The organism is Pseudomonas sp. LS44 (assembly GCF_024730785.1).
GTDB lineage: Bacteria > Pseudomonadota > Gammaproteobacteria > Pseudomonadales > Pseudomonadaceae > Aquipseudomonas.
This window is the reverse complement of record NZ_CP102830.1, coordinates 2,986,763-3,041,946: the sequence shown is the minus strand read 5'-3', so window position 1 is coordinate 3,041,946 and position 55,184 is coordinate 2,986,763. Positions and strand designations below refer to the sequence as shown.

The window sequence follows — 55,184 nt, the reverse complement described above, 5'->3', positions numbered from 1 at the left end:
GGCACACCGCAATAGCGGGTGGCGCCATGCAGGCGATGCACGCGTTCGATCAGCGCCAGGCGTTCGCCGGCCGCGCGGGCTTGTTTGATCGCCTGGCGATCGGCGGGCAGCCCGGCAAGCAGCATGCTCAGCATGTCCGCAGCCAGATCGGCCTTGCCGGCGGCCAGGCGCAACCCTTCTTCGCTATCCAGCACGCTCAGCGCGTTGCTTAGCGGCAGGTCATTGCGCTCGCTGTGCTGATTGCGCAACGCCAACCCCGTCCATTTGAGGACCACTTGCGCCAACTGCCGCTCGCTGATCGGCTTGGTCAGATAATCGTCCATGCCGGCTTGCAGCAGGGCGCGCTTCTCGTTGGCCAGGGCGTGGGCGGTGAGGGCGATGATTGGCAGCGCATTGCCATCCCGGCCCACTTCCCAGTGACGGATCGCTTCGGTGGTTTGGCGACCGTCCATGCCCGGCATCTGCACATCCATGAGCACCATGTCGAAACTGTGCTTCTGGACGATTTCCAGCGCCGCATAGCCGCTTTCCACGGCGACGACTTCGCCGCCCAGGCCCTCGAGCAGGGTCTGGACCAGCAGTAGATTGGCTGGATTGTCATCGACGCAGAGCAGGCGCGGTGCCCGACTGGCTTGCGGGGTAACCGTCTCGACCCGGGTCGGGCGCGGGCCGATCAATTCCAGCAAGGCTTGCTGCAACTTGCGGGTGCAGGCGGGTTTGGCTTGCAGCTGGCTGGCGGTATCGGGCAACAGTTCGTGATACAGCGCCTGTTCGGTGGTGGGGCAGAACACCAGGCTTTTGCAGTCGAGCCCTTCGAGATCCCAGAGCACCTGGTTGAGGCGCTCGGGCGGAAGATTCTGGGTATTGACGCCGAGCACCGCGAGACCAATTGGCAGGTCGCCGTGGCGCTGCGCGGTAACGGTTTCCAGCAATGTGTCGAGACTCGGCAGCTGCAGCACTTCCAGACCGCAATCTTCGAGTTGGTGGCACAGTGCCTGACGGGCTAATTCGTGGCGTTCCAGCAAGACCACCCGGCGACCCCGCAGCGGTGCGCGCGGCAGGTCTTCGGCATCTTCGCGACCTTTGGGCAGCGGCAGGCTGATCCAGAACTCCGAACCCTCGCCCGGGTTGCTGGTAACCCCGATTTCGCCGCCCATCTGTTCGATCAGCCGCTTGGAAATAACCAGGCCGAGGCCGGTACCGCCGGTCTGCCGCGACAGTGAGTTGTCCGCCTGGCTGAACGCCTGGAACAGCTTGCGCAACTCGTCGTCGGCCAGGCCGATGCCGGTGTCCTGCACACTGATGCGCAGCTGCGCCAGATCGGCGTTTTCGTCCTCGACCATGGTGCGTACGACGATGGAGCCGGCATGGGTGAACTTGATGGCGTTGCTGATCAGGTTGGTGAGGATTTGCTTGAGGCGCATCGGGTCGCCGATCAGCGCCAGCGGGGTGTCGCGGTAGACCAGGCTGACCAGTTCCAGCTGTTTGGCATGTGCGGCCGGGGCGAGCAGGGTGAGGGCTTCCTGCAGCAGGTCGCGCAGGTTGAATGGAATGTGCTCAAGAACCAGTTTTCCGGCTTCGATCTTGGAGAAATCGAGCACCTCGTTGATGATTCCAAGCAGGTTGTCGGCGGATTTTTCGATGGTGCCCAGGTAGTCCTGCTGGCGTGAACTCAGCTCGCTTTTTTGCAGCAAGCGGGTAAAGCCGAGAATGCCGTTTAGCGGGGTGCGGATCTCGTGGCTCATGTTGGCGAGGAATTCGGATTTGATCCGGCTGGCCTCCAGGGCCTCCTTGCGCGCGAAATCCAGTTCGATGTTCTGGATTTCGATGGTTTCGAGGTTTTGCCGCACGTCTTCGGTGGCTTGCTCGATGCTGTGTTGCAGTTCTTCCTGGGCGTTTTGCAGCGATTCGGCCATGCGATTGATGCCGGCGGCAAGGTCGTCCAGCTCATGGCTGCCGAGCGGCGGCAGGCGGGTTTCCAGGTGACCCTCCTTGAGCATGCCGACGCCGCGCTGGATCTGCAGCAAGGGTTCGTTGATGGTGCGGCTCAGGCGGACCGCCAGCAGCGCGGTGACGAACAAGCCGGCGACGATCAACAACAAACTGGCGAACAGGCTGCGATAGCCGCGCAGTAGCGTGCCGTGATGCGACAGCTCGAGTTCGACCCAGCCGAGCAGTCGCTCGTTGTCGTTAGATGGCTGACCGGTGGTCAGGCTGCGATGACGACCAAATACCGGCAGCAGAAAGCGGGTGGCGTCATTGCCGCTGCGCATCGCCAGTCTGTTGCCGTCGCCGCTGGGTAGCTGATTGAGCATGCTCGGCCCGGCGCTGGCCAGCAGCGCGTGTTCGGCGCTGAGAAAGGCGGTGGAGCGCATGTCTGGTTGTTCGAGGGTTTGCTTGGCGATGCGCTCCAGTTGCTCGCTATCACCTCGGGCCAGGGCGGGCGCGGCGAGTGGCGCGAGTTGTTCGGCGATCATTTGGCCGCGCTGCAGCAACTGGGTCTTCAGCTCCGCCAGTTGCACCCACGTGAAGTAGCCGCCGAGCACCAGCGCCATCAGGCTGACGGGCAGTAAGGTGAGCAGCAGTACGCGGCCCTTGAGGCCCAGATCCTTGAACACGCCGGCGCTTCCTTATGGTTTTTCGGCAGTGTAGCGATTCGTTGGATGGGAATCTTGCGCTGGTTTGGCCGAATACCCGATAAGGGGGGGCTCGGCGCAGATGGGCATCTGCCGCTTATATATGTCGGCATGGCATAAGTTGAAACGCTCTCGGCGATATGGCCAGCGGCGCTTTGTCGCTATCATAGGCAGCCCCGTCGCCTGTCTTGCGAACAAGATCATGACCCAGCAGTACCCCACTATCGCCGATTGCGTCGGCAACACTCCGCTGGTCCGCCTGCAGCGTCTGCCCGGCGCGACCAGCAATTCCTTGTTGGTGAAGCTCGAGGGCAACAACCCGGCCGGTTCGGTGAAGGATCGCCCGGCGCTGTCGATGATCACCCGCGCCGAGCTGAGCGGTGCGGTCAAGCCCGGCGACACGCTGATCGAAGCGACCTCGGGCAACACCGGTATCGCCCTGGCGATGGTGGCGGCGATCAAGGGTTACAAGATGATCCTGATCATGCCGGACAACATGACCGAAGAGCGCAAGGCGGCGATGACCGCCTATGGTGCCGAGCTGGTCCTGGTCAGCAAGGAAGAGGGCATGGAAGGTGCCCGCGACCTGGCGGAGAGCCTGCAGCGCGGCGGTCGCGGCATCGTCCTCGACCAGTTCGCCAACGGCGACAACCCGCTCGCGCATTACAACGGCACCGGCCCGGAAATCTGGCGCCAGACCGGCGGCAGCATCACCCATTTCATCAGCTCGATGGGCACCACTGGCACCATCATGGGCTGCTCGCAGTACTTAAAGGAGCAGAATCCGGCGATCGAGATCGTCGGCCTGCAGCCAATGGAAGGTTCGTCGATTCCCGGTATCCGCCGCTGGCCGGAGGAATACCTGCCGAAGATCTATCAAGCCGAGCGCGTCGACCGCATCGTCGACATGCAGCAGAGCGAGGCCGAGGACGTGATGCGTCGGTTGGCCCGCGAGGAGGGCATCTTCTGCGGTGTGTCCTCGGGCGGGGCGGTGGCGGCGGCGCTGCGCCTGTCGCGCGAAGTGGAGAATGCGGTGATCGTGGCGATCATTTGCGACCGGGGCGACCGCTACCTGTCGACCGGCATCTATGACACCCCCAACTGATCATGGCCAAGCGTAACGCAGGCCTGCGTTTCCAGCCGACTGGTGGTAGCCGCGCACCGGCGGTGCCGACGGGCAAGAAGCAGCGTTTGAGAATCGAACGCCTGGCCAACGATGGTCGCGGGGTCGGTTTCGTCGATGGCCGCAGCTGGTTCGTGTCTGGCGCCTTGCCCGGCGAGGAAGTTGAGGCGCGCGTGCTGGGCGCGCGCAGTCAGGTGGTGGAAGCTCGCGTTGAGCGCATTTTCACCGCCAGCGCAGAGCGCCGCAGCGAGCCGTGCGCCTATGCACGGCGCTGTGGCGGGTGCTCCGTGCAGCACATGGCCCACGCCGACCAACTCGCCCTCAAACAGCGCATGCTGGCCGAGCAATTGGAGCGCCTGGCTGGCGTGGTGCCGGACGAGTGGGCACCTCCGCTGGTCGGTCCGGAATTTGGCTATCGCCGGCGCGCGCGTATCGCCGTGCGCTGGGACGTGAAGAGTAAGCAGTTGGCGGTGGGCTTTCGCGCCGCGGCCAGTCAGGACATAGTCGCCATCGACGAGTGCCTGGTGCTGGTCGAGCCGTTGCAGCCGATTCTGCGTGGTCTGCCGGACGTCCTGCGACGCCTTGCGCGACCGCAGGCGCTGGGACATGTCGAACTGTTCAGCGGTACTGCCAACGTGGTGCTGGTGCGTCATATCGCGCCGCTGGGCGACGCCGATCTGGCGCTGTTGCAGACGTTCTGTAGCGCGCATGACGCACAGTTATGGTTGCACGGCACCGACGAGCCCCAGCCCTATCAAGCGCAGCAAACGCTCGGCTACCGTTTGGAGACATGGAACTTGCAGCTGAACTATCGCCCAGGCGATTTCGTCCAGGTTAATGCGTTGGTAAATGAGGCAATGATTGCCCAGGCACTAAACTGGTTGCAGCCGCAGGCCGACGAGCGAGTGCTCGATCTGTTCTGTGGGTTGGGCAATTTTGCTCTACCGCTGGCCCAACAGGTGAGTGAAGTAGTCGCGGTGGAAGGCGTGGCGGCCATGGTCGAACGTGCTGCTGGTAACGCGGCAGTCAATGGTTTGGTTAATGCGCACTTTTTCCAGAGCGATTTGTCGAATCCGCTTGCCGAAGCGAACTGGGCTCGGCAACCGTTCTCGGCAGTCTTGCTGGACCCGCCGCGCGATGGCGCCTGGCAAGTGGTTCAGCAAATCGGCGCCTTGGGCGCCAAGCGAGTGCTGTATGTGTCCTGCAATCCAGCCACTCTGGCGCGCGATGCCGCCGAACTGGTGAAGCAGGGTTACCGGCTAAAGCGTGCCGGAATTCTCGACATGTTTCCGCAAACGGCGCATGTCGAGGCAATGGCGTTATTCGAGGCGAGCTAGGCAGCTCGCGCAATCCGACTAGCCCATTTGAAGGCTGGCGATATTCGACGTGTGTGCCGCGCGTCGTGGGGAAGGTAGAAATGGTACAGGTTAGAGCGCACCAGCCGATCAACACCGACGGCAGCATCAACCTAGACGCATGGCTGGATCATGTCGTCAGTGTCGACCAGGCCTTGGATCGACAAGCCTTGCAGGAGGCCTGCGAGTTCGCCCGGGAGGCGGAACAGCAGGCCAACGCCGCAAAAAATCTGTGGGCAGAAGGCACGTCCAGTTTCCAGACCGGCCTGGAAATCGCCGAGATACTGGCCGATCTCAAGCTCGATCAGGAGTCCCTGGTGGCGGCGGTGATCTACCGGGGTGTGCGCGAAGGTAAGGTCACCCTCGAGGTCGTGCAGAAGCGCTTCGGCGCAGTGGTCGCCAAGCTGATCGAAGGCGTGCTGCGCATGGCCGCGATCAGTGCCAGCCTGAATCCACGCGAATCGCTGGTGCTCGGTTCCCAGGCGCAGGTGGAGAACCTACGGCGGATGTTGGTGGCGATGGTCGACGACGTGCGCGTCGCGCTGATCAAGCTAGCCGAGCGAACCTGCGCGATCCGCGCGATCAAGAATGCCGACGACGAAAAACGTCACCGCGTGGCCCGCGAGGTTTTCGACATTTACGCGCCTTTGGCGCACCGTCTCGGCATCGGGCATATCAAGTGGGAGCTGGAGGACCTGTCCTTCCGCTACCTGGAACCCGAACAGTACAAACAGATCGCCAAGCTCCTGCACGAACGGCGCCTGGATCGTGAGCGCTTCATCAGCGACGTGATGACGCAACTCAAAGGCGAACTCGGCGCCGCCGGTATCCAGGCCGACATCAGCGGCCGGGCCAAGCATATCTATTCGATCTGGCGAAAAATGCAGCGCAAAGGTCTGGATTTTAGTCAGATCTACGACGTGCGCGCGCTGCGCGTGCTGGTCCCGCAAGTGCGCGATTGCTACACCGCGCTGGGCATAGTGCACACCTTGTGGCGGCACATTCCCAAAGAGTTCGACGACTACATCGCCAACCCCAAGGAAAACGGCTACCGCTCGCTGCACACCGCGGTAATCGGTCCGGAAGGCAAGGTGTTGGAGGTGCAGATCCGCAGCCACGCCATGCACGAAGAGGCCGAGCTGGGGGTCTGCGCGCACTGGCTCTACAAGGGTACCGACGTCAAATCCGGCTCCAATCACTACGAAGAGAAGATTTCCTGGCTGCGGCAGGTCCTCGAGTGGCATGAGGAGCTTGGCGATATCGGCGGCTTGGCCGACCAGTTGCGCATCGACATCGAACACGATCGGGTCTACGTCTTCACCCCGGACGGGCATGCCATCGATCTGCCCAAAGGCGCCACGCCGCTGGATTTCGCCTATCGCGTGCACACTGAAATCGGTCACAACTGCCGCGGCGCCAAGATCAATGGGCGCATCGTGCCGCTCAACTACAGCCTGCAAACCGGCGAGCAGGTGGAAGTAATTACCAGCAAGCACGGTACGCCAAGCCGTGACTGGCTGAACGGCCACCTCGGCTACATCACCACCTCGCGGGCCCGGGCGAAGATCGTCCATTGGTTCAAGATGCAGGCGCGTGACCAGAACGTCGCCGCCGGCAAGACCATGCTCGAGCGCGAATTGTCTCGGCTGGCATTGCCACAGGTCGACTACGAACGACTGGCCGAGAAGGCCAATCTGAAGACTGCCGAGGATTTGTTTGCTTCACTGGGCGCCGGTGATTTGCGTCTGGCCCATTTGATCAACTACGCCCAGCAAATGGTCGAGCCCGAGCGCGGCAGCGAGCAGCTGGAGCTGATTCCGCGCCGGCACTTTGCGCACAAGCCGGGTAAGCGCGGGGACATCCAGATCCAGGGCGTCGGCAATCTGCTGACGCAGATGGCTGGCTGCTGCCAACCGCTACCGGGCGATGCGATCGTCGGCTATATCACTCAAGGGCGTGGCGTCAGTATTCACCGTCAGGACTGCGCTTCGGTGTTGCAGTTGAGCGGTCGCGAGCCGGAGCGGATCATCCAGGTCAGCTGGGGGCCGGTGCCGGTGCAGACCTATCCGGTCGACATCCTAATTCGTGCCTACGACCGCGCGGGGCTGCTGCGCGATGTGACCCAGGTGCTGCTCAACGAGAAAATCAACGTGCTGGCGGTCAATACCCGTTCGAACAAGGAAGACAACACAGCAGGGATGTCGTTGACCATCGAAATCCCGGGTCTGGATGCCCTTGGTCGCCTGCTCGGGCGGATTGGTCAATTGCCTAACGTGATCGAAGCGCGCCGCAACAGAAATGTTCCGTAGGATGGCTTGGGGGCAGCGACCATGGTCGTCTGCCCGAGCTGCACAGGATTTGCCATGTACCAACTCAATGACCTTCTGCACCTGATGGCCCGGCTGCGTGATCCGCAGCACGGCTGTCCGTGGGATCTGAAGCAGTCTTACGCGACCATCGTGCCGTACACCATCGAGGAGGCTTACGAGGTCGCCGATGCCATCGAGCGCAATGATTTTGAGCATCTGCCAGGCGAGCTCGGCGACCTGTTGTTCCAAGTGGTGTATTACAGCCAGTTGGCGGGTGAGGAAGGGCGGTTCGGCTTTGCCGAGGTGGTCGACGGGATCACCCGCAAGTTGATCCGTCGCCATCCGCATGTGTTCGTCGATGGCGACTTGTACGGCACCCCGGATGTCGCGCGGCTCAAAGAAGCGGCAGTCAAACAGCGCTGGGAAGAGCTCAAGGCCGAGGAGCGTGCCGCCAAGGCGCCAGTGCCAGAGCAGTTGTCGCTGCTCGACGACGTGCCGGCTGCGCTACCGGCGCTGTCGCGGGCGGTGAAGTTGCAAAAGCGCGCGGCGCAGGTGGGTTTCGACTGGCCCGAGGCGCTGCCGGTGCTCGACAAGCTCCACGAAGAGCTGGGCGAAGTGCTGGAGGCGATGAGCAGCAACGATCCGCAGGCGATTGCCGAAGAAGTCGGCGACTTGCTGTTTGCGGCCACCAACCTGGCGCGACATCTCAAGGTCGATCCGGAAACCGCGCTACGCGCGGCCAATAGTAAGTTCGAGCGACGTTTCCGCTTCATCGAACAAGTCCTGCGCGAGCGCGGTGTGCGTCCGGAAACCTGCAGTCTCGAAGAGCTGGATGGCTTGTGGAGCGACGCCAAGCGCGAAGAAAAGAAACTCCAGGGCTGCGGCTGAAGCGCTAGCGAATCGGGCAAGTCGCGAGGCATCGCTGGTCAATGAACGTCGTAGCTGCAAGGCTTTTGCGCTTGCACAACTGCAGTGCAAGCCGGAGGATTAGCCCCCCATGAAACTTCCCTTGAACCGTTTTGCCCGGGCAGTCCGGGCTGTTGGATGACGTCAAACGATGAGCATTTCATTGCGCGACCAGCTGCTGAAAGCCGGACTGGTCAACGAAAAGCAGGCCAAACAGGCCACCAAGCAAAAGCAGAAGCAGCAGCGCCTGGAGAAGAAGGGCCAAGTCGAAATCGACGACGCCCAGAGGCAAGCGGCATTGCAGGCGATGGCCGACAAGGCTGCCCGCGATCAGGAACTGAATCGCCAGCAGCAAGAAAAGGCGCAGAAGAAGGCCGAAGCCGCCCAGATCAAGCAATTGATCGAGCACAGCCGTTTGCCCAAGCTGACGACCGAGGACTACTACAACTTCGTCGACGACAAAAAGATCAAGCGCCTGTCGGTCAACAGCTTGATGCGCAACAAGTTGAGCAGCGGCTCACTAGCGGTGGTCCGTCATGGCGGTGGCTACGAAGTCATTCCTCGCGAAGCGGCGCTGAAGATCCAGGAGCGCGACCCTAATCGCATCGTTCTGCTTAACACCTCCACCGAGGTGGCGGACGCAGATGACCCGTATGCTGCTTATCAGGTACCTGACGATCTGATGTGGTGAACGATGCGCATAAAAAAGCCGGGCATTTGCCCGGCTTTTTTATGCGGCGTGAAACTTATTCGCTGCGGCCTTTAACCGGCTTACCGTCGACCGTGCCGTCTTGCAGCATGATCTGGTATTCCTTGCCGTCTTTCTCAACCTGTTGTAGGCGCACGAGCAGGTAGTCCCAGTCCTTGGCAAACCACAGCACCGTTTTGCGGGCGCTTTGGGTGGGGTCGCGCACGCGTTCGACCTTGATCGCGTCGACCAAGCCAGCCTTGGTTTCCACTACTTCTTCGCCCAGCACGCGGAAGTCATAGGTTTCGATTTCATCGCCATCGATCACCTGGTAGCTCATGCTTTTCTTGCCGGCGGCGACGTCGTGTTGCAGGGCGAGTTGGTAGGTCGATCGGTCCTGTATGCCGCGATTTAGTGGCATGCGGATCTGGTTGCCACGCTCGCTGCCAATGATCTGCTTTTCATTCCAGTCGAAATCCAACTCGATCTGTTTGCCTTTGCCCAGACCGCCTCGGCTGAAACGGTAGGTTTGTGGCAGGAAGGTTCCGTTATCGAAGCGAAAGATGCTCTTCTCGGACAAGCTGGCGACCAGCATGGACGCTTCGAAATTAAGCTGCCAGCGTCCATCCGCTTCTGCCTTCAGGCTGCGTACGGCGCTACCGCCGACCGGTACTTGTTTCCAGTCCGCGGTGTAGCTGGCAGAAAACGGCTTGAGCTCCAGGGCGGCATGGGCCGGCAGGGCGAGGGCGGCAAGAGCGAGCAACAGGGCGCGCAGCATAGAGTCTCCTAATTCCGTATCAGGTAGCCGGTGGCCGGCAGCGGTTGCCCATCCAGCATGGCGCCGTATTCGCCAAGGCGCAAACGGTCGTGAGCGAACCAGCCGACGGCCAGTGGGTAAATGTGATGTTCCTGCACATGTACGCGCTGGGCGAGGCTGCCGGGCGTGTCATCCGACTGTACCGGGATTACCGCCTGTACGACCAGAGGGCCGCCATCGAGTTCCTCGGTAACGAAGTGCACGCTGCAGCCATGTTCGGCATCGCCAGCCTCGAGCGCACGCTGGTGGGTGTGCAGGCCTTTGTATTTGGGCAGCAGCGAAGGATGGATATTCAGCAGCCGGCCTTGGTAGTGGCGGACGAACGCGGGGGTGAGGATGCGCATGAAACCAGCCAGCACCACCAATTGCGGATCATGCCGGTCGATCAGCTCGATTAGCGCCGCATCGAAGGCTTCGCGACCGTCGAAGGCTTTGTGATCCAGCACTTCGGTAGCGATGCCTGCGGTTGTCGCCCGGATCAGGCCATAAGCCTCGGCTCGGTTGGAAATCACCGCGCTGATTCGCGCGGGATTGTCATTGCCCTGCAGGTTGTCGATCAACGCCTGCAGGTTGCTACCGGAACCGGAAATCAGCACCACCACGTTGCACGGTGCCGACATCAGTGAGCCTTGAGGTTGTTGAGCACGACGCGTTCGGCACCCTCGGCGCCCTGGCTGATCTGGCCGATCACCCACGGTGCTTCGCCCGCTTCACGCAGCACATGCAAGGCGTTATCGACCTGTTCCGGGGCGATGCAGATGACCATGCCGACGCCACAGTTGAGCACGCGGTGCATTTCGGTTTCGTCGACGTTGCCTTGTTGCTGCAGCCAATCGAAGACCGCCGGGCGTTGCCAACTGGCGACGTCGATCAGCGCCTGAGCTCCTTCCGGCAGAACGCGCGGGATATTGTCCAGCAGACCGCCGCCGGTGATGTGGGCCATGGCCTTCACGGCGCCGGTATCCTTGATCAGCTTGAGCAGCGGCTTGACGTAAATCCGTGTCGGCGCCATGAGCAGATCGGTTAGCGGCTTGCCATCGAGCTGGATGCTCTCGATGTCGGCGCCAGTCACTTCGATGATCTTGCGGATCAGCGAGTAGCCATTGGAGTGCGGACCGGAGGAGGGCAGCGCGATCAGGGTGTCGCCAGCCTGCACTTTGGAGCCGTCGATAATTTCGGCTTTCTCCACCACGCCGACGCAAAAGCCGGCCAGGTCGTAATCTTCACCTTCATACATGCCAGGCATTTCGGCGGTCTCGCCACCGACCAGCGAGCAGCCGGCCAGTTCGCAACCCGCGCCAATGCCGGTGACCACAGTGGCAGCCACATCGACGTTGAGCTTGCCGGTGGCGTAGTAGTCGAGGAAGAACAGCGGCTCGGCACCGCATACGATCAGGTCGTTGACGCACATGGCGACCAGATCCTGGCCGATGCTGTCGTGTCGGTTGAGATTCAGCGCCAGGCGCAGCTTGGTACCGACGCCGTCGGTGCCGGAAACCAGCACTGGTTGTTTGTAGCCGGCCGGGATCTCGCAGAGCGCGCCGAAGCCGCCCAAACCGCCCATGACTTCCGGACGCGCAGTGCGCTTGGCCACGCCCTTGATGCGTTCGACCAGGGCTTCGCCCGCATCGATATCTACACCGGCGTCCTTGTAGCTGATGGAGGGTTGCTTGCTCATAGATCCAGGCCTTTGAGGGAATTCAGAGGGGCGACCGCTGCCGGTCTGCGAAGGCGCGCGATTTTAGCAGGCTTGCCCGCCAGCGGCCATCGACGCCTATGGATGGTTGCCAATTGGAAGGTGGCCCAGAAACCAGCGGTTGCTGGTCCAGAGTCGCCTGTTTAAGGTATAGCTCCTGTGATCTGAAGCCTTGTGAGAGCCCCATGCGCGTCTTAGTCCGACTGTTCTGCCTTTGGCTGACCCTGTTCAGCGTGCCGTCCTTCGCGGCCGCAGTCGCCGACCTTTATCAGGTGCGCGAGCCGGTTGCCAGCCAGGGTCCGGAGGAGCGCGCCGCAGCGCTGACCCGCGCGTTGGATACCTTGGTGCTGCGCTTGACCGGGGACAGCAAAGCCGCTCAACAGCCGGTGCTGGCGGCGTTGCGCAAAGATCCGCAGCAAGTTGTCAGCCAGTACGGTTATGAGAGCGGTCCGCCGCAGGTGCTGGTGGTGGATTTCGATCCGGTGAGCACCGATCGCAGTCTGCGTCAGGCAGGGCTGTCGCTTTGGGGTGCCAATCGGCCGGCAATTCTCGCTTGGTGGCTGAACACTTCCGCTGAAGGCGCCAGTCTGGTCGGCGATGGTCAGGCCAGCGCCGCGCCGCTGCAACGTGCTGCCCAGCATCGCGGTCTGCCGCTGCGTCTGCCGTTAGCGGACTTGAACGAGCAATTGGTCGGTACCTCGGAAAACCTCGCATCAGGTCAGCCCGATGCCTTGCGCCAGGCATCCGAACGCTATGCGGCGGATGCCGTGCTGGCGGTCGACGCACACCAGGACGGTGAGCAATGGCAGGCCCCGTGGCACCTGTGGCTGGGCGACAAGCACGAGCAAGGCAGTGCTCAAGGCGCTGACCTGGATAGCGTGGCCGATGCGGTGCTGCTGGCGGTGAGCGAGCGCTTGGCGTCACGGTTTGCGGTGGCACCGGGTTCGTCGGCCGGCAATCTGACCTTGGAGGTACAGGGCGCTGATATTGCCCGTTACGCCGAGCTGAGCCGTTTGCTTGAGCCGTTCGACGCACGCCTGCGTCAGGTAGTCGGCGATCGTTTGGTGTTTGCCGTCAATGCCAACGCTGATCAGCTGCGCGCCCAGTTGGCCCTGGCGCATTTGCAGGAAGCCGCTGCGACTACGGCGCCGGTCGATGCCGCGCAAGCGCCGGCCGCGGGTACCGCGCCGATGCTGCAGCCGCGCGACGACGTCCTGCGTTTCCGCTGGTAGCCGATGCCACCGCGGGCCTCCACCATGCGGTGGCTGCTTTTGAGCGGTAACGACTGATGTACATCCGTTCTATGCCAGGAGGCACCACATGAGTATTTCCCGACACTGGCCGTGGTTGCTCGGGCTGATCCTGCTGGGCGGATTGCTGTATTTGCTGCACCCGATTCTTTCTCCCTTCCTGATCGGCATCCTCTTGGCTTATCTCGGCGATCCGCTGGTCGATCGGCTAGAGCGCTGGCGACTGTCGCGCACCTGGAGCGTGGTGGTGGTGTTCACGCTGTTCAGCGTGCTGCTGCTGGTTCTGTTGCTAGTGCTAATTCCCATGCTCGGCCGGCAGTTGGTGCGCCTGTATGAACTGGCGCCGCAAATGCTTGATTGGCTGCAGCACACGGCGTTGCCCTGGATGCAGGCCCGCCTGGGCTTGGCCGAGAATTTCTGGCGTTTCGATCAGTTGAAGGACACGCTTTCCGAACATTTGGGCAAGACCACCGATGTGGTGGGTCTGGTGCTGGCTCAGGCGACAGCATCGGGTCTGGCGTTGATGGGCTGGTTGGCCAATCTGCTGTTGATTCCGGTGGTGAGCTTTTATCTGCTGCGCGATTGGGATGTGCTGGTTGCCAAGCTGCGGGGCCTGCTGCCGCGCAGCAGTGAGGAGCACGCCGTGCAATTGGCCGGTGAGTGTCATGAGGTATTGGGCGCGTTCTTGCGTGGCCAGTTGCTGGTAATGCTGGCGCTCGGCATCATTTATGCGGGTGGCTTGATGCTCATGGGCCTGGAATTGGGCTTGCTGATCGGCCTGCTGGCCGGGCTGGCCAGCATCGTGCCGTACATGGGCTTCGTGGTGGGTATCGGGGCAGCGATGATCGCCGGCCTGTTCCAGTTCGGTGTGGAGTTTTATCCGTTATTGGGCATCGTGGCGGTATTCATCGTTGGGCAATTGCTCGAAGGCATGCTGCTGACGCCGATGCTGGTCGGTGACCGGATCGGCATGCATCCGGTGGCGGTGATCTTCGCGATTCTCGCCGGTGGTCAATTATTCGGCTTCACCGGCGTTCTGCTGGCCTTGCCAGTGGCCGCAGTGATCATGGTTTTGCTGCGTCATGTGCATGATTTCTATAGACTTTCAGACCTGTATCGCGAACCCGTCGAGGGTTCCGAAGAATCGGTCAATCCACCATGAAACCTATTCAGTTGCCCTTGGGCGTCCGTCTGCGCGATGACGCCACTTTCGCCAACTACTATCCCGGCGCCAATGCGGCGGCGCTGGGCTATGTCGAGCGTCTCTGCGAAGCCGATGCGGGTTGGACGGAGAGCCTGATCTATGTGTGGGGTGGCGAAGGGGTGGGGCGCAGTCATCTGCTGCAAGCCGCCTGTTTGCGCTTCGAGCAGCGCGGCGAGCAGGCAGTTTATCTGCCGCTTGGCGACGTGGCCGAATACGGCCCGGCGCTGCTGGATAATCTTGAGCAATGCGAGTTGGTCTGCCTCGATGACCTGGATGCCGTCGCCGGTAATGATGAATGGGAGGAAGCGCTTTTCCACCTGTTCAACCGCCTGCGCGACAGCGGCCGCCGCCTGCTGCTGGCCGCCAGCACATCGCCGCGCGAACTGGCGGTGGACCTGGCCGATTTGCAATCGCGGTTAAGTCTGGCGTTGGTGTTCCAGCTGCAATCGCTGTCCGATGAGGACAAGCTGCGCGCCTTGCAGTTGCGTGCCTCGCGGCGCGGCCTGCACCTGACCGACGAGGTCGGGCGTTTCATCCTGACGCGCGGCACGCGCAGCATGAGCGGCTTGTTCGAGTTGCTCGAACGTCTCGATCAGGCCTCGCTGCAGGCGCAGCGCAAATTGACCATTCCCTTTCTCAAGGAAGTGCTGGACTGGTAGCGCTGGTGCAGGCTTGAGCTAAGGGGCTTGTCCGCGAACGAGTTTCGCCCCCCCCCAGCCGCTGATATTTACTCGCCGGCCAGCTTGCGGTCGTACTGAAAGCGCCAGCGCGTGTACATCAGTGCCGCGCAGAACAGCGTCACGCTGAGCAAGGTTTCTAGTCCGCCAAACAGCCGCTTGGACGGGTCGAACATCGCCAGTACACCCTGGATGAAATACAGGTTGATCACAAAACAGGTCCAGGCGTGCGCCCGCGCCTGGCCGGCCAGCATGCCCGGGGTCAGCAATATCAGCGGAATCATCTGGAACGCCAGAATGATCCACATGAGTTTGCCGGGAATGCCGGCGTAGCCCACCGTCCACACCGCAATCAGCAGCGCCAAGGCGAAGTAGCTGACCAGGCTGATGAGGCGGGAAATCTTCACGCGAGGCTGCAGCCACTCCAGGGAGGGCAGGGGTTTTGCTTGCTTAGCCACGGCCACGCTCCAGTTCCAGGGCGGTTTGCGCCAATCGCCGCCCGAGCGAGCGACAAAGAATGTTTTCATGTTCGTCGAGCGGTCGTTTACCGTCGGTGCCGGCGTGGTGGCTGGCACCGTAAGGCGTGCCGCCGCCACGGGTTTCCAGCAACGCGGACTCGCTGTAAGGCAGGCCGGTAATCAGCATGCCGTGATGCAACAAGGGCAGGAGCATCGACAGCAAGGTGCTCTCCTGGCCACCGTGTAGGCTGGCCGTGGTGGTGAATACCCCCGCCGGCTTGCCGACCAAAGCACCGGTCAGCCACAGGTTGCTGGTGCCATCGATGAAATATTTCAGCGGCGCGGCCATGTTGCCGAAGCGGGTCGGACTGCCGAGCGCCAAGCCTGAGCAGTTCTTCAAATCATCCAGCGTGGCATACAGCGCGCCATCCTCCGGAATGCTCGGTGCAACGGCTTCGCACTCGGTGGAAACCGCGGGTACGGTGCGCAAGCGCGCCTCCAGGCCACCCAACTCGATACCGCGAGCGATCTGCCGGGCCATTTCGGCCGTGGCCCCGTGGCGGCTGTAATAGAGCACCAGGATGTAAGGCGTGCTCATGACAGAATCTCCAGGACTCGCTCGGGCGGACGGCCGATTACCGCTTGGTCACCGGCGATCAGGATGGGGCGTTCGATCAGCCGTGGGTGGGCGACCATTGCCGCAATCAGCTGCTCTTCACCGAGCTGCGCGTCAGCCAGGTTGAGGGTTTTGTATTCGTCCTCACCGCTACGCAGCAGTTGTCGCGCGCTCAGCCCCAGCTTGCTGAGCAGGCTGCGCAACTGATCGGCATCGGGAGGCGTTTCCAGGTAACGGACGATGGTGGGCGCGAGGCCGCGGGCTTCCAACAGTTCCAGCGCGGCGCGAGATTTCGAGCAGCGCGGGTTGTGATAGAGAGTCAGATCGGTCATTTGCATGTCGCATCGGCTATGAAGTGGCGGCTATTCTACCCGCGTCGACGGAGCTGTCTGCATGGCCGGCATGCGCGTTGCGTCGACTGCCCGTCGCTAAGGAGAAGGCATGCGCCAAGGTTTTGCTGAAATGGTGGAGTTCTGGCGCTTTCTGGCGCAGCGCTTTATCGATGATCGGGCGCCCAACAGTGCCGCGGCACTGACCTATACCACCTTGTTTGCGGTGGTGCCGATGATGACCGTGACCTTTGCCATGCTCTCGGCCATTCCGGTGTTTCAGGGCGTCGGTGAGCAGATCCAGAGCTTCATCTTGCGCAACTTCCTGCCGGCGTCCGGGGAGACGGTCCGTGATTATCTGGCCAGCTTCACCGCCCAGGCCCGTCAGTTGACGTGGCTTGGGGTGATCTTCTTGGTCGTCACCGCCTTCACCATGCTGGTCACCGTAGAACGAGCGTTCAACACCATTTGGCGAGTGCGCCAGCCGCGTCGCGGTGTATCCAGCTTCCTGCTGTATTGGGCGATTCTCAGTCTGGGGCCGTTGTTGCTGGGCGTCGGTTTTGTCGTCAGCACCTACATTGCCTCACTGTCGCTGATTTCCGGACCGGATGCGCTGATCGGGGCGAGAACGTTGCTGGGTTTCGCCCCGCTGATGTCCAGCATTGCGGCCTTCACGCTGATATATGCGACCGTGCCGAACACCCGAGTACCGTTCAAACACGCCTTGATCGGTGGCGTGCTGGCGGCGGTGCTGTTCGAACTGGCAAAGATGCTGTTCGGCCTCTATGTGCGCCTGTTCCCCGGCTATCAACTGATTTACGGCGCATTCGCCACGGTACCGTTGTTCCTGTTGTGGGTGTATTTGTCCTGGTTGATTGTCCTGCTGGGTGCCGAACTGGTCTGCAACCTGTCCAGCTCCTGGCAATGGCGGCGACGGGCAGTGCCGCGTTTACTGGTGATACTGGGGGTTTTGCGGGTCTTCCATGACAGCCAGCTGCGCGGCGAGCTGGTCAGCCATCGCAAAGTGCAGAACCAAGGCTGGCTGCTGCCGGAGGATGAGTGGGACGAAATACTCGACTTTCTGGAAGGTGAGCAGTTGATTTGTCGTGCCAGCGGTGGAGCGTGGGTGCTGTGTCGGGATTTGTCGAATTACAGCTTGGCGCAATTGATCAGCCGCAGTCCCTGGCCGTTGCCGCGTTTGGAGCAATTGCCCAAAGAACTAGATGAATCTTGGTACGCGGCTCTGCGCTCGACCTTGGAAAATTTTCACCGGCAGCAGCACGACCTATTTGGCGCGAGTCTGGCGCAGTGGCTGCAAACGCATACGACAGAGGCCCCCAGAGTTTCCTCTCGCTAGGTGACGAAAAAAGTCAGTTTGCGGCGCGTTGCTTCGCCCTTGCAGAAAGATTTCCCTTGGCAGGCAGCTGCATTGCCATCTACCGCAAGTTGGCATGCTTCTGGCTCTGTTGCATGGGTTGCCATCATGTTGTCATCAGGCATGGACTGCCTATAGGGAAAGCGAGATGAGTCGTACGCCGGCAAAAGTGCTTCATCTGCAAAAGTGCAAGCCAGAGCAGGCGCTGGAGAGTCTCAATCGGCTCACAGGGCTGAGTTTTAGTCGCTGGCCAGAGTCGCTGTGTAGTGCTGATCAGGCCGATGCACAGCAAATAGCTGAGCCGCTCGGTTTCGAGCTCAGTGCGGCGTTGGAAGGTGTTCAGCGTAGAAAGCAAGTCCCCGCGTGATGCGGGGTTTAGGGATGGGATCAGGCGAGTGCTTGCCGAGTCTCGCCAACTGCCTGCTCGACTGCCTGAACGAACAGTTCGTCGACCACCAGACTTCTTACGCTCACCGCCGAGCGCAGTAGAACCTGCATATCCTTGATTTTCTGCTTCACCGGCAACCGCGCTATGCCCGATAAGAGAATCTTGTCGTTGGCGTTGACCTTGCCATGGTCGACGCTTACCTCGCGGCGTACCTCGCCGTCCTGGTAACAGACCAGCAGCGATACTGGAAGGTTGGCCAGGCCGGGCAGATGCAACCAGCTGGCGACATTGTATTCGGCGACTCGTCCCTCATAAGGGGTGACGATCAAGCGGGCTGCATCGCTGATGCGTGAAGGTACGCTGCCGATCAGCTTGTCGTGAGCTTGGGTCATGGCGGGGTTCCGGCGGACTACGGTGAAAATCGCCGCTTGGCAGGGCCCAAGCGTTGCTTACGCTGATTATAAGCACGCTCGTTCTGCTGAAACTGTGAGCTTGGCCGCTGGTCGGCGTGACCTGTCTCGCAGTTGGTGTTACGCCAGTTTCAGCGGATAACGCGCTACCAAGGGCGTCGTCAGGTTGGCACGGGGCAGCGGGACGATGGCCTGATTGGTCACGCTGGCCAGTTGCAGCCAAAGATTCTCGCCTTCGACGAATTGTCCGTTCGGTAGCCAGAGCCCGTGGTGCCAGGCATTGCCTGGTACCGGAGTGCTCTGCAGGACGCCGGGATGTGTTTGGGCGCTGGGTGCACGCCGCAACCAGACCGGCCGCGGCAAGCCTTTGAGATAGCGGATGCCGAGGTGTAGCCCCTCGAGGTTGATATGGCGCCAGCGGATCACCGCCAGCGTTGGTGTGCCGGTGGAGCTCAGTAAGAGCAACAATTGGCCAATCGGCAATCGCGCACCCAAATCGACATTGCAGAGCAGGCGTGCGCCACCGGGACTGGAGTCGAGTATCTGCGCAGGACTCTGGTTGGGGCGTTGTTCAAGCAACTGGGCATGAATGGCGGCCAAGCCTAGGATCAATTGGCAATCGCCTTGTTGATCGGTACGCAGATGACGCCGTTGCTGGCGTCCCAGCCAATGTTGATGTACGCGCTCGAGAACCTTGCGCTCTTTACCGCTCTGCAAAGGTGCCGGCTCGTGTAGCGCAACCAGCAGGGCGCCGAGTTCGAAACGCCGCAGGTATTGAGTGTCGATATCCGGAGTTTGCTCGAATAGCAGGCAAGGCTGGGCTGCAGTGAGATCCACCGTTGGTCCTTCATTTTCACCGTCTTCATCCCAGCGTTCCAGGCGCGCCAGTTCGGCCAGCGGCGCCAGGGCGCTAAACAGGACAGGGCCTTCACCTTCAGTCAAATGGAACGGGTTGCTCATGGCGACCAGTAGCATCTGCTGATAAAGACCGCGCAAAGTGTTGGCGGGGCGCGGTAGAAAGGCCGCGGCAACCGGCTCGTCCAGGCAGTCCTGGTTTTCGCCGATCCAATACAGCAGATGACTATCGCGCCACAGGTTGGGCGCGGGTTCCTGATACAGCTGGTAGTTGCGCAGCAAGGTCTGGGCGAGAAAATGCTGCGCCATATACAGACACCAGGCGAGGTGCGGACGAGAAGGGTGGCGACCTTGCAGTATCTGCAGCAGCAAGCGCTTGAAGCCAACGGCTAATTCCGCACACAAGCGTACGAACAGCGCTGGAGGAGCGAGCTCTTCCGCATAGGGTTGGGCGTAGTACCGGAACTCCTCGCTGAAGCTTTGCAGGATGCGCTGCCTTTCGAGTAAGGTCATGACACTTCGATTCAAGCGAAACAGCAGACCCAGAATCAGCTGCAGTCCATGCTCACGTGGTTGTAAGCGGGCACTGGCGAATTGCTCTTGAAGATCGGCGAGCGGTTCCGCGGACTCTTCGCGGAGCTCGGGAACTTCCAGGCGCAAGGCGTCCATCGTCATATCAACCCTGCATATTTGAGGATCGACAGTATGGATGTGCGGCTCCAGAGAGCGATTGGAAAGTTAATCATGGGTTTGATCGCCGGGCTTCTGCTGGCCGGTTGTGCCGAGGACGCGGGTGTCGATCAGCATGGACGAAAGGTAGCGGTTGAGCGTCTGGAAGACCAGTGGTTAGTGATTAATTACTGGGCCGAATGGTGCGGGCCCTGCCGCACTGAAATACCGCAGTTGAATCAACTCGCCGAGCAGCTCAAAAACCAGTCCGCCGAGGTATTCGGGGTTAACTTCGATGCGCTGCAGGATGATGAGTTGGCCAAAAGCTCGGAGGCTTTGGGGATTCGCTTCACGGTACTCGCCGAGGACCCCGCGCCGCGTTTTAATCTGCCGCGCAGTGAGGTGCTGCCGGTGACCTATATAGTCGATCCGCAAGGTAAGGTTCGTGAGCGTCTACTTGGTGAGCAGAGCGCAGCTGGGTTGAGTAAACGTCTAGCCGAACTGCAGGCCGGAAAGTAATTGCGAGAGGATTGTATGGCACGTATCTGCATGCATGGTTATGTCCGCGGGCATGTCCAAGGTGTCGGCTTTCGTCAGCATACTGAGGAGCAGGCCGAGCGTCTGAATCTCGATGGCTGGGTGCGCAATCTGCCAGATGGTGCCGTAGAGGTGCTGTTCGAAGGCGAAGAAGACGCGGTGAATGAGCTGGCTGCTTGGTTGGAGAAAGGTCCCGAGCGAGCCAAGGTCACCGGGCTGGAGCTGGAACCTCAAGCGCTGCAAGGCGTCACCGGGTTTGTGATGCGCCGATAATGGTCAAGGTTTGACGTACCAGAAGTCTTGCCAAAGGCCGATCACCTTGGCGGGATATTCATTGCGGCCAAGACTGCCGTTATAACGGGCGAGGGCGCGGCCGAGGTTACCGTTTTCTTTCTTCAGGTAGTAACTGAGGATGGTGCAGCCGTAGCGCAGATTGGTGGCGTTGTCGGTCAGGTTGTCTTGCGCGCGTCCGAGTTCAGCCTTCCAGAACGGCATTACCTGCATCATGCCTTGTGCGCCTACCGACGAGATGGCGAAGCGGTCGAAATGGCTTTCGGCGTGAATCAGGGCGATGACCAGGTCAGGTCGCAGTCCAGCTTTGCGCGATTCCCGATGGACAAGGCGCAGGAATGTCAGGCGTTCCTGGCTGTCGGGAATATAGCGGGTGAGGCGAGTGGACATATCCAGCAGCCAGACTTCCGCCTCGAAACGATCCTGAAAGCTGTCGGCTTCATCGACTGTGCGTTGCAAAAGGCTGCGCAGTTCCGGCTCAGGCGCCTGGCGCAGATTGGCGTCAACTGCTGCGCTCAACAGCAAGAGGCCCCATATGGCGAAGCGAATTTGCGTCGCCATCCTCGTGCTCAGTTGCTGTTGCCCGGATCGGCCGCCAGCCGGCCAGCGTTTTTCAGCAGCGATTGGAGAAACTCCTGCTGCAGCTCCGGGTCATTGCGGGTGAGTTCGATCAGGCTCTGTTCCAGCTCGCTGGCTTCTTCTTCCAGGCCGAGTTCGGACAAGCGTTTGACCCGGTGCACCCACTGCGGGACCTCGTCATCTTCCAGGTCATCAAAAATTAGTGCATGGGCTTCCAGCAGTTTGCCGCGCAGCGTGCGGCTGACCAACAGGGTTGCATCGGCACGCGCCTTGTCTTGCGGGTCTTCGACGCTTAGCAGCAACTTACCCACTCGGCTGACATCTTGTTCGGCGAAGGGGCCATCAAGCAGGTTAAGCCGCAGGATGCCGCTGCGATCGCTCGTCAGTTCGTGAGTTTCGCTACCGGCCTTGACCAGTACGGGACGTTCGGCCCATGGCAGGCTGGAGTATTCCATTCGTTGATCGAGCTTTTTCTCGTCGATGCTGGCGAGATTCTGCTGTGAACGGCCATTGGATTGCACATTCATGAATGGATTGAGGCCTGCGAAACCGTAGCTGATCCAGTCCTTGGTGGCGGTGTCAGGCAGACTGCCGAGCATCACTACGTTGAGTACGTTGGCACCCACACCGGCGACCACTGCCAGTGCACCCAACGGTATTTCATAGGCTTCGCGCCATGGTTGATAGGGCGTATAGCGGTCATAGCGACGGGTAACTTCAAACTCGGTGACTTCAAAAGTCTTCTGTTCGTTGATCCGCACGCGGCGCTGGGGAAGCTCCAGCACGCGCGGTTCGCCCGTCTCGATCTGTAAGCTGTGGTTAAGCAGTTTCCGTTCGACGCGCTCTTCATGCTCGCTGCGTTGCGGCAGATGATTGGCGCAACCGCTGAGAAAGAAGACGCCACAAAAAGCGGCGCCAGCCAGATGAAGAGTGCTTCGTGGGAACATGACGGCTCTTGGCAAAAGATTGAAATCAGCGGCAGATACGGGCCTGGATAAAGGACAACACCTCGGTGACTGGAATCGCCTGCGCGTCGGTCTTCCTGCGGTGTTTGTACTCCAGATTGCCTTCGGCGAGGCCGCGGTCACTGATCACGATGCGATGCGGGATGCCGATCAGTTCCATATCCGCGAACTTGATGCCCGGGCTGGTTTTCTTGTCGCGGTCATCAAGCAGTACCTCAAAGCCGGCAGCCGTCAGTTCGGCGTACAGCTTGTCGGTGGCGCTGCGCACGTCTTCGTTTTCATAACGCAGCGGAACCAGGGCAATCTGGTAAGGCGCGAGGGTGTCGTTCCAGATAATCCCGCGCTCGTCGTGATTCTGTTCGATGGCGGCAGCGACCACGCGTGATACGCCAATGCCATAGCAACCCATGGTGAGGACGGCGGGTTTGCCGTTCTCGCCCATAACGGTGCAGTTCATCGCTTCGCTGTATTTGGTACCGAGCTGGAAAATATGCCCGACTTCGATGCCGCGCTTGATTTCCAGGCTGCCCTGGCCATCCGGGCTCGGGTCGCCGGCGACCACGTTGCGCAGGTCGGCGCTTTCCGGCAGCGGCAGATCGCGCTCCCAGTTGACACCCAGGTAGTGCTTGTCGTCGATGTTGGCGCCAATGGCAAAGTCGCTCATCAGGGCGACCGAGCGGTCGATGACGCAGGGCATTGGCAGATTCAGCGGGCCGAGAGAGCCTGGCCCGGCGCCAACTGCCGCGCGAATTTCGGCGTCGGTCGCGAACTCCAATGGGCTGGCGACTTGAGCCAGATTGGCGGCTTTGATCTCGTTCAGCTCATGATCGCCTCGCAGAATCAAGGCGACCAAGGTGCCGGCTTCCACGCCATGCACGATCAGGGTCTTGATGGTTTTTTCGATCGGCAGACCAAAACCCTCTACCAACTCGGCGATGGTTTTGACGTTTGGCGTATCAACCAGGCGCAGCGCTTCGGCGGCGGCAGCGCGCGAGGTTTCCCGTGGCAGCGCTTCGGCTTTCTCGATGTTGGCGGCGTAGTCGGAGCTGTCGCTGAAGGCGATATCGTCTTCGCCGGAGGCGGCCAATACGTGGAATTCATGGGAACCAGTGCCGCCAATCGAACCGGTATCGGCTTGAACCGGACGGAAGTTCAGGCCAAGACGCGTGAAGATATTGCTGTAGGCCTGATGCATGCGGTCGTAGGTTTGCTGCAGCGAGGCTTGATCCAGGTGAAAGGAGTAAGCATCTTTCATGATGAATTCACGACCGCGCATGAGGCCGAAACGCGGGCGGATCTCGTCACGAAACTTGGTTTGGATCTGGTACAGATTCAGCGGCAACTGCTTGTAGCTGCTCAGCTCGTTGCGAGCGAGGTCGGTGATGACCTCTTCGTGTGTCGGGCCAGCGCAGAACTCACGATCATGACGGTCTTTGATTCGCAGCAGTTCAGGGCCGTACTGTTCCCAGCGGCCGGATTCCTGCCAGAGCTCGGCTGGCTGGATGCCGGGCATTAGTACTTCTAGAGCCCCAGCCGCATTCATTTCTTCGCGCACGATCGCTTCGACTTTGCGCAACACGCGCAGGCCCATCGGCAGCCAGGTGTATAGGCCCGATGCCAGCTTGCGGATCATGCCCGCGCGCAGCATCAACTGGTGGCTGATGACCACTGCGTCGGAGGGAGTTTCTTTCAAGGTCGAGAGCAGGTACTGACTGGTGCGCATGGTTGGCCGCTGTGTCGGTTGCGAAAGGAAGAAGCAGGCCGGCATTGTACGGTGGCGGTAGGGATGCGTACAGGCGCGTAGAGCGGTTTTGGCGGGGTCTAGAGAGTCGTTCGGGAGTTGCGGGTCGCCGATAAATACGCGGTTTGTTGGCGGTTCTGAGTGTTTGGGCGCCCAAAAGAAAGCCCGGCAGAATATCCTGCCGGGCTTTTTTGGTGCGTTATCGAAGTGCCGTGGAAATTACAGAATTTCCAGCGGGTACTCGATGAATAGGCGCCATTCGTTCAGGTCGTCGTTGAGGAGTTGGTTGGTGCGGTAGATGGAGTTGCGTGCCTTCAGCGAGAGATCTTTGACCGGGCCGTTCTGGACAACGTATTTGACCTGATTGAAGAACTCGCGCTCATTCACGTCGCTGCCTGCGCCAACATCGATGTCCGTGCCATAGACGTAGGCAGTCTTCCAGCTCAGGCCGGGAGCGCCGTAGGTGGCGAAGTCGAGTTCATAGCTGGCTTGGTAGGACTTCTCGTCCTTGTTGTTAAAGTCAGAGAAGTAGGAGTTAGCCAGGAAGATCGCACTGCCGCCATCGCCGATGTCGTACTGGTAGCCTTGGTCACCACTGTTCTGCTGGTAAGCCAGAATAAAGGCGTGTGCCCCGGTGCTGTACTTACCGGCCAGACTCCAGATCGTATTGTCTTCGTCGCTGGGAGTGGCAAGGAAATCTTTGTCGTATTCAGTTTTATAGATATTGAAGTCGAAGTTCAGTGCCTGATCGTCGGAGAAGGGGATGGTGTAGTTGATGTTGCCGTAACGCTTGGTGGCGACATCATCGATATCGGAAAAGTACAGAGCAGCGCTGAGGCTGTCATTGAATTGGTAGCTGCCACCCGCAACATCGATGCTTTTCAGCGGGCCAATGCTGCCTTCGTCGTGATTCGGCGAAGCCATCGCGCTTTCTGCGGTGAAGTGGCCGGCGTTCAGTTCCAGCCCTTCGATTTCGCTGCTGGTGATCATGGTGCCAGTAAAGGATTGCGGGAGCAGGCGGGAGTCGTCATAGGCCAGAACCGGGAGGTTCGGCATCTGGTCACCGTATTTGATAACGGTGTTCGACAGGCGCACTTTTACGGCTGCGCCGGCTTGGGACAGGTCGTCGCGGAAATCGCCATCGGAGTCGGTTTCGAACATGTCGCCCTGGCCGCCATCCAGACGCAGGCCGAGGAGGCCGAAAGTATCAACGCCGAAGCCTACTGTGCCTTGGGTAAAGCCGGATTCGAAAGTGCCGATGAAGCCTTGGCCCCAAGTCTTCACGTCATCTCGCCCATGATTCCAATCACGGTTCCAATAGGTATTGCGCAGCAGCAAGGTAGCGCTGGCATCATCGACAAAGCCTTTGGAGTCGGATTGGGCGCTGGCGTTGGCCAACTGTGTGCTTCCGGCTGATACAGCCAGAGCGATTAGGCTCCACTTCATTACTTGCATCGTGATTGCTCCTTTGGTTTGGAAGAGTAACGCTACCCATCATAATTTTTGTCTGGGCGGCTCTTTCTTTTTGTGTCCGCGATAACGTATAGCACGCGAACTTTAATGGCGATAGTTGCTCAAAATTCCCTGCAAAATACCTAACTCGTTGTCGCAAAAGCGAAAGCTGTATGTCGCAAATTTATAGCTTTTTCTCTTCTCTTGAATTTGGCCTTTAAGGCCTCAGAATTCCGAGACTTAGGACTAGTCAAGACGGTTCGCTATAAGTTTCAACAAATACTTGCATTATCTATTGCTAGCAGTTCGTCACAGGTCTTTCGGCTGAGTCTGAATCGACATAAGCAACAACCGTGCACAAATTCTCCGGGTTACGAAAAAAATCCACAAGGCCTCGATTTCTGCGCGACTTCTTCCATATGACGCCATTTACTCCCGGCTCTTTTCTCTCCCTGCCGGGGTTGTGGGGATCACCAGGATGCGATGGGTGTGCACGCCTTGGATGCTCGAAAAATAAGCTAGCTCCGTTTTGGTGCGTCGTCCATTTTGGTGAATCCGGGAAGAGAGGCAAGGTATCCTAGGCTGCGGTCGAATCGATATCTTCATTTCGTAATTTTTTGGTCGAACCGGAGGTTTCAGATGTTCGCCTTGGACTCACGCCTTCAGCAGGACACCCTGCTGATCGGCGACTATCCCCTATGTCGCCTGCTTTTAATGAATGAAGCCCGGTACCCATGGTTCATTCTGGTTCCACGTCGGCCTGAGGTGGCTGAGTTGTTTCAGCTTGACGAGGCCGATCGGCTTCAGTTGTGGCGAGAAACTACGACCCTGGCTGAGGCGCTCAAGGATATTTTTGCGGCGGACAAGATGAATGTCGCCACCCTCGGCAATGTCGTCAGTCAGTTGCATATGCATATCATCGTGCGTCGTCGTGAGGATGCTGCTTGGCCGGCTCCGGTCTGGGGCAAGCATGCGCCACAGCCGTATACGGCGGAGCAGGTCGCTGCCATTCGTACCAAATTGCAGTTGGTTCTGAGTGCAGACTTCAGCTTTATCGAGGATTAAGGGCGTGAACACTGACGAACGTATTAACGAGCTGGAAAGCCGTCTGGCGTTCCAGGACGATACAATTCAGACGCTTAACGATGTGCTGGTTACTCAGCAGCAGACGTTGGAACGGCTGCGGCAACAAGTGGCTGCGCTCGCGAAGCGCCAGGATGATTTGCAGGGGCGCTTTGACCTTGCCGACGATGATGTGCCGCCGCCGCATTATTGAACTGCTAAAAATGAGCAATAAAAAAGCCCGCCGATTGGCGGGCTTTTTTGCTTGCGCGTTAGCGTCGTTGTGGCAGCGCTGCTATCACGTCTTCCGCCTGTAGGCCCTTGTCGCGTTGCATGACGGAAAACTCCACTCGTTGACCTTCGATCAGGACGCGGTGGCCTTCACCGCGAATAGCACGAAAGTGGACGAAGATATCATCGCCTGAATCGCGGGAAATAAAGCCAAAGCCTTTTGAGGTGTTGAACCATTTGACTGTGCCGGTTTCACGGTTGCCTTGCTCCTTGCTGGGCATGGCATTGCGGCGTTGAATGCGCAGGTTGGTGGCTAGATGCACCAGTACGGCGGCGAGCACCGTCAGTAGGCTCAGCAGAACGGCCGGTTGATCGCCGATGATGGGTAGCGGGGCCAGCAAAATAAGGGTTTGCAGAGCAACTGCGGACACCAGCAGGACAGAAACCAATCCCTGCATCTGATTGCGCACGCCAACATGCCAGATAGGTAGCAGGGGGGCGAGCAGCAGGTTCAGCATGCCAAACAGCGCAAGGTACAGCGCCTCCGGTTGCTGCAGGTACGGCAGTGCTTCGGGATGAAGACTCGGAATAAACGACAACAGCAAGGCGATGGCGCCCGTTAGTAGGTGGACGATCTTTAACATGGGTAATGAACTCACTTGATAGAAGTATCACGGAAGAGCGGAGTTGACGGCTGTGTCCCTGAACATGGTGGGCGCGTTAAGTGTTAGCCAGTCAGCCCCTTGCGCCACGCCCTTGAAGGTTGTGGTCGCACGCGGGGTATTTAACCGCAAAGCGTATGGCTACTCAAATCAAGCGCTTAGGGTGTCTTGGCGGGCAGATAGGAAGACTTGGTTGCGACCGTTGCGTTTGGCCTGATAGAGCGCATCGTCGGCGCGGGTTAACAGGCTTTCCAGATTGTCACCGACTTCGGCCATGGCCACGCCGAAACTGGCGGTAATGCTGTCCAGGATCTGATCGGTACGGCGAACTTTGATCCGCAGTGCTTGGATTTTCAGTCGTAGCTGTTCGGCAAAAGCCCGTGCTGCGGCGTCTTCATCAATATCCCGCAGAATGACGCAGAATTCTTCACCGCCGTAGCGGGCGGCCATGGCGCGGGGTGGTAACAGATCGCGAAGCAGTTGGCCGACATGCTGCAATACGCGATCGCCCAAAGGGTGGCCGTATTGGTCGTTAAACTGCTTGAAATGATCGATATCGAGAATGATCAGCGCTACGCCTTGATGGCCAGCCGCCAGCGTTTGTTCGAGTAGGCGAGTGAATGCGTGGCGGTTGAATATCTGCGTCAGGCTGTCGAGGGTTGCGGCCAGGTGAGCGCGCTCCAGCTGGTTGCGTAGATGCTGGATTTCGTCCTGAGCCGAGCGCAGGTGATAGAGGAACTGCTCCTGCTGTTGCTGCATGAGCTGAGTGCTTTGCTGCAATTCGTTCAAGACATTCGGCAGGTCATCGATAGCCGGTTCGTTCAGGGCGGCTAAGCCACTATCCAGGCTGGTTTGGTAGGCCTGGCTGTTGATCAGGCTGTGGGAGACTTGGCCTTCAATGTCATCAACCAGTTCGATCGCCTGGACTTGGCCGGCGCGGGCTTCTTCCAGCTCGCCACGAATGATGAAGTCGCGGAACAATCGCTCGGCAGTTGCCGGTGGGAAACTCTCGAAATCCGTAACCGCTTTGTCTAGCCGCCGGTTGAGTTCAGGTTGGAGTCCTTGGCTATAGGTGTACCAAAGCGCGTAATGCACGGGGTTAGGTGGAATGTCATGGCGCACCATGAGAGGCACTGCTTGCTTGAGCAGGGCGGCGGCCTCACGGGTTTCCTCAGGATAGAGTGCGAGGACGTTCGAAGCTTTGGATTGTTGCGTCATTCACATCACGGTGGTCGAGGTTCCAATTCGGCAGAGCATAGAGCAGGGGGCGGTGACATGCCTAGCAAAAGGCCCGGTCTAGCCGGGCCTTTGTGTTGAAAGAGATTATGCCGCCAGCAGGCTGCGAAGCATCCAGGCGGTTTTCTCATGCACTTGCATACGCTGAGTCAGCAAGTCGGCAGTCGGTTCATCGCTGACTTTGTCCACAAGTGCAAAAATGCCTCTGGCGGTGCGCACCACAGCTTCCTGGCCTTGAATCAACAAGCGAATCATCTCCTCGGCGCTCGGCACGTTTTCCTCTTCTTTGATCGAGGAAAGGCGTGCGTAGGCGGCGTAAGTGCCGGGCGCCGCGAAGCCAAGGGCGCGAATGCGCTCGGCAATCGAGTCGACAGCCAAGGCGAGTTCGGTGTACTGGCCTTCGAACATCAGATGCAGGGTGTTGAACATCGGTCCAGTGACATTCCAGTGGAAGTTGTGCGTCTTCAAATACAGCGTATAGGTATCTGCAAGTAGGCGAGACAAGCCTTCCGCGATGGCTGCACGATCCTGCTCAGCGATGCCGATATTAATTTCCATGCCGCTTTTCCTCTTCGTGGAACTGGTGAATTCGCTCTGATAAGTCAGCCTACCACGGGTATTTCGAGTCCACTCTTGGCTTGTGTCAAAAAAACCGATGGTCGATAGCTGTGGTTTTTTCGACCTGGTTTTGTTGGCAAGGGGGCCGTCTCATGCGGCTGCACGCAGAGGAATTAACCATATATAATCCCGCCCCTTGCCGCGAGACGCGGGCTCGCGGCGCGGTCTCAGTTTTCCGAGTCAAGCGAATGCCAATTTACGATTATCAGTGCGCTTCCTGCAGTCATCAGTTGGAAGCCATTCAAAAATTCAGCGATGCCGCGTTGGTCGATTGTCCGGCCTGCCACGCGCCTGAGTTGAAGAAGCAACTGTCCATGCCTGGTTTCCGCCTCAAGGGTGGCGGCTGGTATGAGACCGACTTCAAGACCGGCACGAAAAAGAACCTGGCTGGCGGCGATAGCGCCGAGTAACCAGCACACCGAATATCGATTACGAGAAGCGAACCCCTATCATGATGCGCAGCCATTATTGCGGCCAATTGAACGAAAGCCTGGACGGTCAGGTAGTTACCCTCTGTGCGTGGGTCCACCGCCGTCGCGACCATGGTGGTGTGATCTTCCTCGATTTGCGTGATCGCGAAGGTCTGGCTCAGGTTGTCTTCGATCCGGATCGCGCCGAGACGTTTGCTGCGGCCGACCGCGTACGCAGCGAATATGTAGTCAAGGTGACCGGCAAGGTGCGTCTGCGTCCCGCTGGTGCGGTCAACCCGAACATGGTCTCCGGTGCCATTGAAGTGCTCGGGCACGAGCTGGAAGTGCTCAACGAGGCCGAAACCCCGCCGTTTCCGCTCAACGAATACAGCGATGTCGGCGAAGAAACCCGTTTGCGCTACCGCTTCATCGACCTGCGTCGCCCGGAAATGGCCGACAAGATGAAGCTGCGCTCGCGCATCACCTCGAGCATCCGTCGTTACCTCGACGAGAACGGCTTCCTCGATGTGGAAACGCCGATTCTCACTCGCGCCACCCCGGAAGGCGCGCGTGACTACTTGGTGCCGAGTCGCACCCATGCCGGCAGCTTCTTCGCCCTGCCGCAGTCGCCGCAGCTGTTCAAACAGTTGCTGATGGTGGCCGGCTTCGACCGCTACTACCAGATCGCCAAATGCTTCCGCGACGAAGACCTGCGTGCTGACCGCCAGCCGGAATTCACCCAGATCGATATCGAGACCAGCTTCCTCGACGAGAGCGAGATCATCGCTATCACCGAGAAGATGATCCGTCAGCTGTTCAAGGAAGTGCTGAATCTGGAATTCGGCGAATTCCCGCACATGACCTTCGCCGAAGCCATGCGCCGCTACGGTTCGGACAAGCCGGACCTGCGCATTCCGCTGGAGTTGGTGGACGTCGCCGACCAGCTCAAAGAAGTCGACTTCAAAGTCTTCAGCGGTCCGGCCAATGATCCGAAATCGCGGATCGCCGCATTGCGCGTTCCGGGCGGTGCGAGCATGCCGCGCAGCCGTATCGACGAGTACACCAAATTTGTCGGCATCTATGGTGCCAAGGGTCTGGCTTATATCAAGGTCAATGAGCGCGCCAAGGGTGTCGAAGGCTTGCAGTCGCCGATCGTCAAGAACATTCCCGAGGCCAATCTCAATGTGATCCTTGATCGCGTCGGCGCGGTCGATGGCGACATCGTGTTCTTCGGTGCCGACAAGGCCAAGATCGTCAGCGAAGCCTTGGGTGCGCTGCGTATCAAGCTGGGTCACGATCTCAATCTGCTTACCTGCGAATGGGCACCGATGTGGGTCGTCGATTTCCCAATGTTCGAGGAGAACGATGACGGCAGCTTTACCGCGCTGCATCACCCGTTCACCGCGCCGAAATGTTCGCCGGAAGAACTGGAAGCCAACCCGGCCACTGCTTTGTCGCGTGCCTATGACATGGTGCTGAACGGCACTGAGTTGGGTGGTGGTTCGATCCGTATTCATCGCAAGGAAATGCAGCAGGCCGTGTTCCGCCTGCTGGGCATTCAGGAAGCGGAACAGGAAGAGAAGTTCGGCTTCCTGCTCGATGCGCTGAAGTTCGGTGCGCCACCGCACGGCGGTCTGGCCTTTGGCCTTGATCGCCTGGTGATGTTGATGACTGGTGCGCAGTCGATTCGCGAAGTGATCGCCTTCCCGAAAACCCAGAGCGCGGCATGCGTGATGACCCAGGCGCCGGGCCAGGTCGACGCCAAGGCGCTGCGTGAGCTGCACATCCGCCTGCGCGAACAGGCCAAGGCCGAGTAAGCCGGTAAAAGAAGCCTGGATTTCCAGGCTTCTTCGTTATGGGGTAGATGGAGAGAATCGAACTCTCACTGCCCGAGATACATAACTTAATCTGCAACAACCGGAGTGAGATATGGCTGGTCATTCCAAGTGGGCCAACATCAAGCATCGCAAAGGGCGTCAGGACGCCAAGCGCGGCAAGATATTCACCAAGCTGATCCGTGAGCTGACCGTGGCCGCCAAGCATGGCGGTGGCGTTCCGGCGGATAACCCGCGCCTGCGCCTGGCGGTGGACAAGGCGCTGACCGCCAACATGTCGCGGGATGTGATCGACCGGGCCATTGCCCGTGGTGCCGGCAACGACGCTACCGACAACGTCATCGAGCTGAGCTACGAAGGCTACGCGCCGAGCGGTGTGGCCATCATCGTCGAGGCCATGACCGACAACCGCAACCGCACCGCGGCTGAGGTGCGCCATGCCTTCACCAAGTGTGGCGGCAACCTGGGCACCGATGGTTCGGTGGCCTATATGTTCGAGCGCAAGGGACAGATCAGCTTCGCCCCAGGCGTTGGCGAAGATGCCCTGATGGAGGCGGCGCTGGAAGCGGGTGCAGATGACGTGGAGATGGGCGTAGACGGCTCCGCGCTGGTCTCCACCAGTTTCTCCGAATTCCACGCGGTCAACGAGGCGTTGACGGCGGCTGGACTCAAGGGCGAAGAGGCGGAAATCGCCATGATTCCTTCGATCAGCGCACCGGTTACCGATCTGGAGACCGCGAAGAAGGTCCTCAAGCTGATCGATATGCTGGAAGATCTGGACGACGTTCAGAACGTCTACCACAACGCTGAAATCCCCGACGAGCTAATGGAGCAGCTGGACTGACTCTACCTCGTGCATCGCAGGCCGGAAGCCGCCTCAGGCCCTTCCGGCTTTTTTATGCGTGACGTCGGGTGACGGCAGCCGTGGCCGGCCCGTATACTCGCGGCTGGATAAATAGACAGTATGGCGCGGGCCTGGCCGGCGCCGTGGATGGCCAAGCATGACGTTGATTTTGGGGATCGACCCCGGCTCGCGCATCACCGGTTACGGCGTGGTGCGCGATACCGGTCGCGGTTGCGAGTACGTCGCGTCGGGGTGCATCCGCACCGGCAGCGGGGCCTTGCATGAGCGCCTGCAGATCGTATTTCGCGGCGTGCGCGAGGTGATTGAGACCTACGGCCCGGTGACCATGGGCATCGAGCAGGTGTTCATGGCCAAGAACGCCGACTCGGCGCTCAAGCTCGGTCAGGCGCGTGGTGCGGCAATAGTGGCGGCAGCGGAGCAGGGGCTGGAGATCGCCGAGTACACCGCGACTCAGGTCAAACAGGCGATTGCCGGTACCGGTGGTGCCGACAAGCAGCAGGTGCAAATGATGGTGATGCATCTGTTGAAGCTGACCCAAAAGCCGCAAATCGATGCTTCCGATGCGCTGGCAATCGCGCTGTGCCATGCGCACACCCGCGCCAGCCTGATTCCTCATGGTCTTGCCAGCGCCAAGCGGCGTGGCGGGCGACTGCGTCTTTAAATAAGGAAACGATAGGTGATTGGACGTTTGCGCGGAACCCTGGCAGAAAAGCAACCGCCACATTTGATCGTGGACGTGAATGGGCTCGGCTATGAGCTGGAAGTGCCGATGACCACCCTTTATCGGTTGCCGGGTGTCGGCGAGCCGGTAACCCTGCACACTCATCTGGTCGTCCGTGAGGATGCTCATCTGCTCTACGGCTTCTTCGAAAAACGTGAGCGCGAGCTGTTTCGTGAGCTGATTCGGCTCAATGGGGTCGGGCCGAAACTGGCTCTGGCGCTGATGTCCGGCCTCGAGGTGGATGAGCTGGTACGCTGCGTGCGAGCGCAAGATACCTCGACCCTGGTGAAAATTCCCGGGGTCGGCAAGAAAACCGCGGAGCGCTTGCTGGTCGAACTCAAGGATCGCTTCAAGGCCTGGGAAACCATGCCCGCGATCTCTGGCCTGGTGGTTGAACCTCGTGGGGCGCTGGGGGTCTCAAGCGCGGCGAATGATGCAGTCAGTGCATTGATTTCCCTGGGATTTAAGCCGCAGGAAGCCAGTCGTGCAGTTACCGCGGTGGAAGAAGAAGGTTTGAGTAGCGAAGAATTGATCCGTCGTGCGCTTAAAGGAATGGTCTGAATCGTGATGAATAACTCCCAATGATCGAAGCCGACCGGCTGTTAACCGCCAGTGGCCGCGAGCGCGATGAACAGCTGGACCGGGCAATCCGGCCGCTGCGGCTGGCCGACTATATCGGCCAGCCGAATGTCCGTGAGCAGATGGATCTGTTCATTCGTGCGGCCAGGGGGCGCAGCGAGGCGCTGGACCACACCTTGATCTTCGGTCCGCCGGGACTCGGTAAAACCACCTTGGCCAATATCATCGCCCAGGAGATGGGGGTATCGATCAAGAGTACTTCCGGACCGGTGCTGGAGCGTCCTGGCGACTTAGCGGCGATGCTGACCAATCTCGAACCTGGCGATGTACTGTTCATCGACGAAATCCATCGCCTTTCGCCGATTGTCGAGGAAGTGCTATACCCCGCCATGGAGGATTTTCAGCTCGACATCATGATCGGCGAAGGTCCGGCAGCACGTTCGATCAAGCTCGATTTGCCGCCTTTTACCCTGATTGGCGCGACTACTCGCGCCGGCATGCTGACCAATCCTCTGCGTGATCGCTTCGGCATCGTTCAGCGCCTGGAGTTTTATGGGGTCGACGATTTGGCCACTATCGTCAGCCGTTCGGCCGGCATTCTCGGCTTGCCGGTGGAGGCGAAGGGCGCATTCGAGATTGCTCGGCGCGCTCGTGGTACGCCGCGTATCGCCAATCGGCTGCTGCGGCGAGTGCGCGATTTCGCCGAAGTCCGGGCTCAGGGCCAAATCAACGAAAGCACTGCCAATCTGGCGTTGAACTTGCTGGATGTCGACGAGCGCGGTTTTGATCACCAGGACCGACGCCTGTTGTTGACCCTGATTGAAAAATTCGATGGCGGCCCAGTGGGTGTCGACAGTCTAGCCGCTGCGATTAGCGAAGAGCGGCACACCATCGAGGATGTACTCGAGCCCTATCTGATTCAGCAGGGCTATATCATGCGCACGCCGCGAGGGCGGGTGGTGACTCGTCACGCTTATCTGCACTTCGGTCTGAATGTACCCAAGCGCATGGGCGAGCTACCAACTGCCGATCTGTTCGCCAATGACGAGTAAGCGGACTGTGACGAGCCAGTCGGCGCGCAACGGATTCAATAAATGACGCAAAAACAATTGCTTGATCTAATTGGCAACCTGGGGAGTAAGCACTAGAGTATGCCCGCGCAAAATGGAGCCCGGCCGTTTACATATCGCTGTCGCGTCTATTACGAGGACACCGATGCTGGCGGCATCGTTTACTACGTCAATTACCTCAAGTTTATGGAGCGGGCTCGCACCGAGCGGCTGCGGCATATGGGCTTTGCCCAATCCGAACTGGTGGGTGAGAACCTGTTATTCGTGGTGCATTCCAGTGAGGCGCGTTATCACGCGCCGGCGCGTCTGGACGATGAGCTGAATGTCTCTGCCGAATTAATCGAATTAAACCGCGCCAGCCTGCGTTTTCGTCAACAGGTACGGCGGGCTGCGGATGATGCGCTGCTCTGTGAAGGGCAGTTTTTGGTGGCCTGTGTGTGCGCCGACAGTTTGAAACCCAGGGCCATGCCCGAAGCGCTGCGTTCAGCCTTCGCCCATGATCCGGGACTATCCCAGCAGGAGATTAAGCGTGGAAGCTAACGTCGTCGACCATACCTCCATGTGGAGCCTGATCAGCAATGCCAGCCTGGTTGTGCAGTTGGTAATGTTGGTCTTGGTGGCCGCCTCGGTCACCTCGTGGATCATGATTTTTCAGCGCAGCACCATGCTGCGCGCCGCCAAGAACGCCTTAGGTGTCTTCGAAGAGCGTTTCTGGTCGGGTATCGATCTATCCAAACTCTATCGTCAGGCCGGCAGCAATCCGGACCCCGATTCGGGCGTCGAGCAAATCTTCCGCGCCGGCTTCAAAGAGTTTTCGCGTTTGCGCCAGCAGGCCGGCGTTGATCCGGACGCAGTAATGGAAGGCGTGGCGCGCGCCATGCGGGTCGCCATTTCCCGCGAGGAAGAGAAAATTGAGCAAAGCCTGCCGTTCCTAGCGACCGTTGGTTCCACCAGTCCCTACATCGGCCTGTTTGGTACTGTCTGGGGGATTATGAATTCGTTCCGCGGTCTGGCCCAGGTTCAGCAAGCGACCCTCGCCACTGTCGCGCCGGGCATCGCCGAAGCGCTGATTGCCACCGCCATCGGCCTGTTTGCGGCGATTCCGGCAGTCATCGCCTACAACCGCTTCGCCGCCCGCGGAGAGACGCTGATCGGCCGTTACTACACCTTCGCTGACGAGTTCCAGGCGATTCTGCACCGCAAAGTGCATACCTCGGAAGACTGAGACTCCGCTCATGGCCAGAATTCGCAACAGACGTAAACCCGTCGCTGAGATGAACGTCGTTCCCTATATCGACGTAATGCTGGTGCTGCTGGTGATCTTCATGGTGACCGCGCCGATGCTCAATCAGGGCGTCAAGGTTGATCTGCCCAAGGTCTCGAGCGAGGCGTTGCCGCAAGACAACAATGCCCGCGTGTTGACCATTTCGATCAAGGCCGACAAAACCTATTTCTGGAATATGGGTGAAGAGGTCGATGCGGATCAGGGCAAAAAAAGTGAAACCGCTACCGCGCTACCCAAGCTCGTCACGGTTGTGAGTGGGATCATGGCGGAGAACAGCCGGCAGGGTAAGAAAGTCCAGGTGTTCGTGCGCGGCGACAAGACCGTCGACTACGGCGCGGTCATGGCGGTTATGGGCGGCCTGCAGCAGGCGGGCGTGGGCAACGTCGGGCTGATAACCGAGGCGCCCTGATGCAGCAGCGTGAGCGCTCCTCCTCGGAAAGCTATTTCTGGCCGGCTGTTTGGGCGGTGGTCCTGCATGCCCTGATATTTGGCATGTTGTTCGTGAGCTTTGCCTTCACTCCCGAGCTTCCGCCGGCGCGGCCGATCGTCCAGGCGACACTGTATCAATTGAAGTCGCAGAGTCAGGCGACAACTCAGACCAACCAGAAGATTGCCGGCGAAGCGAAAAAAACTGCTGCCCCGCAATTCGAGGTCGAGCAGCTGGAACAGAAGAAGGTCGAACAGCAAAAGCAGGAAGCCGCTAAAGCTGCGGAACAAAAGAAAGTCGAAGAGGTTCGAAAGGCGGAGGCAGTGAAAGAGGCTGAGGCTGAGAAAAAAGCTGACGACGCCAAAAAAGCCGAAGAAAAGAAACAAGCGGATTTCGCCAAGAAAAAGGCCGAAGAGGAAGCCAAGAAGAAGGCTGCCGAAGACGCCAAGAAGAAAGCCGCCGCCGAAGCAGCGAAGAAAAAAGCCGCCGAGGACGCGAAGAAGAAAGCTGCCGCTGATGCCGCCAAGAAAAAAGCTGCGCAGGAGGCTTCGAGAAAGTCAGTCGAAGATAAAAAGGCTCAAGCGCTTGCCGAACTGCTGTCGGACACCACCGAGCGGCAGCAGGCATTGGCCGATGTGCAAGGGGATCAGGTCGCCGGGAGTCTGGATGATTTGATCGTCAAACTGGTCAGCGAGCAGTGGCAGCGCCCGCCGTCTGCCCGCAACGGGATGAGCGTCGAGGTGCAAATCGCGATGCTGCCTGACGGCACAATCACCGGTGCAAGCGTAACTCGTTCTAGTGGCGATTCGCCGTTCGACAATTCGGCCGTTGCTGCCGTACGTAACGTTGGGCGTATCCCCGAGATGCAACAATTGGATCGCGCAACCTTTGACAGTATGTACAGGCAGCGTCGCATCATCTTCAAACCAGAGGATTTGGATCTGTGAATACCTTGCTTCGTATCGCCCTGCTTGGGCTGACCTTGCTGGTCGGCAGTGTACAGGCGGCCGACCCGCTGCTCGTCACTAGCGGCACCGATCGCGCCACCCCCATCGCCGTCGTACCTTTCGGCTGGCAGGGCGGCACTGTGCTGCCTGAAGACATGGCCACAATCGTCGGTAACGATCTGCGCAATTCGGGCTTCTTCGAGCCGATTCCGCGGCAGAACATGATCAGCTTGCCGACCCAGGCGAGCGAAGTCATTTATCGCGATTGGAAGGCCCTGGGTGCCCAGTACGTGATGGTGGGCAGCATCGTCCCCGCAGGTGGTCGCCTGCAGGTGCAATTCGCGCTGTTCAATGTCACTACCGAGCAACAAGTGATGTCCGGTAGCGTCAGTGGCTCGACCGAGCAATTGCGCGATATGTCGCACTATGTTGCCGATCAGGCATTCGAGAAACTGACCGGTACCAAGGGCGCGTTCTCTACCCGCATGCTGTACGTGACTGCTGAGCGCTTTTCGGCCACCAACACCCGCTACACGCTGCAGCGCTCGGACTACGACGGTGCCCGCGGGGTTACGCTGTTGCAGTCCCGCGAGCCAATCCTGTCGCCACGCTATGCGCCGGATGGTCGTCGTATCGCATATGTGTCCTTCGAGCAGCGCCGGCCACGGATTTTCATTCAGCACATTGATACGGGTCGCCGTGAACAGATCACCAATTTCGAAGGGTTGAATGGTGCGCCGGCGTTCTCGCCGGACGGCAATCGTTTGGCTTTCGTGCTCTCCAAGGATGGGAATCCGGAAATCTATGTGATGGATCTCGGCTCGCGCCAATTGCAGCGAGTGACCAATCACTTCGCGATCGATACCGAGCCGTTTTGGGGGGCTGATGGTCAGAATCTGTATTTCACCTCTGATCGTGCCGGCAAGCCTCAGATCTACAAGGCTCGCGTCAGCGGTGGGGAGCCGCAGCGGGTGACTTTCGTCGGTAACTACAACGCCAATCCGAAGTTGTCTGCAGATGAGAAAACGCTGGTGATGATTCATCGCCAGGATGGATACACCAACTTCAAAGTGGCGGCGCAGGACTTGCAGCGCGGCAATGTGCGAATCCTTTCCGAGACCAGTCTGGACGATTCGCCTACTGTCGCGCCCAACGGCACCATGTTAATCTACGCCACCCGCCAGCAGGGCCGGGGAGTCTTGATGCTCGTGTCCACCAATGGTCGCGTGAGGCTCCCGATTCCTACCGCTCAAGGCGATGTCCGAGAGCCTTCCTGGTCCCCTTACCTGAACTGATGCGGCGTAATTTTTTGCTTTAACCATACCTGGGGTTCATTAGGAGTTTTACGATGGAAATGCTGAAGTTTGGTAAGTTCGCTGCGCTGGGTCTGGCCCTCGCCGTAGCTGTTGGTTGTTCCTCGAAAGGCGGTGACACCGCTGGCGAAGGCGCTGTTGACCCGAACGCTGGCTACAACGCCAACGGTAGCGGCGTTGACGGCAGCATGAGCGAAGAAGCTGCTCTGCGCGCTATCACTACCTTCTACTTTGAGTACGACAGCTCCGACCTGAAGCCGGAAGCTATGCGCGCTCTCGACGTACATGCCAAAGACCTGAAAGGTAACGGTGCTCGCGTCGTTCTGGAAGGCCACACCGACGAGCGTGGTACTCGCGAGTACAACATGGCTCTGGGCGAGCGCCGTTCCAAGGCCGTTCAGCGTTATCTGGTTCTGCAAGGCGTTTCCCCGGCTCAGCTGGAACTCGTGTCCTACGGCGAAGAGCGTCCGGTTGCTACTAGCAACGACGAGCAGTCCTGGGCTCAAAACCGTCGCGTCGAACTGCGTAAGTAATTCGTCATGCGCATGTGCCACCGTGTTCTAACCGTTTTGGCGCTCAGCCTGCCGTTTGCGGCTTGGGCTGAGGTTCCCGTGGTGGACAATGCTGGTGGTTCTTCCGCTAGCAATTATCCACCGGCTGGTTACGGCACGAGTGGCGCCTATGCCGGAGGCGGGGTTACTACCCCGTCCTCGGCACAGGGCGAGCTGTTCATGCAGATGCAACAAATGCAGGAAGAAGTCGCGCGTTTGCGCGGCATGGTTGAAGAGCAGCAGAACGAGATTCAGCGCCTCAAGCAAGAAAGCCTTGAGCGTTATCAGGATCTTGATGGTCGCCTGTCAGGTGGCGCTGCGGCGGCTTCCCAGAATTCATCCGCTGCTGGTGCGGTTAATGCCAACAGTGCGCCCACTGCTCCCGCCAGTCAGGCGCCGGCCAGCAGTGAGCCCGGCGATCCGGCGAAGGAAAAGCTGTACTACGACGCTGCCTTCGATCTCATCAAAGCTAAGGATTTCGAGAAGGCCAGTCAGGCATTCGCTGCCTTCTTGCGTAAATACCCGAACAGTCAATATGCCGGTAACGCGCAATATTGGTTGGGTGAAGTGAATCTTGCCAAGGGCGATTTGCAGGCCGCCGGCCAATCCTTTGCCAAGGTCAGTCAAAACTATCCGCAGCACGCTAAGGTGCCGGATTCGTTGTACAAACTGGCTGATGTGGAGCAGCGCTTGGGGCATGCCGATAAGGCCAAGGGCATCCTTCAGCAGGTTGTTGCTCAATATCCGGGCAGTTCGGCTGCGCAGCTTGCTCAGCGAGATCTGCAGCGATTGTAAGTTGCTCGATTTACTATTCGAAAAGCCCGCATCCCATGCGGGCTTTTTTGTTTGGGGTTGATGAATGGTCGAGGTGAAAATGGCTGAAAAGAGCGCGGTAGTGCTGCTGTCTGGCGGGTTGGACTCCGCGACAGTGGTGGCGATTGCTCAGGCTGCGGGCTATTCCTGCTACAGCATGAGCTTCGACTATGGTCAGCGCCATCGCTCGGAGCTGCAGGCCGCAGAGCGCATTGCTCGGCAGCTCGGGGTGATTGAGCACAAGGTAATTGGCCTGAACCTCAATGGTATGGGTGGTTCGGCTCTAACGGACAGCGCCATAGCAATCCCAGAAAGTCCGGCAGCAGGAATTCCGGTCACCTATGTACCGGCGCGCAACACTGTGTTTTTGTCGTTGGCGCTGGGTTGGGCGGAAGTGCTGGGCGCGCGCGATATCTTTATTGGCGTTAATGCAGTGGATTACTCCGGTTATCCCGATTGCCGACCGGAGTTTATTGCGGCCTTCGAGCGCATGGCGAATCTCGCGACCAAGGCGGGTATCGAAGGGCAAGGATTTCGTATCCAGGCACCGCTGCAGAACATGAGCAAGGCGCAGATTATCGAGGCGGGGATCAAGCTGGGCGTGGATTATGCGGCAACCGTTTCCTGCTACCAGGCCGATGGAGAAGGGCGTGCGTGCGGCAAGTGCGATAGCTGTCGTTTGCGTGCGGCAGGTTTCATTGCGGCTGGAGTAGCGGATCCCACCCGCTATCGTTAATTTATCTGCATGCTATTGAATTTATGAATTAAATCAGTATCATGCACCCCGCGTTGGGTCGTTAGCTCAGTTGGTAGAGCAGTTGGCTTTTAACCAATTGGTCGTAGGTTCGAATCCTACACGACCCACCACTCCCTTCTGCTGTACCCTTCTTTTTGGCTTCTTCTAGCCTTTATCGCCCTACAAGATGTGGGTGATATACTCGTCTCCCGCTTATGCAGGTCTAGCGAATATGACGCAGATTTCCGAACGCCTCCTGGTTCAAGCGCATCTCGATGCCAAGCAGCCCAAGCCGTTGACGGTCGCAGAAGAAGCGCAGTATCGCGCGGCGATTGCTGCCGAGCTCAAGGCTCAGGACGCGGTGCTGGTCGCGCACTATTATTGCGATCCAGTCCTTCAGGCTCTGGCGGAGGAGACCGGTGGTTGCGTCTCCGATTCGTTGGAGATGGCCCGTTTCGGCAATCAGCATTCTGCCCAGACAGTGCTGGTTGCCGGCGTCAAATTCATGGGCGAAACGGCAAAAATCCTCAATCCAGAAAAGCGCGTGCTAATGCCGACACTGGAGGCGACCTGCTCGCTGGACCTGGGTTGCCCAATTGATGAGTTTTCGGCTTTCTGCGATCAGCATCCCGAGCGTACGGTGGTGGTGTACGCCAATACCTCGGCAGCGGTGAAGGCGCGTGCCGATTGGGTGGTCACCTCAAGCTGTGCGCTGGAGATCATCGAGAGCCTCATGGATAACGGCGAGAAGATCATTTGGGCGCCGGACAAGCACCTTGGCGGCTATATCCAGCGTGAAACGGGTGCCGATATGCTGCTCTGGGATGGCGCCTGCATCGTCCACGAAGAGTTCAAGTCTCGCCAACTGGAAGATATGAAGGCCTTGTACCCAGATGCGGCAATTCTGGTACACCCGGAATCTCCGGAGGCGGTTGTGGCGTTGGCCGATGCTGTCGGCTCTACCAGCCAGTTGATCAAGGCTGCGCAAACCCTGCCGAATCAAACGTTCATCGTGGCGACCGACCGGGGTATCTTCTACAAAATGCAGCAGTTGTGCCCCGACAAAACCTTCATTGAGGCGCCGACTGCTGGCAAGGGTGCAGCGTGCCGGAGCTGTGCGCATTGCCCGTGGATGGCGATGAATACCCTGGAGCGCACGCTGCAATGTCTGCGCGAAGGTAGCAATGAAATATTTGTCGAGCCTGCGTTGATTCCACGTGCTTTGCGTCCGCTCAAGCGTATGCTCGATTTCACTCAGGCCGCCCGCTTGAAATTGGCGGGTAATGCCTGACACTGATGCAATAAAAAGCCCGACCTAGGTCGGGTTTTTTATTGCTCGTGTAGCGAGGATTTTTTGAGAGGTTCTGCTCTCTCAACGCATCATTTGTTTGATTATTTTCTGCTGTTCGATCATCTCTTTTTGTCGCGCATCAAGGCGTGAGGCCATCTGGAAGTTGTTGGCGGCTCGCCGTTTGGCGAAGTCGAGTTGCTCGATTGCATGGTCGTAATCGCCGACCAGTGCGAAGTATTCGGCGCGTGCCTGATGCAAGCCGATAATGTTGCCAGCTTGGCCACGCGTTTCGGCGGTCTGATACCAAACATCCGGATCGTGCGGCCGGGTTTTCAATAGTGCATCCAATGCTTTTTCCGCTTCGGCTGGCTGGCCCTGTTTGAGCAGCAGGTCGATTTTGGCCTGCTTCAGCGGATAGTTATTGGGGAATTGACGGAGCAGGCGCTGGACGCGTTGCTGGGCGTCAGGCAGGCGATTGGCGGTGATATCCAGATCGACTTGGGCAAGGTTGTAGCCAATATCCTTCGGCGCCTTGTCCAGGAGTGGCTTGAGCATGTCGCGAGCCTCATTGAGGCGGCCGCTTTTGGTCAGGGAAAGGCTCAGACCGTAGCGGGCCCAGTCTTGTTGCGGGTCTTCATCGAGTATCGAGCGGAAGCGCTTGGTCGATACGCCTGGCGTGTCTTCGTAATACAGCATCATCCGGGCGCGAATTTGCTCATAGCTCAGCGTGTCCTTCTTGCCACCTGCGGGAAGCTGTTCGGCACGGTTGCGGGTGTCGGCGATCCGCGACTCGGTAATCGGGTGGGTAAGCAGAAATTCCGGTGGCTTGGCGTCATAGCGATATTGGCGCAAGAGGCGCTCGAACATGCTCGGCATGGCGCGTGGGTCGTAGCCGGCTTTTTCCAGGTTGATGATACCGATGCGATCCGCTTCCTGTTCATTTTGCCGAGAGAAGCGCCGCTGTTCCTGAATGGCCGCCGCTTGGGTTGAGGCGATGGCGGCGATACCCGCATCGCCAGCACCGGCGGCAGCGGCGATGATGCCGGCGAGCATCGCGGCCATCATTGGAATCTGCATGCGCTGCTGAGCTTCAATACCGCGAGCGAAATGGCGTTGCGACAAGTGCGCCAATTCGTGGGCGAGAACCGAGGCGTATTCGGACTCGCCCTGCGCGTAGAGAAAAATGCCGCCATTGACGCCGACAATGCCACCAGGGGCGGCAAAGGCGTTCAGTTGGGGGCTATTGATATACACGAACTCCAGGCGTCGATCTTGTAGCTGGCTGGTTTCTGCTAGGCGATAGACGCTGGTTTCGACAAAGTCTTTCAGCTGCGGGTCGTGCAATTGATCGACTTGGCCGCGTAGCAGGCTCAGCCAGGCGCGGCCAAGCTGGTGTTCCTGCTCGGGGGAGACGATTGAGGAACTGGCATCGCCCAAAGACGGTAAATCATCCGCGAGGCCGGGCTGAGCGAGCAAGCAGGCGAGCGTCAGCAGGGTAGGGCGCAGTAGATTCATGCAGGAGGCTCGCGACTGGAAAGAGGCTTACTGTAGCTGGCCTTTTGGGCCGCTGGCCAGGCTTGTGCGGTATCCTACAGCCTTCTTGGAGGACTAAAGATGACTGAAGCTGCAGAGCAACAGGTCATAGCCTGCGATGCTGAGATTGATGCCAGCGGCCTAAACTGTCCGTTGCCATTGCTCAAGGCCAAACTTGAGTTGAATCGTCTACCGAGCGGCGCCGTACTCAAGGTGACGGCAACCGATTCAGGTTCGCAGCGCGATTTTCGTGTTTTCGCCAGTCTTGCCGGGCATGCACTCCTGCATGAGGAGAGCGCTGACGGTATTTACCGCTACTGGCTGCGGAAAGGATGAGCGGTGTCGGGTCACATAAAAAAGGCCGCTGACTGCGGCCTTTTTTGCACCGATAAAAATCAGTTCTTATGCAAGGCTTGGGCGGCGCTGAGTACGGCGTCGACATGTCCCGGCACCTTCACGCCACGCCATTCCTGGCGCAGTACGCCAGCCTTGTCGATCAGGAAAGTGCTGCGATCGACGCCCATGTATTCCTTGCCGTAGAGCTTCTTCAGCTTGATCACATCGAACAGCTGACACAGTTTTTCATCGGTGTCGGCGATCAGTTCGAAGGGAAACTCCTGCTTGCACTTGAAGTTCTCATGGGATTTCAAACTGTCGCGTGAGATGCCGAACACCTCGGTGTCGGCTGCCTGGAACTGCGCATAACGGTTGCGAAAGTCCTGGCCTTCGGTGGTGCAGCCGGGTGTGTTGTCCTTCGGGTAGAAGTAAACCACTACTTGCTGACCTTCGAGGCCAGATAGGGAAACCTGTCTGCCACTAGTGGCCTGGGCTTGGAAGTCGGCGACGGGGTGATCAAGGCTGACGGCCATGGTTTTTCCTCAGACTGGGGTCTGCGGACGCCAAGGTTCGATCAACGCATCCAAATTGAGTGCGTCGGCGAAATCCAGGAACTGGTCGCGTAGCCAGCTGATCTGAGTCCCCGCTGGTAACGTCACGGTGAGTGTGGCGTTGAGCATGGTGCCGCCTGTCTGCGGAGCCTGGTAGGTATCGCAAGTCAGGTTTTCCAACTCGACGTTATGGTCGATGAAAAACTGGCACAGCTCATTAAGGATGTCCGGACGGTACGCCGCGCTGACATACGCGACATAGGGCAGTGCTTGTGGACGCTGCTCTGCGGCGGAGCTGCGCACGACATTGACGCTGAACGAGTGTTTCTTGGCCAGTACGGGAAGTCCGGCTTCCAACCGCGCCAGCGCATCCCAACTACCCGAGACCTGCAGCACCAGTGCGCAGGTTTCGCCATGTCGGGTCAAGCGAGTGCTGACGACCGCGCAACGGTTCTCGTGGCTGGCGCGGCACAGCACATTGGTCAGCTCCATGGGGGTAGTGCCAAGGGCGCTGATGACAAGGAATTGTTCGCGAACAGAGGGGGTGGACATGCAGCATTCCTAAAGCGATGGGCGGTCGGCAATACATCGCCGATCAAAGCCGGAAGGGTAGCGAAAAGTACCGCTTAGGGGAATGCTCATGGCACGGTGCTTCGCTTGTACAAGGCAGGTGGCGCCAGTACCATTACGGCTCTCTTTTTCCGGCAGGAGCGGTTGCATGATTGCGGGCAGTATGGTGGCGCTGGTCACGCCTATGGATGCACAGGGCCGCCTCGACTGGGATGCGCTGAGCAAGCTGGTGGACTTTCACCTGCAAGAAGGCACCAATGCCATCGTCGCGGTCGGCACCACCGGCGAATCGGCCACGCTGGATGTCAGTGAACACATCGAAGTGATTCGTCGGATCGTTGATCAGGTTGGCAGGAAGATTCCGGTCATCGCCGGCACCGGTGCCAACTCCACGCGCGAAGCCGTCGAACTCACCGAAAACGCCAAGAAAGCGGGCGCAGATGCCTGCTTGCTGGTGACTCCGTATTACAACAAGCCAACTCAGGAAGGTCTGTATCAGCATTTCCGGCATATCGCCGAGTCGGTGGCGATTCCGCAGATTCTGTATAACGTGCCCGGCCGTACGGCTTGCGACATGCTCCCCGAGACCGTCGAGCGCCTGTCCAAGGTGGCTAACATTATCGGCATCAAGGAAGCCACCGGCGACCTGCAACGCGGTCAGGAAATCCTCGACCGTGTTAGTCGCGACTTCCTGGTCTATTCCGGTGATGATCCGACCGCCGTCGAACTGATGTTGATGGGCGGTAAAGGCAATATCTCGGTCACGGCCAACGTTGCCCCGCGCGCCATGAGCGAGCTTTGCGCCGCTGCGATGGCCGGCGATGCGGCGACCGCGCGCACGATCAACGAGCGCCTGATGCCGCTGCACAAGAATCTGTTTATCGAATCCAACCCGATTCCGGTGAAGTGGGCTCTGTATGAAATGGGATTGATGCAAGAAGGCATCCGTTTGCCTTTGACCTGGCTCAGCCCGCGTTGTCACGAATTGCTGCGTCAGGCTCTGCGCCAGTCCGGCGTATTGGCTTAATCCGAGGAATTACTACGCATGAAGCGACTGGCCGGACTCTCCGCACTTGCCTTGATCATTACCAGTACCAGTGGTTGCGGCTGGTTGTGGGGCGATGAGGGTTATTTCCGTGATCGCGGTAGCGATTACCTGACTGATCGGCAAGTGGCGCCGATGCAGGTTCCGCCCGATATCACTAATGCCAAAAAACTCGATCCGCTGTTGCCGGTGCCGCGCAACGTCGCCGATTCGACTGCCCAGGGCGAGTACGAAGTGCCGCGCCCGCAGGCGCTTGCGGTGCAGAGCGATTCTCGTGAGTTCAGCCTGCAGAAAAGTGGTGATTCGCGGTGGGTGGTTGCGCAGCGTTCACCGGCCGAAGTCTGGCCTGTGGCCCGGCAGTTTTTTGAAGATAACGGTTTCCAAGTCGTCAATGAGCGTCCGCAGACGGGTGAGTTCAGTACCGCTTGGCAGCGCTTCGATCAGCTCTCCAGCTCCATGGCCCGTCGCCTGAGCAGTCGGGTCAGCGGTGTCGAGCCGAACAGCGAAACCCGTGTACGGGTGCGTATCGAGCCCGGCGTGCAGCGCAACACCAGCGAGATTTTCGTGGTTAGCGCAGAGCGCCCGGCAGGTAGCACCACCGATGTGGCGTTTCCGGACAAGTCTGGCAACGTGAGCCTGGATGGGGCGCTGCTCGATGAGCTGCTCGCCAGCCTGTCGCGCAGCACCGAACAAGGTGGCTCGGTGTCGTTGCTCGCCGCCCGCGATTTCGATGCGCCGAATCGGGTCAGCCTGTCGGATGATGGCAGCGGCAACCCGGTATTGAGCCTGGGTACCGATTTCGACCGTGCCTGGTCCAGCGTCGGCCGTTCGCTCGACACTGGTAACGTGCGTATTGACGACCTTAACCGCTCACTCGGCGTGTACTACATCAACCTTGCCGAAGGTTCGGACAAGGAAGACGAGAAACCTGGCTTCTGGAAGCGCATGTGGGGCAGTTCACCCAGCGATGAAGAAGTCGAAGGCCGTGCCGAGCGTTATCAGGTGCGTCTGACCACCGTCGGCGACAGCGTTCAGGTCACCGTAGAGAAAGACCTCAATACCGTGGCGCCGGCTGATGTCGCCCGTCGCGTGCTGAGCCTGATTCAGGAACATCTCGGCTAAGCCGGAGCGGCCGCCTGTAGCGGTCACTGGCTGTAAAGACGTCACGCCAATAGGCGAAACCCCATGGGTTTCGCCTGTTTCGTTTAACAAACGCGGAATTTCCCCCATGACCACTCCCACCACCTTGAGCCTGAAGAAAATCTATTCAGGCAAAGTCCGCGATCTTTATGAAATCGACGCCAAGCGCATGCTGATGGTGGCCAGTGATCGTCTGTCGGCATTCGATGTCATCCTCGACGAGCCGATCCCCGAAAAGGGCAAGATCCTCACGGCTATTTCCAACTTCTGGTTCGCCAAGCTGGCCGGCCTGGTGCCCAACCATTTCACTGGCGATCAGGTAGAAGACGTTGTCTCGGTCGAGGAGCTGCCGTTGGTCGAGGGTCGTGCAGTGGTTGCCAAACGCCTCAAGCCGGTCGCGGTGGAAGCCATCGTGCGTGGCTATATCGTCGGTTCGGGCTGGAAGGAGTACCAAAAGAGCGGCACCGTGTGCGGCATCCAGCTCCCCGCCGGCTTGAAGGAAGCGGCCAAGCTGCCGCAGCCGATCTTCACCCCGTCGACCAAGGCGGCGGTGGGCGATCATGACGAGAACATTTCCTTTGCTCAGTGCGAGGAAATCATCGGCAAGGAACTGGCTGCCAAGGTGCGCGATACCGCGATCGCCCTGTACAGCGCGGCGGTCGAATACGCCGCTACGCGTGGCATCATCATCGCCGATACCAAGTTCGAGTTCGGCCTCGACGAGGATGGCACCTTGACCTTGATGGATGAAGCCCTGACGCCTGATTCCAGCCGCTTCTGGCCGGCCGACAGCTACGTGGAAGGACAGAATCCACCAAGCTTCGACAAGCAGTTCGTGCGGGATTGGCTGGAGTCCACCGGCTGGGACAAACAGGCGCCAGCGCCTACGGTCCCCGCCGATGTTGCGCAAAAAACTGCCGACAAATACCGTGAAGCGTTGATCCGCCTGACGAAGTGATTGGCCTCAGGTCGCTAAAGAGGAGCTTCGGCTCCTCTTTTTCGTTCAGCGGAGGTTCCTGGGTTTTTCGCAAGCATCTGATTGCACGTAAAAAAACCTTTGTGGGGCTTCGCCAAATTGGATTCAGCTGTTATCATTCGCGCCGCCTAGGGGAGATGCCGGAGTGGTCGAACGGGACGGATTCGAAATCCGTTGTATCAGCGATGGTACCTAGGGTTCGAATCCCTATTTCCCCGCCATATAGAAAAGCCCCGTAGTTCAATGAACTACGGGGCTTTTTCTTTTCCGCTCAGAAGACGGTGCGGGTCGATCGCTCACGACTGGACAGGGCGCAGCGACAGTCGGCATTAGCGATGCTGGGCGCTAAGCTCGGTGAACTGCACCTCGCCAATCTCTGTGCTGTTGCTGTCAACCGCCTGCACGTAGGCGCCGGCTTTGAAGAAAAACTGCACATCGCGCTGCCGGGTCGGCTTTGTAGACGTCATGGACGAACCGCTCGCCGTCGACCTCAACTGTCAGCACACCATCTAACACTTCGATGCGGTAGGAAAACAGGTCGTTGTTTACCTGGATGGCGAACACCTGGGCAAGATCATCGTTGCTGCCTTTGGGGTGTTTCTTGATCAGCGCCTTGACCTTGCCCTTCTCCCACTGGAGTTTGATCAATGGTCGAGCGTCGAAGCCATAGATCTGGCCGACGATGATTTGCTGGGTACTTGACGCCTGGATGACCTGACAACTGGCGCGCAGTTCATGAAAGCCCGTCCCGGACCAATTGCGGTCGTCGTCCGCCGGGTCGAGCATTTCCCGTAGTTCGGTGCGCGGGTAGCGGCTGTTTTCCGTTGTCCCGCCCGTGATGGGAGCCACGAAGATCATGGCGCCAGTGTTGGACAAGTAGAAGTAGCGTGAGGCATAGCCATCGCGCAGCTGCGCGGCGAGCACTTCGGTGGCCGCGTCATCCGGCAGGGTCAGCTGAGTGATGCATGAGTCGTTTCCTGATTGAGGCGGGTGATACGCCCACCATGCCAAGAAAGTTTTGACGAGAGTTTTTCTAGGCGGCGCAAACGTGTCGGAGTGTTGGTACGGCAACGCGATACCGCTGAAAGGTGTCGCTGTGTTTGTGGCCTGGAACCAGCGGCGGCAAGCACTGGGCTGATGGTCGGTTAATTCGCCACGTATGTGTCGATAAGAGCTGAGGGGCGTTTCGTAAGTTTGCTAGCGCGCTGCCCGTAACTTGCGGACCATGACGCTGGGGTATATCGAAGCATGGGCGAAGTCGCTGGCATGCCAGTGGCTGAACAGTGCCAGCAGCGGTGGTAGCCACATCACGCACATGCAGACGATGAACCACTCCTTTCACCCAGTTTGTTGACCTGCTTGGCGCGCCAGTTCCAGAGCAGTCAGCAGCCAGTAAACCACCAGCAGTGCTCAGAAAAACGCGGGCTGCCAACGCCCCACAGGGTGCGCTGACATCCATGTTCATCACGTTGATCTTTGGGTTGAGCACCAACAAGGCCCAGATCAGCAAGCCGAAGGTAGTCATCGTCAGCAGCTTCATCTCAACCGGTACTCGACGGGCAGATTTTTGCGTTCCACCAGTTCCGAGGTCACCATCGACTCGTTGAGCTCGGTTATCACCAGCACCGCAGCTGGCCACATCGCAGCACTGTTGAGGCTGACAAGGAAAGCCTGGTAGGCGCCGAGAAGAGGATGCCGCTGATTACGCTGTAGAAGCCTATGTTACTGATCTCCCTTCAGTACTCGGCGCCGGCTCTCGTACCGGCGCTGGCTCAGGGCTCGGTTGGTGCTTCGTCAACTTCCTCCCAGCTGCTATCGGGATCGAAGTGGGTCATCGCCGCGGCCAGCTTGGCGCTATTCGGGCCGAGGTCTTTCTGAAACACCTCCCCGTCGTGGCTGATCATGAAGCTCATTACGCCGCTATCGCCGTATTTGCCCGGCCAGGCGATCACGGCGAAGCCGCGGCTCATGTTTTCGCCGATCTTGTAATCGTAGGCACCGCCGGGTGCCGAAGGGCCTTGGGCGGTGAGGATGCGGTAGTGATAGCCGTGCCAGTCGTCGCCCGGTTTGGCGTCGCCGAACAGCGGACCGAGCGGACTTTCCTCGATGCCGGGTTCCTCGGCCCAGTACAGACCGTCGAACTCACCGTCGCTGCTGAGGAATTTCTGCGCGTATTCGAGTACGCCATCGCCATCGCGGTCGACCTCGGCGTAATCCATTTGCGCATCGTGGTAGGCGCGCACGGCCTCGATGGTGGTCAGCTCGTTGCGGCCGATGCGGTGCACGCGAATCTCCTCGCCGCCGGCCTTGGCGTCGAAAGCCCAGCCCTGTTTACCCTTCACCAGCGGCAGCGGGAAGGTCCAAGGCGTGTTGCCCACGACCAGATGCGCGTGACCCGATTCGTCTGTCTGGATCTCATGTTTCTCCCGGTAGTGGGCGAGGAAGGCGTCGACGTCTTCGCGCCCGACGCCCTCAGTCGGAATGTAGCTGCGCCAGTCGGTGCCGAGCAGTTTGGCCAGGGCGGCGGCATCGGACTTGTCGGTGCCGAGCGCGGCGACCAACGTCTCGGCGGCCGCCTCCGGGGTGGCGAAAGCCTGCTGGGCCTGCGCACCTTGGGCCAAGCCCAGCAGCAGTAGCGCGACGGCGAACATACGGAATGCGAGCTGCATGGCGAGTCTCCTGTTAGCGCCGATGGAAGCCGCCGCCGCCGCGGGGAGCATGGGCAGGACGTTGTACTGGGCGACTGGCAGGGCGGGACACCTGCGGCCGACTGGCGATTTGGCGACTGGCTTGGCCGCGATTGGCTGCGAGATGGGTCTGCGAGGGCGTGCGGGCCCCGGCGAAGGCGTTGTTGCGATGCATCTGGGTGCTGGCGTGCTGTTGGCGCGCTTGCTGACGCACCTGTTGATTGCGCGGCGCTTGCTGACGGTTTTGCGCTGTGGTTTGCGCGCGCTGGCGAGCTTGACCGTCGTTGCGCAAGTCGCGGCCGGCGCTCTGGGCACGTTCGCGCGCCTGGCGGTTGTTGGCGGCCGGTGCATCGATGCCGCGCTGCTGCAGGCTCTCGCGGGCCCGTTCGCGGTCGGCGCTCTGCACGCGGTCGCGCGCCTCGCGGTTACTTGTCGCCGGAGCGGCTAGGCCGCGTTGCGCCAGACTGTCACGGGCACGCGTGCGCTCGGCGGCCCGTGCCGGGTCGTCGCCGCGCAGGCCGACGCGCTGTTCACCGCCGGGCAAGCGGCGGTCGAACTGCTGGCGGCTGACGTTATCGCGGTAGGGCACGCCGTTGCGGTACACAGGGTTGTGGCTCCAGTTGTTCTGGTTGGCGTCGAGTCGGTGGTTGACGTTGATGTTGTTGTAGCGATTAACGTCGATATCGACATCGTGGTGATCCCAATCACAGTCCCCCCACAGCGAGTCGGCGATCGCAATCCCGGCGCCGAACGCCAGGCCGCTAGCCAGCGCAGTCGCCACTGGATAGCTTGGCGGCGGTGGATAGTAGGGGGGCGGATAGGATGGATAGGACCAGGTGCCATAGACCACGGTGGGGTTGTAGCTGGGTACATAGACGACCTGCGGATTGGTCGGCTGGATGACAATGGTCTGCGCCGGCGCGGCTTGTTGCACCACGGTAGTCGTACCCCCTTGCGGCGCGGGGGCTGGCGCTGCGGCCGGTTGTACGCTGACCCGCTGCTGCTGGTTGGATTCGAGGTTGCCGGCCGCCTGCGCCTTGCGCCGCAGTCGCTGCACTGAATCCATTACCGCGTCGGGCTGGGCGAGGAAGGCGTCGCCGACCCGCTGTACCCACGCCGGGTCCTGACCGAGGGTGGCGAGCACCTGCGGGAAGGCCACCAGCGATTGCACGCTAGGATCCCATGGTTGATTGGCGACCTGGGCCACAGCAGCGTCGCCATTGGCATCCGGATGCGCCTTGGACCAGATCACGGCGTCGGCGACGTTGCCCGGATAGGTTGTTGCCATTAGTACCTGGGCGAGCAGGGAGTCGGGGTATAGGGCCAGCGGAGCGAGCATCTGGTCGAGTTCTTCGACACTGAATACCGTCTCGCGTGGCGGTGTGGCAGGCGCGGCTGCTGGCGCGGCGGGAGCAGGAGTGGCGGGCGGTGTGGCGACAGTGGTCGAGGCGTTCGCCGCTGGTGGTGCGGGCGGCGGGTCTTCCTTGTCGCAGCCTGTCAGCGCCAAGAAGGCGAACAGGACGGCGTGATAGCGGCAGGCAAACATGACGCCTCTCCTCTGGCGGACAACGCGGAGTGAAACACCTGAGCCTGCCTGCGGGATAACGGCACGGCTCTCGGCAGCCTAGGACGCGGTGATCTCACCGCGGCGAATGGCACTGCTAGCGTAGAAGAAGAAATACGCTTATGCCGTGTGCTCGTCGAAATGGAAGAGCGCAGCGATGCCCATGCGGTCGGTTTAATAGCTAGCGCCGAACTCAGATCCCGCCCCGTACGATCCGCCGTCAGCGTGCAGGAGCGCATCGGAGAACCGGTCTCGATCCAGCTAGAACCACCAGCCAGCCGCGCAGTTCAGAGCTAGTACGGCCGGGTAAACCCGGCAAGGAGCTAGCCATGAACTCAAGTCCAGATTATCCGGCCCCGGATACCGTTCCGCCCGAGGGTGTGCCTCAGGACGCTCCGAATACGGATGTGGAACCGGTTGAAAATACGCAGTCGCCCGAGCAGTCTGAAGACGATGCCCCGTTCGTTTCTGGGTCAAAGGGGGCAACCCTTTAGGTCAGGGCGGTCCGTGAGGTGTTCGCAATCGAGCACAGCCCGCCTGAGCTGCGGGCTTTTTGTCCATGCCCAGGCTGGGGCCTGATCCGAGCATGCCCGATTGCTCGGCAGATACACCTTTTCTTCTGCCATAAACGACTCGCTGGGATGGTCTTTTTTAGCGAGAGCGGGCCAGAGTCAGGCTGTGCTGCTTGCCCACAAAAAGGGCGTTACGCCCATCGGCGGAGCAGTGTTGTGCACAATGGAAAGGCTCCTTATTAAGCTACTGTGGCAGTCGCGCGTAACATCTTGATTCTGTATGGCAATTTTTTAAGTCAATGAAAAATATGGGATTTTTTTGCTGGTGAAAAAAACATCAACTTGACTGTGAGGCCCGCTGCACAGGGGGTGGCGAGGCTTGCGCCCAAGTTGTCCACGGAGTTATCCACAGATTTTGTGGATTGAAATTTGCCAGTGGCGAAGTTCACTTTCCGGCCGTTTGCGCAAGCCTTTTTCGGGTAAATAAAAAGCTCACAAGCGCAGCCTGCTGCCGTCCCCGCGAAGCCCGCTGAGTTGCGCGGCGCTGGGTATACTGCCCGGCAGTCTGGTGCGGAGCCACGTATGCCTATCGATGTATCCAACCTGTTAATTGGCCTGGTCGCCGCCGCGTTGCCGCTTTTGGCCTTGGCGGGGCACCTGTATCGGCGTCTGAGCCGACTGCAGAGCGACACGGCGTTGCTCGAGGAGCGCTTGAGCCATGCGCAGTTGGCGCAGGATGGTCTGAGCGCGCAGTTGGACGACTACCGCGGGGAAGTCGCCGAACTCGCTGAAGTGAAGGCGCTGCAGCAGGCGGAACTGGCGGCGCAGCGGCGTGAGGTCGAACTGTTGCGGGTCGATCAGCGCGCCAGCCGTGATGCCGCCCACGCCTGGACCCTCGAGCGCGAGCAGAAGGAAAGCGAGTTGCGCCGACTGGATGCCGAGCGCGCCTCGCTCGCCGCCGAACTGCGCGAGCAGCAAGACAGTCACCAACAGCGGCTCGCCGATTTGCAGGGTTCGCGCGACGAGTTACGTGCGCAGTTCGCCGAGCTGGCCGGGAAAATCTTCGACGAGCGCGAACAGCGTTTTGCCGAAACCAGTCAGCAACGCCTCGGCCAGCTGCTCGATCCGCTCAAGGAACGCATCCAGTCGTTCGAAAAGCGCGTCGAGGAAAGTTATCAGCAAGAGGCGCGGGAGCGCTTTTCGCTCGGCAAGGAGCTGGAGCGCCTGCAGTTGCTCAATCAGCGCTTGAGCGATGAAGCGACCAACCTGAGCCAGGCGCTCAAGGGCCAGAAAACACAGGGCAATTGGGGCGAGTTGGTGCTTGAGCGGGTACTCGAACATGCCGGGCTGGAGAAAGGTCGTGAATACCAGACGCAGGTCAGTCTCAAGGGTGGTGATGGCGAGCGCTTCCAGCCGGATGTGTTGATCCAACTGCCGGGCGACAAGCAAGTGGTGGTCGACGCCAAGGTCAGCCTGACCGCGTACCAGCAATGGATCGCCGCCGACGACGAATCAGTGCGCCAGTTGGCGCTGAAACAGCATGTGCTGTCGCTGCGCAACCATCTGAAAGGCTTGTCGGTCAAGGAATACCAGCGTTTGGAAGGCCTGCACAGCCTGGATTTCGTGCTGCTGTTCGTGCCCATCGAGGCGGCTTTCGCGGCCGCGTTGCAGGCCGATCCCGGGTTGTTCCAGGAAGCCTACGATCAGCACATCGTCATCGTCAGCCCGACCACCTTGCTGGCCACGTTGCGGGTGATCGACAGCCTCTGGCGCCAGGAACGGCAGAGCCAGAACGCCCGCGAAATCGCCGAGCGCGCCGGGGCGTTGTACGACAAGTTTGCCGCCTTTATTCAGGATCTCGACGAGATGGGCAGCCGCCTGGTGCAGCTGGACAAGGCGTATGCGGCGGCGCGCAACAAACTCTGCGATGGCCGCGGCAACATCGTCAGTCGGGTCGAGAATCTCAAGCTGCTGGGCGCGCGGGCCAGCAAGAGCCTGCCGGTCGAATTGCTCGAGCGCGCCGCTGTGCCGTTGCTGGATGAGGCGGGGGAGTGACAGCTTTGCTCTCTCCCCCATAAATAGGAGAGGGGCGACGTGCGCCGCCGCTAGGCCATGGCCTGCAGTTCCGCGGCGGCGCGCTGGGCAGCCGGTGAGTTGGCCAGGTAGTTCAGCGCTACGTTGACATCGCCCTCGGTACGCGGATGGTAGCCGGGCGCGAAGTAACGCCCCACTGCGCGACCGATGCTGCCTGGGGTAGGCAAAAAACCGCGCTTGCCCAAACGCGACCACAGC

Annotated in this window: 56 protein-coding genes, 2 tRNA genes and 1 pseudogene (2 of these 59 running past the window's edge); 35 read left to right on the top strand and 24 right to left on the bottom strand. The window is 59.6% G+C overall.

Annotated elements, in window-relative coordinates; translation table 11 throughout:
* Positions 1 to 2,618: the 5' portion of an ATP-binding protein gene (locus tag NVV93_RS13560; RefSeq protein WP_258251164.1), read on the bottom strand. 130 nt of this gene lie to the left of the window's left edge; only the first 2,618 of its 2,748 coding nucleotides appear in the window; it begins with the start codon at positions 2,616 to 2,618; the stop codon falls past the left edge of the window.
* Between the two features lie 220 nt (positions 2,619 to 2,838).
* Here NVV93_RS13560 and cysM point away from each other — a divergent pair, with 220 nt between their 5' ends.
* The 5 genes from cysM to NVV93_RS13535 all read left to right on the top strand — a co-directional run bounded on the left by cysM (position 2,839) and on the right by NVV93_RS13535 (position 9,020).
* Positions 2,839 to 3,741 carry a cysteine synthase CysM gene (gene cysM / locus NVV93_RS13555; RefSeq protein WP_258251163.1) on the top strand — a complete coding sequence of 301 codons (903 nt, stop codon included), beginning with the start codon at positions 2,839 to 2,841 and terminating at the stop codon, positions 3,739 to 3,741.
* A 2-nt stretch (positions 3,742 to 3,743) separates the two neighbouring features.
* On the top strand, positions 3,744 to 5,096 hold the full coding sequence (gene rlmD, locus NVV93_RS13550) for a 23S rRNA (uracil(1939)-C(5))-methyltransferase RlmD (protein ID WP_258251162.1): 1,353 nt from the start codon (positions 3,744 to 3,746) through the stop codon (positions 5,094 to 5,096).
* 80 nt (positions 5,097 to 5,176) lie between these two features.
* Entirely contained in the window at positions 5,177 to 7,423 is a 2,247-nt protein-coding gene (gene relA / locus NVV93_RS13545) for a GTP diphosphokinase (RefSeq protein ID WP_258251161.1), read from the top strand.
* Between the two features lie 54 nt (positions 7,424 to 7,477).
* Entirely contained in the window at positions 7,478 to 8,311 is an 834-nt protein-coding gene (mazG, locus tag NVV93_RS13540) for a nucleoside triphosphate pyrophosphohydrolase (RefSeq protein ID WP_258251160.1), read from the top strand.
* A gap of 169 nt (positions 8,312 to 8,480) precedes the next feature.
* Positions 8,481 to 9,020, top strand: coding sequence for a DUF2058 domain-containing protein (locus NVV93_RS13535; RefSeq protein WP_258251159.1), 540 nt, complete (start codon positions 8,481 to 8,483; stop codon positions 9,018 to 9,020).
* 55 nt (positions 9,021 to 9,075) lie between these two features.
* On the opposite strand, the gene NVV93_RS13530 is transcribed toward NVV93_RS13535, so the two are convergent.
* From NVV93_RS13530 to purM, 3 genes are read right to left on the bottom strand one after another with little or no spacing between them, the layout of a single operon-like run.
* Positions 9,076 to 9,795 (bottom strand): DUF3108 domain-containing protein, encoded by a 720-nt coding sequence (locus tag NVV93_RS13530; protein ID WP_258251158.1) that lies wholly within the window; start codon positions 9,793 to 9,795, stop codon positions 9,076 to 9,078.
* An 8-nt stretch (positions 9,796 to 9,803) separates the two neighbouring features.
* Positions 9,804 to 10,454: a phosphoribosylglycinamide formyltransferase gene (gene purN, locus NVV93_RS13525; protein ID WP_258251157.1), complete on the bottom strand. Its 651-nt coding sequence runs from the start codon at positions 10,452 to 10,454 to the stop codon at positions 9,804 to 9,806.
* Positions 10,454 to 11,512 carry a phosphoribosylformylglycinamidine cyclo-ligase gene (gene purM, locus NVV93_RS13520; protein ID WP_258251156.1) on the bottom strand — a complete coding sequence of 353 codons (1,059 nt, stop codon included), beginning with the start codon at positions 11,510 to 11,512 and terminating at the stop codon, positions 10,454 to 10,456. Before purM ends, purN begins: the two co-directional genes overlap by 1 nt.
* Before the next feature lie 203 nt (positions 11,513 to 11,715).
* Here purM and NVV93_RS13515 point away from each other — a divergent pair, with 203 nt between their 5' ends.
* From NVV93_RS13515 to hda, 3 genes are all read left to right on the top strand, one after another.
* Positions 11,716 to 12,762, top strand: a complete 1,047-nt coding sequence (locus NVV93_RS13515; RefSeq protein WP_258251155.1) for a DUF2066 domain-containing protein — start codon at positions 11,716 to 11,718, stop codon at positions 12,760 to 12,762.
* An 88-nt stretch (positions 12,763 to 12,850) separates the two neighbouring features.
* Positions 12,851 to 13,942, top strand: coding sequence for an AI-2E family transporter (locus NVV93_RS13510; protein ID WP_258251154.1), 1,092 nt, complete (start codon positions 12,851 to 12,853; stop codon positions 13,940 to 13,942).
* On the top strand, positions 13,939 to 14,643 hold the full coding sequence (gene hda / locus NVV93_RS13505; protein ID WP_258251153.1) for a DnaA regulatory inactivator Hda: 705 nt from the start codon (positions 13,939 to 13,941) through the stop codon (positions 14,641 to 14,643). The genes NVV93_RS13510 and hda overlap by 4 nt, the downstream gene beginning before the upstream one ends.
* A gap of 68 nt (positions 14,644 to 14,711) precedes the next feature.
* On the opposite strand, the gene NVV93_RS13500 is transcribed toward hda, so the two are convergent.
* From NVV93_RS13500 to arsC, 3 genes are read right to left on the bottom strand one after another with little or no spacing between them, the layout of a single operon-like run.
* The gene (locus NVV93_RS13500) at positions 14,712 to 15,119 is read right to left on the bottom strand and encodes a DUF2069 domain-containing protein (RefSeq protein WP_258251152.1); all 408 of its coding nucleotides are present in this window, start codon (positions 15,117 to 15,119) and stop codon (positions 14,712 to 14,714) included.
* Positions 15,112 to 15,717: an NAD(P)H:quinone oxidoreductase gene (wrbA, locus tag NVV93_RS13495; protein WP_258251151.1), complete on the bottom strand. Its 606-nt coding sequence runs from the start codon at positions 15,715 to 15,717 to the stop codon at positions 15,112 to 15,114. The genes NVV93_RS13500 and wrbA overlap by 8 nt, the downstream gene beginning before the upstream one ends.
* Positions 15,714 to 16,067, bottom strand: a complete 354-nt coding sequence (arsC, locus tag NVV93_RS13490) for an arsenate reductase (glutaredoxin) (RefSeq protein ID WP_258251150.1) — start codon at positions 16,065 to 16,067, stop codon at positions 15,714 to 15,716. Before arsC ends, wrbA begins: the two co-directional genes overlap by 4 nt.
* Before the next feature lie 109 nt (positions 16,068 to 16,176).
* Between arsC and NVV93_RS13485 the strand changes: the two genes are divergently transcribed.
* Positions 16,177 to 17,421: a virulence factor BrkB family protein gene (locus NVV93_RS13485; RefSeq protein ID WP_258251149.1), complete on the top strand. Its 1,245-nt coding sequence runs from the start codon at positions 16,177 to 16,179 to the stop codon at positions 17,419 to 17,421.
* 405 nt (positions 17,422 to 17,826) lie between these two features.
* On the opposite strand, the gene NVV93_RS13480 is transcribed toward NVV93_RS13485, so the two are convergent.
* A complete protein-coding gene (locus NVV93_RS13480; protein ID WP_258251148.1) occupies positions 17,827 to 18,219 on the bottom strand; it encodes a hypothetical protein in 393 nt (130 codons plus the stop codon).
* 138 nt (positions 18,220 to 18,357) lie between these two features.
* Positions 18,358 to 19,767, bottom strand: a complete 1,410-nt coding sequence (locus tag NVV93_RS13475) for a PilZ domain-containing protein (RefSeq protein ID WP_258251147.1) — start codon at positions 19,765 to 19,767, stop codon at positions 18,358 to 18,360.
* A gap of 30 nt (positions 19,768 to 19,797) precedes the next feature.
* Between NVV93_RS13475 and NVV93_RS13470 the strand changes: the two genes are divergently transcribed.
* Together NVV93_RS13470 and NVV93_RS13465 are read left to right on the top strand one after the other, a co-directional pair.
* A complete protein-coding gene (locus NVV93_RS13470; protein ID WP_258251146.1) occupies positions 19,798 to 20,280 on the top strand; it encodes a TlpA disulfide reductase family protein in 483 nt (160 codons plus the stop codon).
* Positions 20,281 to 20,295: 15 nt separating this feature from the next.
* Complete coding sequence (locus NVV93_RS13465; protein ID WP_258251145.1) at positions 20,296 to 20,571, top strand: acylphosphatase; 276 nt, start codon at positions 20,296 to 20,298, stop codon at positions 20,569 to 20,571.
* A 3-nt stretch (positions 20,572 to 20,574) separates the two neighbouring features.
* Here the strand turns inward: NVV93_RS13465 and NVV93_RS13460 are convergent, their stop codons facing one another.
* From NVV93_RS13460 to NVV93_RS13445, 4 genes are all read right to left on the bottom strand, one after another.
* Positions 20,575 to 21,150 (bottom strand): lytic transglycosylase domain-containing protein, encoded by a 576-nt coding sequence (locus NVV93_RS13460; protein WP_258251144.1) that lies wholly within the window; start codon positions 21,148 to 21,150, stop codon positions 20,575 to 20,577.
* An 8-nt stretch (positions 21,151 to 21,158) separates the two neighbouring features.
* Positions 21,159 to 22,115 (bottom strand): hypothetical protein, encoded by a 957-nt coding sequence (locus NVV93_RS13455; protein ID WP_258251143.1) that lies wholly within the window; start codon positions 22,113 to 22,115, stop codon positions 21,159 to 21,161.
* Positions 22,116 to 22,140: 25 nt separating this feature from the next.
* Positions 22,141 to 23,856 carry a proline--tRNA ligase gene (locus tag NVV93_RS13450; RefSeq protein WP_258251142.1) on the bottom strand — a complete coding sequence of 572 codons (1,716 nt, stop codon included), beginning with the start codon at positions 23,854 to 23,856 and terminating at the stop codon, positions 22,141 to 22,143.
* Between the two features lie 237 nt (positions 23,857 to 24,093).
* Positions 24,094 to 25,329 carry an OprD family porin gene (locus NVV93_RS13445; RefSeq protein ID WP_258251141.1) on the bottom strand — a complete coding sequence of 412 codons (1,236 nt, stop codon included), beginning with the start codon at positions 25,327 to 25,329 and terminating at the stop codon, positions 24,094 to 24,096.
* A gap of 636 nt (positions 25,330 to 25,965) precedes the next feature.
* Between NVV93_RS13445 and NVV93_RS13440 the strand changes: the two genes are divergently transcribed.
* Complete coding sequence (locus NVV93_RS13440) at positions 25,966 to 26,391, top strand: HIT domain-containing protein (RefSeq protein ID WP_258251140.1); 426 nt, start codon at positions 25,966 to 25,968, stop codon at positions 26,389 to 26,391.
* Between the two features lie 4 nt (positions 26,392 to 26,395).
* The gene (locus NVV93_RS13435; protein ID WP_258251139.1) at positions 26,396 to 26,602 is read left to right on the top strand and encodes a SlyX family protein; all 207 of its coding nucleotides are present in this window, start codon (positions 26,396 to 26,398) and stop codon (positions 26,600 to 26,602) included.
* A gap of 58 nt (positions 26,603 to 26,660) precedes the next feature.
* On the opposite strand, the gene NVV93_RS13430 is transcribed toward NVV93_RS13435, so the two are convergent.
* The 4 genes and pseudogenes from NVV93_RS13430 to NVV93_RS13420 all read right to left on the bottom strand — a co-directional run bounded on the left by NVV93_RS13430 (position 26,661) and on the right by NVV93_RS13420 (position 29,075).
* Complete coding sequence (locus tag NVV93_RS13430; RefSeq protein ID WP_258254369.1) at positions 26,661 to 26,900, bottom strand: cold shock domain-containing protein; 240 nt, start codon at positions 26,898 to 26,900, stop codon at positions 26,661 to 26,663.
* A 90-nt stretch (positions 26,901 to 26,990) separates the two neighbouring features.
* Positions 26,991 to 27,263, bottom strand: a pseudogene (locus NVV93_RS20095) (cold shock domain-containing protein membrane protein); the annotation flags it as partial.
* 168 nt (positions 27,264 to 27,431) lie between these two features.
* Positions 27,432 to 28,499, bottom strand: a complete 1,068-nt coding sequence (locus NVV93_RS13425; protein WP_258251138.1) for a GGDEF domain-containing protein — start codon at positions 28,497 to 28,499, stop codon at positions 27,432 to 27,434.
* 105 nt (positions 28,500 to 28,604) lie between these two features.
* A complete protein-coding gene (locus NVV93_RS13420) occupies positions 28,605 to 29,075 on the bottom strand; it encodes a Dps family protein (protein ID WP_258251137.1) in 471 nt (156 codons plus the stop codon).
* A 248-nt stretch (positions 29,076 to 29,323) separates the two neighbouring features.
* Between NVV93_RS13420 and NVV93_RS13415 the strand changes: the two genes are divergently transcribed.
* The 16 genes from NVV93_RS13415 to nadA all read left to right on the top strand — a co-directional run bounded on the left by NVV93_RS13415 (position 29,324) and on the right by nadA (position 41,978).
* The gene (locus tag NVV93_RS13415; protein WP_258251136.1) at positions 29,324 to 29,545 is read left to right on the top strand and encodes a zinc ribbon domain-containing protein; all 222 of its coding nucleotides are present in this window, start codon (positions 29,324 to 29,326) and stop codon (positions 29,543 to 29,545) included.
* Positions 29,546 to 29,586: 41 nt separating this feature from the next.
* Positions 29,587 to 31,362 carry an aspartate--tRNA ligase gene (gene aspS / locus NVV93_RS13410; RefSeq protein WP_258251135.1) on the top strand — a complete coding sequence of 592 codons (1,776 nt, stop codon included), beginning with the start codon at positions 29,587 to 29,589 and terminating at the stop codon, positions 31,360 to 31,362.
* 112 nt (positions 31,363 to 31,474) lie between these two features.
* Positions 31,475 to 32,224: a YebC/PmpR family DNA-binding transcriptional regulator gene (locus NVV93_RS13405; RefSeq protein WP_258251134.1), complete on the top strand. Its 750-nt coding sequence runs from the start codon at positions 31,475 to 31,477 to the stop codon at positions 32,222 to 32,224.
* Between the two features lie 157 nt (positions 32,225 to 32,381).
* Positions 32,382 to 32,906, top strand: a complete 525-nt coding sequence (gene ruvC, locus NVV93_RS13400) for a crossover junction endodeoxyribonuclease RuvC (RefSeq protein ID WP_258251133.1) — start codon at positions 32,382 to 32,384, stop codon at positions 32,904 to 32,906.
* Positions 32,907 to 32,921: 15 nt separating this feature from the next.
* Positions 32,922 to 33,527, top strand: coding sequence for a Holliday junction branch migration protein RuvA (ruvA, locus tag NVV93_RS13395; protein WP_258251132.1), 606 nt, complete (start codon positions 32,922 to 32,924; stop codon positions 33,525 to 33,527).
* A 20-nt stretch (positions 33,528 to 33,547) separates the two neighbouring features.
* On the top strand, positions 33,548 to 34,597 hold the full coding sequence (ruvB, locus tag NVV93_RS13390) for a Holliday junction branch migration DNA helicase RuvB (RefSeq protein WP_258251131.1): 1,050 nt from the start codon (positions 33,548 to 33,550) through the stop codon (positions 34,595 to 34,597).
* A gap of 99 nt (positions 34,598 to 34,696) precedes the next feature.
* Complete coding sequence (gene ybgC, locus NVV93_RS13385) at positions 34,697 to 35,155, top strand: tol-pal system-associated acyl-CoA thioesterase (RefSeq protein WP_258251130.1); 459 nt, start codon at positions 34,697 to 34,699, stop codon at positions 35,153 to 35,155.
* Positions 35,145 to 35,840 carry a protein TolQ gene (gene tolQ / locus NVV93_RS13380; protein WP_258251129.1) on the top strand — a complete coding sequence of 232 codons (696 nt, stop codon included), beginning with the start codon at positions 35,145 to 35,147 and terminating at the stop codon, positions 35,838 to 35,840. Before ybgC ends, tolQ begins: the two co-directional genes overlap by 11 nt.
* Before the next feature lie 10 nt (positions 35,841 to 35,850).
* On the top strand, positions 35,851 to 36,309 hold the full coding sequence (gene tolR / locus NVV93_RS13375; RefSeq protein ID WP_258251128.1) for a protein TolR: 459 nt from the start codon (positions 35,851 to 35,853) through the stop codon (positions 36,307 to 36,309).
* Positions 36,306 to 37,274 carry a cell envelope integrity protein TolA gene (gene tolA / locus NVV93_RS13370; RefSeq protein WP_258254368.1) on the top strand — a complete coding sequence of 323 codons (969 nt, stop codon included), beginning with the start codon at positions 36,306 to 36,308 and terminating at the stop codon, positions 37,272 to 37,274. Before tolR ends, tolA begins: the two co-directional genes overlap by 4 nt.
* Entirely contained in the window at positions 37,271 to 38,569 is a 1,299-nt protein-coding gene (gene tolB, locus NVV93_RS13365; protein WP_258251127.1) for a Tol-Pal system beta propeller repeat protein TolB, read from the top strand. The genes tolA and tolB overlap by 4 nt, the downstream gene beginning before the upstream one ends.
* 53 nt (positions 38,570 to 38,622) lie before the next feature.
* Entirely contained in the window at positions 38,623 to 39,120 is a 498-nt protein-coding gene (gene pal / locus NVV93_RS13360) for a peptidoglycan-associated lipoprotein Pal (RefSeq protein ID WP_258251126.1), read from the top strand.
* Positions 39,121 to 39,126: 6 nt separating this feature from the next.
* Positions 39,127 to 39,933: a tol-pal system protein YbgF gene (gene ybgF, locus NVV93_RS13355; protein WP_258251125.1), complete on the top strand. Its 807-nt coding sequence runs from the start codon at positions 39,127 to 39,129 to the stop codon at positions 39,931 to 39,933.
* A gap of 79 nt (positions 39,934 to 40,012) precedes the next feature.
* Entirely contained in the window at positions 40,013 to 40,687 is a 675-nt protein-coding gene (queC, locus tag NVV93_RS13350; RefSeq protein ID WP_258254367.1) for a 7-cyano-7-deazaguanine synthase QueC, read from the top strand.
* Positions 40,688 to 40,742: 55 nt separating this feature from the next.
* Positions 40,743 to 40,818: transfer RNA gene (locus tag NVV93_RS13345), tRNA-Lys, on the top strand.
* A gap of 101 nt (positions 40,819 to 40,919) precedes the next feature.
* Positions 40,920 to 41,978 (top strand): quinolinate synthase NadA, encoded by a 1,059-nt coding sequence (nadA, locus tag NVV93_RS13340; protein ID WP_258251124.1) that lies wholly within the window; start codon positions 40,920 to 40,922, stop codon positions 41,976 to 41,978.
* Positions 41,979 to 42,059: 81 nt separating this feature from the next.
* Here the strand turns inward: nadA and NVV93_RS13335 are convergent, their stop codons facing one another.
* A complete protein-coding gene (locus NVV93_RS13335; protein ID WP_258251123.1) occupies positions 42,060 to 43,493 on the bottom strand; it encodes a M48 family metalloprotease in 1,434 nt (477 codons plus the stop codon).
* A 99-nt stretch (positions 43,494 to 43,592) separates the two neighbouring features.
* On the opposite strand from NVV93_RS13335, the gene NVV93_RS13330 reads away from it, so the two are divergent.
* Positions 43,593 to 43,847, top strand: coding sequence for a sulfurtransferase TusA family protein (locus NVV93_RS13330; RefSeq protein ID WP_258251122.1), 255 nt, complete (start codon positions 43,593 to 43,595; stop codon positions 43,845 to 43,847).
* Positions 43,848 to 43,906: 59 nt separating this feature from the next.
* On the opposite strand, the gene NVV93_RS13325 is transcribed toward NVV93_RS13330, so the two are convergent.
* Together NVV93_RS13325 and NVV93_RS13320 are read right to left on the bottom strand one after the other, a co-directional pair.
* Positions 43,907 to 44,380: a peroxiredoxin gene (locus tag NVV93_RS13325; RefSeq protein ID WP_258251121.1), complete on the bottom strand. Its 474-nt coding sequence runs from the start codon at positions 44,378 to 44,380 to the stop codon at positions 43,907 to 43,909.
* 9 nt (positions 44,381 to 44,389) lie between these two features.
* A complete protein-coding gene (locus NVV93_RS13320) occupies positions 44,390 to 44,950 on the bottom strand; it encodes a glycine cleavage system protein R (protein ID WP_258251120.1) in 561 nt (186 codons plus the stop codon).
* 166 nt (positions 44,951 to 45,116) lie between these two features.
* Here NVV93_RS13320 and dapA point away from each other — a divergent pair, with 166 nt between their 5' ends.
* The 4 genes from dapA to NVV93_RS13300 all read left to right on the top strand — a co-directional run bounded on the left by dapA (position 45,117) and on the right by NVV93_RS13300 (position 48,350).
* Entirely contained in the window at positions 45,117 to 45,995 is an 879-nt protein-coding gene (dapA, locus tag NVV93_RS13315) for a 4-hydroxy-tetrahydrodipicolinate synthase (protein ID WP_258251119.1), read from the top strand.
* An 18-nt stretch (positions 45,996 to 46,013) separates the two neighbouring features.
* A complete protein-coding gene (bamC, locus tag NVV93_RS13310) occupies positions 46,014 to 47,135 on the top strand; it encodes an outer membrane protein assembly factor BamC (protein ID WP_258251118.1) in 1,122 nt (373 codons plus the stop codon).
* Between the two features lie 106 nt (positions 47,136 to 47,241).
* Entirely contained in the window at positions 47,242 to 48,111 is an 870-nt protein-coding gene (locus NVV93_RS13305) for a phosphoribosylaminoimidazolesuccinocarboxamide synthase (protein WP_258251117.1), read from the top strand.
* A gap of 149 nt (positions 48,112 to 48,260) precedes the next feature.
* Positions 48,261 to 48,350 (top strand) — tRNA-Ser (locus NVV93_RS13300).
* Between the two features lie 169 nt (positions 48,351 to 48,519).
* On the opposite strand, the gene NVV93_RS13295 is transcribed toward NVV93_RS13300, so the two are convergent.
* The 3 genes from NVV93_RS13295 to NVV93_RS13285 form a co-directional block, all read right to left on the bottom strand.
* Positions 48,520 to 49,200, bottom strand: coding sequence for a polysaccharide lyase family 7 protein (locus tag NVV93_RS13295; RefSeq protein WP_258251116.1), 681 nt, complete (start codon positions 49,198 to 49,200; stop codon positions 48,520 to 48,522).
* Between the two features lie 701 nt (positions 49,201 to 49,901).
* Positions 49,902 to 50,798, bottom strand: coding sequence for a DUF2950 domain-containing protein (locus NVV93_RS13290; protein WP_258251115.1), 897 nt, complete (start codon positions 50,796 to 50,798; stop codon positions 49,902 to 49,904).
* A gap of 13 nt (positions 50,799 to 50,811) precedes the next feature.
* The gene (locus NVV93_RS13285; RefSeq protein WP_258251114.1) at positions 50,812 to 52,362 is read right to left on the bottom strand and encodes a DUF3300 domain-containing protein; all 1,551 of its coding nucleotides are present in this window, start codon (positions 52,360 to 52,362) and stop codon (positions 50,812 to 50,814) included.
* 1,226 nt (positions 52,363 to 53,588) lie between these two features.
* Between NVV93_RS13285 and rmuC the strand changes: the two genes are divergently transcribed.
* Positions 53,589 to 54,947: a DNA recombination protein RmuC gene (rmuC, locus tag NVV93_RS13280; protein WP_258254366.1), complete on the top strand. Its 1,359-nt coding sequence runs from the start codon at positions 53,589 to 53,591 to the stop codon at positions 54,945 to 54,947.
* 50 nt (positions 54,948 to 54,997) lie between these two features.
* Here rmuC and NVV93_RS13275 read toward each other — a convergent pair whose 3' ends face one another.
* A protein-coding gene (locus tag NVV93_RS13275) for a metal-dependent hydrolase (protein ID WP_258251113.1) crosses the window boundary here: on the bottom strand, positions 54,998 to 55,184 show its 3' end. Its footprint extends 704 nt past the window's final position; 187 of the gene's 891 nt are visible here — the last part of the coding sequence; the start codon falls outside the window, past its right edge; the stop codon is at positions 54,998 to 55,000.

Bases quoted from the DNA above. Each gene is read 5' to 3' on its own strand.
- dapA (WP_258251119.1), top strand. From the start codon at position 45,117: ATGATTGCGGGCAGTATGGTGGCGCTGGTCACGCCTATGGATGCACAG.
- NVV93_RS13450 (WP_258251142.1), bottom strand. From the start codon at position 23,856: ATGCGCACCAGTCAGTACCTGCTCTCGACCTTGAAAGAAACTCCCTCC.
- NVV93_RS13445 (WP_258251141.1), bottom strand. From the start codon at position 25,329: ATGCAAGTAATGAAGTGGAGCCTAATCGCTCTGGCTGTATCAGCCGGA.
- NVV93_RS13510 (WP_258251154.1), top strand. From the start codon at position 12,851: ATGAGTATTTCCCGACACTGGCCGTGGTTGCTCGGGCTGATCCTGCTG.
- ybgC (WP_258251130.1), top strand. From the start codon at position 34,697: ATGCCCGCGCAAAATGGAGCCCGGCCGTTTACATATCGCTGTCGCGTC.
- NVV93_RS13425 (WP_258251138.1), bottom strand. From the start codon at position 28,499: ATGACGCAACAATCCAAAGCTTCGAACGTCCTCGCACTCTATCCTGAG.
- nadA (WP_258251124.1), top strand. From the start codon at position 40,920: ATGACGCAGATTTCCGAACGCCTCCTGGTTCAAGCGCATCTCGATGCC.
- NVV93_RS13335 (WP_258251123.1), bottom strand. From the start codon at position 43,493: ATGAATCTACTGCGCCCTACCCTGCTGACGCTCGCCTGCTTGCTCGCT.
- NVV93_RS13430 (WP_258254369.1), bottom strand. From the start codon at position 26,900: ATGCCCAGCAAGGAGCAAGGCAACCGTGAAACCGGCACAGTCAAATGG.
- relA (WP_258251161.1), top strand. From the start codon at position 5,177: ATGGTACAGGTTAGAGCGCACCAGCCGATCAACACCGACGGCAGCATC.
- rlmD (WP_258251162.1), top strand. From the start codon at position 3,744: ATGGCCAAGCGTAACGCAGGCCTGCGTTTCCAGCCGACTGGTGGTAGC.
- pal (WP_258251126.1), top strand. From the start codon at position 38,623: ATGGAAATGCTGAAGTTTGGTAAGTTCGCTGCGCTGGGTCTGGCCCTC.
- NVV93_RS13460 (WP_258251144.1), bottom strand. From the start codon at position 21,150: ATGGCGACGCAAATTCGCTTCGCCATATGGGGCCTCTTGCTGTTGAGC.
- wrbA (WP_258251151.1), bottom strand. From the start codon at position 15,717: ATGAGCACGCCTTACATCCTGGTGCTCTATTACAGCCGCCACGGGGCC.
- queC (WP_258254367.1), top strand. From the start codon at position 40,013: ATGGCTGAAAAGAGCGCGGTAGTGCTGCTGTCTGGCGGGTTGGACTCC.
- cysM (WP_258251163.1), top strand. From the start codon at position 2,839: ATGACCCAGCAGTACCCCACTATCGCCGATTGCGTCGGCAACACTCCG.
- NVV93_RS13415 (WP_258251136.1), top strand. From the start codon at position 29,324: ATGCCAATTTACGATTATCAGTGCGCTTCCTGCAGTCATCAGTTGGAA.
- mazG (WP_258251160.1), top strand. From the start codon at position 7,478: ATGTACCAACTCAATGACCTTCTGCACCTGATGGCCCGGCTGCGTGAT.
- NVV93_RS13320 (WP_258251120.1), bottom strand. From the start codon at position 44,950: ATGTCCACCCCCTCTGTTCGCGAACAATTCCTTGTCATCAGCGCCCTT.
- bamC (WP_258251118.1), top strand. From the start codon at position 46,014: ATGAAGCGACTGGCCGGACTCTCCGCACTTGCCTTGATCATTACCAGT.
- ruvB (WP_258251131.1), top strand. From the start codon at position 33,548: ATGATCGAAGCCGACCGGCTGTTAACCGCCAGTGGCCGCGAGCGCGAT.
- NVV93_RS13305 (WP_258251117.1), top strand. From the start codon at position 47,242: ATGACCACTCCCACCACCTTGAGCCTGAAGAAAATCTATTCAGGCAAA.
- NVV93_RS13530 (WP_258251158.1), bottom strand. From the start codon at position 9,795: ATGCTGCGCGCCCTGTTGCTCGCTCTTGCCGCCCTCGCCCTGCCGGCC.
- NVV93_RS13535 (WP_258251159.1), top strand. From the start codon at position 8,481: ATGAGCATTTCATTGCGCGACCAGCTGCTGAAAGCCGGACTGGTCAAC.
- arsC (WP_258251150.1), bottom strand. From the start codon at position 16,067: ATGACCGATCTGACTCTCTATCACAACCCGCGCTGCTCGAAATCTCGC.
- NVV93_RS13470 (WP_258251146.1), top strand. From the start codon at position 19,798: ATGGATGTGCGGCTCCAGAGAGCGATTGGAAAGTTAATCATGGGTTTG.
- NVV93_RS13455 (WP_258251143.1), bottom strand. From the start codon at position 22,115: ATGTTCCCACGAAGCACTCTTCATCTGGCTGGCGCCGCTTTTTGTGGC.
- purN (WP_258251157.1), bottom strand. From the start codon at position 10,454: ATGTCGGCACCGTGCAACGTGGTGGTGCTGATTTCCGGTTCCGGTAGC.
- NVV93_RS13465 (WP_258251145.1), top strand. From the start codon at position 20,296: ATGGCACGTATCTGCATGCATGGTTATGTCCGCGGGCATGTCCAAGGT.
- NVV93_RS13405 (WP_258251134.1), top strand. From the start codon at position 31,475: ATGGCTGGTCATTCCAAGTGGGCCAACATCAAGCATCGCAAAGGGCGT.
- NVV93_RS13290 (WP_258251115.1), bottom strand. From the start codon at position 50,798: ATGCAGCTCGCATTCCGTATGTTCGCCGTCGCGCTACTGCTGCTGGGC.
- aspS (WP_258251135.1), top strand. From the start codon at position 29,587: ATGATGCGCAGCCATTATTGCGGCCAATTGAACGAAAGCCTGGACGGT.
- NVV93_RS13475 (WP_258251147.1), bottom strand. From the start codon at position 19,767: ATGACGATGGACGCCTTGCGCCTGGAAGTTCCCGAGCTCCGCGAAGAG.
- NVV93_RS13330 (WP_258251122.1), top strand. From the start codon at position 43,593: ATGACTGAAGCTGCAGAGCAACAGGTCATAGCCTGCGATGCTGAGATT.
- NVV93_RS13285 (WP_258251114.1), bottom strand. From the start codon at position 52,362: ATGTTTGCCTGCCGCTATCACGCCGTCCTGTTCGCCTTCTTGGCGCTG.
- purM (WP_258251156.1), bottom strand. From the start codon at position 11,512: ATGAGCAAGCAACCCTCCATCAGCTACAAGGACGCCGGTGTAGATATC.
- NVV93_RS13325 (WP_258251121.1), bottom strand. From the start codon at position 44,380: ATGGCCGTCAGCCTTGATCACCCCGTCGCCGACTTCCAAGCCCAGGCC.
- tolR (WP_258251128.1), top strand. From the start codon at position 35,851: ATGGCCAGAATTCGCAACAGACGTAAACCCGTCGCTGAGATGAACGTC.
- NVV93_RS13515 (WP_258251155.1), top strand. From the start codon at position 11,716: ATGCGCGTCTTAGTCCGACTGTTCTGCCTTTGGCTGACCCTGTTCAGC.
- ruvC (WP_258251133.1), top strand. From the start codon at position 32,382: ATGACGTTGATTTTGGGGATCGACCCCGGCTCGCGCATCACCGGTTAC.
- NVV93_RS13440 (WP_258251140.1), top strand. From the start codon at position 25,966: ATGTTCGCCTTGGACTCACGCCTTCAGCAGGACACCCTGCTGATCGGC.
- ybgF (WP_258251125.1), top strand. From the start codon at position 39,127: ATGCGCATGTGCCACCGTGTTCTAACCGTTTTGGCGCTCAGCCTGCCG.
- NVV93_RS13485 (WP_258251149.1), top strand. From the start codon at position 16,177: ATGCGCCAAGGTTTTGCTGAAATGGTGGAGTTCTGGCGCTTTCTGGCG.
- NVV93_RS13480 (WP_258251148.1), bottom strand. From the start codon at position 18,219: ATGACCCAAGCTCACGACAAGCTGATCGGCAGCGTACCTTCACGCATC.
- NVV93_RS13420 (WP_258251137.1), bottom strand. From the start codon at position 29,075: ATGGAAATTAATATCGGCATCGCTGAGCAGGATCGTGCAGCCATCGCG.
- hda (WP_258251153.1), top strand. From the start codon at position 13,939: ATGAAACCTATTCAGTTGCCCTTGGGCGTCCGTCTGCGCGATGACGCC.